This is a genomic window from Bacteroides sp. AM41-16 (genome assembly GCF_003603495.1).
GTDB classification, from domain to species: domain Bacteria; phylum Bacteroidota; class Bacteroidia; order Bacteroidales; family Bacteroidaceae; genus Bacteroides; species Bacteroides uniformis.
The window spans coordinates 344,978-396,691 of the sequence record NZ_QTNE01000001.1; the positions used below are offsets into that span (position 1 = coordinate 344,978).

43 protein-coding genes and 7 tRNA genes are annotated in these 51,714 nt (G+C 48.0%); 15 read left to right on the forward strand and 35 right to left on the reverse strand.

Translation table 11 applies throughout. From position 1 onward, the window contains the following. Positions 1-154 precede the first annotated feature (154 nt). Genes hydF through DW896_RS01720 form a run of 4 tightly spaced genes read right to left on the reverse strand, consistent with a single transcriptional unit; the run spans position 155 to position 5,363 of the window. Positions 155-1,345 (reverse strand): [FeFe] hydrogenase H-cluster maturation GTPase HydF, encoded by a 1,191-nt coding sequence (gene hydF / locus DW896_RS01705; protein WP_119992756.1) that lies wholly within the window; start codon positions 1,343-1,345, stop codon positions 155-157. Positions 1,346-1,356: 11 nt separating this feature from the next. Beyond that, positions 1,357-2,775 (reverse strand): [FeFe] hydrogenase H-cluster radical SAM maturase HydG, encoded by a 1,419-nt coding sequence (gene hydG / locus DW896_RS01710; RefSeq protein WP_117588774.1) that lies wholly within the window; start codon positions 2,773-2,775, stop codon positions 1,357-1,359. A 52-nt stretch (positions 2,776-2,827) separates the two neighbouring features. After that, complete coding sequence (hydE, locus tag DW896_RS01715; protein WP_119992758.1) at positions 2,828-3,886, reverse strand: [FeFe] hydrogenase H-cluster radical SAM maturase HydE; 1,059 nt, start codon at positions 3,884-3,886, stop codon at positions 2,828-2,830. A gap of 16 nt (positions 3,887-3,902) precedes the next feature. After that, positions 3,903-5,363 (reverse strand): monomeric [FeFe] hydrogenase, encoded by a 1,461-nt coding sequence (locus DW896_RS01720; RefSeq protein ID WP_022400708.1) that lies wholly within the window; start codon positions 5,361-5,363, stop codon positions 3,903-3,905. Between the two features lie 107 nt (positions 5,364-5,470). Here DW896_RS01720 and DW896_RS01725 point away from each other — a divergent pair, with 107 nt between their 5' ends. After that, complete coding sequence (locus DW896_RS01725; protein ID WP_022400709.1) at positions 5,471-5,968, forward strand: GNAT family N-acetyltransferase; 498 nt, start codon at positions 5,471-5,473, stop codon at positions 5,966-5,968. An 89-nt stretch (positions 5,969-6,057) separates the two neighbouring features. On the opposite strand, the gene DW896_RS01730 is transcribed toward DW896_RS01725, so the two are convergent. The 3 genes from DW896_RS01730 to uvrA form a co-directional block, all read right to left on the reverse strand. Further along, positions 6,058-7,578, reverse strand: coding sequence for a peptide MFS transporter (locus DW896_RS01730; RefSeq protein ID WP_005825349.1), 1,521 nt, complete (start codon positions 7,576-7,578; stop codon positions 6,058-6,060). A 117-nt stretch (positions 7,579-7,695) separates the two neighbouring features. Then, positions 7,696-8,175: a Cys-tRNA(Pro) deacylase gene (gene ybaK, locus DW896_RS01735; RefSeq protein WP_005825350.1), complete on the reverse strand. Its 480-nt coding sequence runs from the start codon at positions 8,173-8,175 to the stop codon at positions 7,696-7,698. Positions 8,176-8,200: 25 nt separating this feature from the next. Then, positions 8,201-11,032, reverse strand: a complete 2,832-nt coding sequence (uvrA, locus tag DW896_RS01740; protein WP_022400711.1) for an excinuclease ABC subunit UvrA — start codon at positions 11,030-11,032, stop codon at positions 8,201-8,203. A 189-nt stretch (positions 11,033-11,221) separates the two neighbouring features. On the opposite strand from uvrA, the gene DW896_RS01750 reads away from it, so the two are divergent. Together DW896_RS01750 and DW896_RS01755 are read left to right on the forward strand one after the other, a co-directional pair. After that, on the forward strand, positions 11,222-13,012 hold the full coding sequence (locus DW896_RS01750; protein ID WP_009038612.1) for a LysM peptidoglycan-binding domain-containing protein: 1,791 nt from the start codon (positions 11,222-11,224) through the stop codon (positions 13,010-13,012). A 73-nt stretch (positions 13,013-13,085) separates the two neighbouring features. Beyond that, positions 13,086-13,787, forward strand: coding sequence for a porin family protein (locus DW896_RS01755; RefSeq protein ID WP_008663316.1), 702 nt, complete (start codon positions 13,086-13,088; stop codon positions 13,785-13,787). 168 nt (positions 13,788-13,955) lie between these two features. Here DW896_RS01755 and DW896_RS01760 read toward each other — a convergent pair whose 3' ends face one another. The 5 genes from DW896_RS01760 to DW896_RS01780 all read right to left on the reverse strand — a co-directional run bounded on the left by DW896_RS01760 (position 13,956) and on the right by DW896_RS01780 (position 17,588). Continuing rightward, on the reverse strand, positions 13,956-14,417 hold the full coding sequence (locus DW896_RS01760; RefSeq protein WP_119992760.1) for a DUF4293 domain-containing protein: 462 nt from the start codon (positions 14,415-14,417) through the stop codon (positions 13,956-13,958). After that, a complete protein-coding gene (locus DW896_RS01765; protein ID WP_005825356.1) occupies positions 14,417-14,752 on the reverse strand; it encodes a DNA-directed RNA polymerase subunit omega in 336 nt (111 codons plus the stop codon). The genes DW896_RS01760 and DW896_RS01765 overlap by 1 nt, the downstream gene beginning before the upstream one ends. Before the next feature lie 41 nt (positions 14,753-14,793). Further along, complete coding sequence (locus DW896_RS01770; RefSeq protein ID WP_005836575.1) at positions 14,794-15,615, reverse strand: outer membrane protein assembly factor BamD; 822 nt, start codon at positions 15,613-15,615, stop codon at positions 14,794-14,796. Positions 15,616-15,818: 203 nt separating this feature from the next. Continuing rightward, the gene (locus DW896_RS01775; RefSeq protein ID WP_005825359.1) at positions 15,819-16,244 is read right to left on the reverse strand and encodes an amino acid-binding protein; all 426 of its coding nucleotides are present in this window, start codon (positions 16,242-16,244) and stop codon (positions 15,819-15,821) included. A 45-nt stretch (positions 16,245-16,289) separates the two neighbouring features. After that, positions 16,290-17,588: a phenylacetate--CoA ligase family protein gene (locus tag DW896_RS01780; protein WP_005825361.1), complete on the reverse strand. Its 1,299-nt coding sequence runs from the start codon at positions 17,586-17,588 to the stop codon at positions 16,290-16,292. Positions 17,589-17,704: 116 nt separating this feature from the next. Here DW896_RS01780 and uvrB point away from each other — a divergent pair, with 116 nt between their 5' ends. From uvrB to DW896_RS01805, 4 genes are all read left to right on the forward strand, one after another. Next, positions 17,705-19,765, forward strand: coding sequence for an excinuclease ABC subunit UvrB (gene uvrB / locus DW896_RS01790; RefSeq protein WP_022400712.1), 2,061 nt, complete (start codon positions 17,705-17,707; stop codon positions 19,763-19,765). Positions 19,766-19,852: 87 nt separating this feature from the next. Next, positions 19,853-20,908: a linear amide C-N hydrolase gene (locus DW896_RS01795; RefSeq protein WP_005825365.1), complete on the forward strand. Its 1,056-nt coding sequence runs from the start codon at positions 19,853-19,855 to the stop codon at positions 20,906-20,908. A gap of 132 nt (positions 20,909-21,040) precedes the next feature. After that, on the forward strand, positions 21,041-24,340 hold the full coding sequence (locus DW896_RS01800) for an exodeoxyribonuclease V subunit beta (RefSeq protein WP_119992762.1): 3,300 nt from the start codon (positions 21,041-21,043) through the stop codon (positions 24,338-24,340). Positions 24,341-24,383: 43 nt separating this feature from the next. After that, complete coding sequence (locus DW896_RS01805; protein WP_119958199.1) at positions 24,384-27,275, forward strand: PD-(D/E)XK nuclease family protein; 2,892 nt, start codon at positions 24,384-24,386, stop codon at positions 27,273-27,275. A 121-nt stretch (positions 27,276-27,396) separates the two neighbouring features. Here the strand turns inward: DW896_RS01805 and DW896_RS01810 are convergent, their stop codons facing one another. From DW896_RS01810 to DW896_RS01830, 5 genes are all read right to left on the reverse strand, one after another. Further along, a complete protein-coding gene (locus DW896_RS01810) occupies positions 27,397-28,524 on the reverse strand; it encodes a response regulator (RefSeq protein WP_119958200.1) in 1,128 nt (375 codons plus the stop codon). Positions 28,525-28,565: 41 nt separating this feature from the next. Then, the gene (locus DW896_RS01815; protein WP_005825375.1) at positions 28,566-29,501 is read right to left on the reverse strand and encodes a UDP-glucuronic acid decarboxylase family protein; all 936 of its coding nucleotides are present in this window, start codon (positions 29,499-29,501) and stop codon (positions 28,566-28,568) included. A 165-nt stretch (positions 29,502-29,666) separates the two neighbouring features. Further along, positions 29,667-30,200 (reverse strand): ParB/RepB/Spo0J family partition protein, encoded by a 534-nt coding sequence (locus tag DW896_RS01820; RefSeq protein WP_016273566.1) that lies wholly within the window; start codon positions 30,198-30,200, stop codon positions 29,667-29,669. Then, complete coding sequence (locus DW896_RS01825) at positions 30,197-31,486, reverse strand: DUF3440 domain-containing protein (RefSeq protein ID WP_087332529.1); 1,290 nt, start codon at positions 31,484-31,486, stop codon at positions 30,197-30,199. Before DW896_RS01825 ends, DW896_RS01820 begins: the two co-directional genes overlap by 4 nt. Before the next feature lie 5 nt (positions 31,487-31,491). Next, the gene (locus DW896_RS01830) at positions 31,492-31,884 is read right to left on the reverse strand and encodes a hypothetical protein (RefSeq protein WP_087332530.1); all 393 of its coding nucleotides are present in this window, start codon (positions 31,882-31,884) and stop codon (positions 31,492-31,494) included. A 192-nt stretch (positions 31,885-32,076) separates the two neighbouring features. Between DW896_RS01830 and DW896_RS01835 the strand changes: the two genes are divergently transcribed. Both DW896_RS01835 and DW896_RS01840 read left to right on the forward strand, forming a co-directional pair. Then, positions 32,077-32,628: a chromate transporter gene (locus DW896_RS01835; RefSeq protein WP_005825383.1), complete on the forward strand. Its 552-nt coding sequence runs from the start codon at positions 32,077-32,079 to the stop codon at positions 32,626-32,628. Then, positions 32,625-33,149 (forward strand): chromate transporter, encoded by a 525-nt coding sequence (locus DW896_RS01840; protein ID WP_005825387.1) that lies wholly within the window; start codon positions 32,625-32,627, stop codon positions 33,147-33,149. The genes DW896_RS01835 and DW896_RS01840 overlap by 4 nt, the downstream gene beginning before the upstream one ends. Here the strand turns inward: DW896_RS01840 and fucP are convergent. Continuing rightward, positions 33,141-34,358 carry an L-fucose:H+ symporter permease gene (gene fucP / locus DW896_RS01845; RefSeq protein WP_057087781.1) on the reverse strand — a complete coding sequence of 406 codons (1,218 nt, stop codon included), beginning with the start codon at positions 34,356-34,358 and terminating at the stop codon, positions 33,141-33,143. The two genes, DW896_RS01840 and fucP, sit on opposite strands and share 9 nt — an antisense overlap. A gap of 153 nt (positions 34,359-34,511) precedes the next feature. On the opposite strand from fucP, the gene DW896_RS01850 reads away from it, so the two are divergent. Together DW896_RS01850 and DW896_RS01855 are read left to right on the forward strand one after the other, a co-directional pair. Continuing rightward, positions 34,512-35,396: an AraC family transcriptional regulator gene (locus DW896_RS01850; RefSeq protein WP_117748845.1), complete on the forward strand. Its 885-nt coding sequence runs from the start codon at positions 34,512-34,514 to the stop codon at positions 35,394-35,396. A 94-nt stretch (positions 35,397-35,490) separates the two neighbouring features. Continuing rightward, the gene (locus DW896_RS01855; RefSeq protein ID WP_117748846.1) at positions 35,491-35,910 is read left to right on the forward strand and encodes a pyridoxamine 5'-phosphate oxidase family protein; all 420 of its coding nucleotides are present in this window, start codon (positions 35,491-35,493) and stop codon (positions 35,908-35,910) included. On the opposite strand, the gene DW896_RS01860 is transcribed toward DW896_RS01855, so the two are convergent. The 6 genes from DW896_RS01860 to DW896_RS01885 all read right to left on the reverse strand — a co-directional run bounded on the left by DW896_RS01860 (position 35,887) and on the right by DW896_RS01885 (position 40,874). Beyond that, complete coding sequence (locus DW896_RS01860; RefSeq protein WP_117703944.1) at positions 35,887-37,056, reverse strand: MalY/PatB family protein; 1,170 nt, start codon at positions 37,054-37,056, stop codon at positions 35,887-35,889. The genes DW896_RS01855 and DW896_RS01860 overlap by 24 nt on opposite strands. Beyond that, complete coding sequence (locus DW896_RS01865) at positions 37,053-37,919, reverse strand: DUF3737 family protein (protein WP_005836547.1); 867 nt, start codon at positions 37,917-37,919, stop codon at positions 37,053-37,055. Before DW896_RS01865 ends, DW896_RS01860 begins: the two co-directional genes overlap by 4 nt. A 16-nt stretch (positions 37,920-37,935) precedes the next feature. Continuing rightward, positions 37,936-38,499 (reverse strand): sugar O-acetyltransferase, encoded by a 564-nt coding sequence (locus tag DW896_RS01870; protein ID WP_009038624.1) that lies wholly within the window; start codon positions 38,497-38,499, stop codon positions 37,936-37,938. A gap of 195 nt (positions 38,500-38,694) precedes the next feature. Beyond that, entirely contained in the window at positions 38,695-39,510 is an 816-nt protein-coding gene (locus tag DW896_RS01875) for a carboxymuconolactone decarboxylase family protein (RefSeq protein WP_119992764.1), read from the reverse strand. A gap of 11 nt (positions 39,511-39,521) precedes the next feature. Continuing rightward, positions 39,522-40,517, reverse strand: a complete 996-nt coding sequence (locus DW896_RS01880) for a flavin reductase (protein ID WP_009038626.1) — start codon at positions 40,515-40,517, stop codon at positions 39,522-39,524. A 283-nt stretch (positions 40,518-40,800) separates the two neighbouring features. Continuing rightward, a tRNA-Asp gene (locus DW896_RS01885) sits at positions 40,801-40,874 on the reverse strand. Between the two features lie 165 nt (positions 40,875-41,039). Here DW896_RS01885 and DW896_RS01890 point away from each other — a divergent pair. After that, on the forward strand, positions 41,040-42,356 hold the full coding sequence (locus DW896_RS01890) for a pyridoxal phosphate-dependent aminotransferase (RefSeq protein WP_009036966.1): 1,317 nt from the start codon (positions 41,040-41,042) through the stop codon (positions 42,354-42,356). Positions 42,357-42,386: 30 nt separating this feature from the next. Here the strand turns inward: DW896_RS01890 and DW896_RS01895 are convergent, their stop codons facing one another. Continuing rightward, complete coding sequence (locus DW896_RS01895; protein ID WP_117588763.1) at positions 42,387-43,967, reverse strand: SusD/RagB family nutrient-binding outer membrane lipoprotein; 1,581 nt, start codon at positions 43,965-43,967, stop codon at positions 42,387-42,389. 20 nt (positions 43,968-43,987) lie between these two features. Continuing rightward, positions 43,988-47,095, reverse strand: a complete 3,108-nt coding sequence (locus DW896_RS01900) for a SusC/RagA family TonB-linked outer membrane protein (protein WP_119992766.1) — start codon at positions 47,093-47,095, stop codon at positions 43,988-43,990. A 140-nt stretch (positions 47,096-47,235) separates the two neighbouring features. On the opposite strand from DW896_RS01900, the gene DW896_RS01905 reads away from it, so the two are divergent. After that, positions 47,236-47,829, forward strand: coding sequence for a YqgE/AlgH family protein (locus DW896_RS01905; protein ID WP_008663291.1), 594 nt, complete (start codon positions 47,236-47,238; stop codon positions 47,827-47,829). On the opposite strand, the gene DW896_RS01910 is transcribed toward DW896_RS01905, so the two are convergent. From DW896_RS01910 to recR, 3 genes are read right to left on the reverse strand one after another with little or no spacing between them, the layout of a single operon-like run. Then, the gene (locus DW896_RS01910) at positions 47,822-48,358 is read right to left on the reverse strand and encodes a GNAT family N-acetyltransferase (RefSeq protein ID WP_034528745.1); all 537 of its coding nucleotides are present in this window, start codon (positions 48,356-48,358) and stop codon (positions 47,822-47,824) included. The two genes, DW896_RS01905 and DW896_RS01910, sit on opposite strands and share 8 nt — an antisense overlap. A 13-nt stretch (positions 48,359-48,371) precedes the next feature. Continuing rightward, a complete protein-coding gene (locus tag DW896_RS01915) occupies positions 48,372-48,830 on the reverse strand; it encodes a hypothetical protein (protein WP_009036963.1) in 459 nt (152 codons plus the stop codon). A 48-nt stretch (positions 48,831-48,878) separates the two neighbouring features. Further along, entirely contained in the window at positions 48,879-49,496 is a 618-nt protein-coding gene (gene recR / locus DW896_RS01920; RefSeq protein ID WP_009036962.1) for a recombination mediator RecR, read from the reverse strand. 175 nt (positions 49,497-49,671) lie between these two features. Between recR and yihA the strand changes: the two genes are divergently transcribed. Together yihA and DW896_RS01930 are read left to right on the forward strand one after the other, a co-directional pair. After that, the gene (gene yihA / locus DW896_RS01925; RefSeq protein WP_009036961.1) at positions 49,672-50,280 is read left to right on the forward strand and encodes a ribosome biogenesis GTP-binding protein YihA/YsxC; all 609 of its coding nucleotides are present in this window, start codon (positions 49,672-49,674) and stop codon (positions 50,278-50,280) included. 11 nt (positions 50,281-50,291) lie between these two features. Next, positions 50,292-50,888, forward strand: a complete 597-nt coding sequence (locus DW896_RS01930) for a DUF4923 family protein (RefSeq protein WP_087332535.1) — start codon at positions 50,292-50,294, stop codon at positions 50,886-50,888. A 72-nt stretch (positions 50,889-50,960) separates the two neighbouring features. Here the strand turns inward: DW896_RS01930 and DW896_RS01935 are convergent. The 6 genes from DW896_RS01935 to DW896_RS01960 all read right to left on the reverse strand — a co-directional run bounded on the left by DW896_RS01935 (position 50,961) and on the right by DW896_RS01960 (position 51,571). After that, a tRNA-Gly gene (locus DW896_RS01935) sits at positions 50,961-51,033 on the reverse strand. Between the two features lie 32 nt (positions 51,034-51,065). Beyond that, positions 51,066-51,147 (reverse strand) — tRNA-Leu (locus DW896_RS01940). 27 nt (positions 51,148-51,174) lie between these two features. Next, positions 51,175-51,247: transfer RNA gene (locus DW896_RS01945), tRNA-Gly, on the reverse strand. A gap of 14 nt (positions 51,248-51,261) precedes the next feature. Next, a tRNA-Leu gene (locus DW896_RS01950) sits at positions 51,262-51,345 on the reverse strand. Positions 51,346-51,385: 40 nt separating this feature from the next. Further along, positions 51,386-51,470 (reverse strand) — tRNA-Leu (locus DW896_RS01955). Between the two features lie 28 nt (positions 51,471-51,498). After that, positions 51,499-51,571 (reverse strand) — tRNA-Gly (locus tag DW896_RS01960). Positions 51,572-51,714 lie beyond the last annotated feature (143 nt).

Genomic DNA, 51,714 nt, shown 5'->3' on the forward strand with positions numbered 1-51,714 from the left:
ATTCATTCTATTATTGTTCCTTGTATGGCACAAATATATGTATTATACCAGTACCTTGCATTACAAAGTACTTTATATTAAACATTATTAACAAGAAAAGTAGTTTACACTACTCTATAACATCAGTAACGTGAACAGAGAGGGAGAGGGATATTTACCGATAGATAACAATTTTATCCAATATACCGGTCAGACTCGCAATTGCTACTCCGTAGTTGGTTATGGGGATGTGCTGTGCGTGGGCATGGGCTATACGATTGAGAACGTACTTCCGGTTGAACATGCAAGCGCCGCAATGGATAATTAAATCATATCGGGACAAGTCTTTGGGAAAGTCATTTCCAGATACAAAGTCTATCTGCAATTCCTCGCCGATGCGCTTTCGTAGCAGGCGGGGAATTTTGACGGTGCCGATGTCCTCGGTCAGCGGGGCGTGGGTGCAGGCTTCGGCTATCAGTACACGCGATTGGGGTATCAAGCTATGAATAGCGGCAGCTCCCTCTACAAAGGCATTGATGTCTCCTTTGTAACCGGCAAAAAGAACCGAGAAGGAAGTAAGACTACTTTCGGCAGGCTTTTGTTGATAGACGATGGGGAATACTTGTGAATCGGTGATTATCAGCTTAGGCGGACGGACAAGGGCTTGCAGGGAGGCTTGCAGCTTGTCGGTGGTGCAGCTCATCACTAAGCACTTTTTATCCAACAGTTCGCGGATGGTCTGCACTTGCGGAAGAATGAGACGACCTTTGGGGGCTTGTATATCCTGGGGCATCACCAGCAGGACGACATCTCCTTCACTTACCAAGTTTCCCGTGATGGTCTGCTCACCAAAATTCTCGGGAAGCTTTTCGAGAATAGCATCGAAAATGCCTTGAATGCCGGTACCCTCTTTGGCACTGACCACAACGGGAGCCTGCCCGCACTCCTTTTCAATCCGAAGAACCACGGAAGCGGTGTCTTGACGGGAATCGGCTTTATTCAGTATCAGTATCACGGGGATTTCGCGCGCAGCCAGCAGCTTTAGCCATTGCTGTTCCAGCGTTCCGTCAGCTTCATAAAGCAAGAGGGCGATGTCCGCTTTCTCCACCGTCTTTAAGGTACGCTCCACGCGCATACCGCCCAGTTCGCCTTCGTCATCATCAAAACCGGGGGTATCGATAAAGAGGCACGGGCCCAAAGGATATACTTCCATGGCTTTGGTCACGGGATCGGTAGTAGTGCCGGGCGTTGCGGATACCAATGCCGTGTCTTGCCCGGTCAAGGCATTGACAAGGCTGGACTTTCCGCTGTTCCGTCGTCCAAAGACGGCAATGTGCAGGCGGTTGGAACGAGGTGTATTATTCATAAATCCGAAATCTAAAATCTAAAGTCTCTTTTCCCCTCCCCTATCTCCTGAAGATTACGTTCGGCTATCGCCCGTATCTTGGGGTTCGGGATATGCTCCATCTCCTCACGAATCAGCCGCATGCCCTTCTCCTTGGTTTCGGAGGAGGCATAGTCCTCCAGATATTCTTTTAATGTCATCAGTGCATTGGGCTGGCAGCAGTTTGCTATCTGTCCGCGCTTGACGAGCGACATGAAGCGGTCTCCGGTACGTCCCTCGCGATAGCAGGCGGTGCAGAAGCTGGGGATATGCCCCAGGTCGAGCAGCCAACTCACCACTTCATCCAGCGTGCGCCGGTCGCTCACATCGAATTGGGAGGAATCTTCCTCTTTGGCTTCCGGCACGGCATAGCCTCCCACGCTGGTGCGCGAACCGCCGCTTATCTGCGAAACGCCCAGTTCGAGCACCCGACGGCGTACGGCTTCCGACTCACGGGTGGAAATAATCATTCCCGTATAAGGCACCGCAATGCGGGTAACCGCCACAATACGGCAGAACATCTCATCCGAGATGGCATCGGGAAAATCCTCGGTCGAAATATCATCTGCCGGACAAATGCGCGGTACGCTGATGGTATGCGGACCCACGCCAAAGGTAGCTTCCAGATGTTCGGCATGCATCAGCAATCCTACGAAGTCGTAGCGATAGGTATTCAGACCAAACAATACACCGATACCTACATCGTCGATGCCACCCTCCATAGCACGGTCCATCGCTTCGGTGTGGTAGGCATAATTACTTTTCGGTCCCGTGGGATGCAAGGCTTCGTAATGCTCTTTGCTGTAAGTCTCCTGAAAAAGGATATAAGTGCCGATGCCAGCCTCCTTCAGCAGCCGGTAGTTCTCCACTGTAGTGGCGGCTATGTTGACATTCACCCGGCGGATGGCCCCATTCTTGTGATGAATGCTGTAGATGGTGCGGATAGACTCTAAGATATAGTCGATAGGGTTGTTTCGAGGGTCTTCTCCGGCTTCCAGCGCCAGGCGTTTATGCCCCATGTCCTGCAAGGCGATAACCTCGCGGCGTATCTCCTCTTGCGAGAGTTTCTTGCGGGGGATGGTACGGTTCTTGGCATGATACGGGCAATAGACGCAACCGTTCACGCAATAGTTGGAAAGGTAAAGCGGGGCAAACATCACAATGCGGTTGCCATAGAATTTCCGTTTGATTTCACGTGCCAGATGATAGATGCGCTGCACCAGTTCCGGCTCGTCACATTCCAGCAGCAGGGCCGCCTCCCGATGGGAAAGCCCCTGGCACAAAGCAGCCTTGTCAATCAAACTTTCGATGAGCGGACGGTTGTTGCGGTTTGCCTGCGCATACTCCAATGTATCCAATATCTCCTGGTGATTGATGAATTCTTCCGCTTGTCTTGACTTTATGTTATACACTTCGTAAATTGATAATTGGTAATTAAAATAAAGAATGAAGATTTGAAAATTATCAATTATCAACGGTCAATTCTCCATTCTCATAATCTCCTCTCTCTTTTGATACCTCGTAGCCTATCCCTTTCAGTTGTTCCTCCAATTTTAGCAAACCTTCTGCCGCTTCGGCACCCGCAGAAGCTTTGTTATCATAGAGGGAGTACTTCGCCCGCTGATGAGAAGGCGAAAGATTAGGCATCACGACATTGGCGCCAGCCAATATTCCCCGTTCCCGTCCGTCCGGAGCAAGTGTGGCCAGGGCAGTGGTAGCAGGTATCAGTGCCGCGGGATGCATCAACCGGAAGATAGAAAGCAACTTCAACGTCAACTCCATATCTCCCGGCGGAAAAGAGGAAAACGGAGTATCGTGATGTGGAAGAAAAGGTCCCATGCCTATCATCTCCGGCTGAAACCGTTCGATGAAGAGAATGTCTTCTACCAAATGGTCCACCGTCTGATAAGGACTGCCCACCATGATTCCGGTTCCCACTTGATAGCCTATCTCTTTCAGCCAGTCCAAGCATTGCAACCGATGGGAAAGGGACATCTCCGCAGGATGAAGCCGGTGATAATGCCCTTCGTTGCAGGTTTCGTGCCGCAACAGATAGCGGTTGGCACCTGCCAGGAAGAAACGTTCGTAGGCTTCCCGCGATTTCTCGCCCAAGGATAAGGTAATGGCACAATCCGGGAAGGATTGCCGGATGGCGGCAACTGTCTCCACCATCCCCTCATCCTTCACCACCGGCGCTTCGCCCCCTTGCAGCACAAAGGTACGGAAGCCCAACCGATAGCCTTCATGGCAACACGAAAGAATCTCCTCCTGCGCCAGCTCATAACGGACTATGTTCCGGTTCTCCTTCCGTATGCCGCAATAGTAGCAGTTATTGCGGCAACGGTTGGTTATCTCAATCAGTCCGCGAATGAAGATTTTATTGCCAAAGCGGGTAAGCACTTCTTCCCGGGCAAGCTCCTGCAGGTAGGCTGCAAGGACTGTGTCCCGGCTAAGAAGCAAGGCTTTATACTCTTCGGCATCCAACCTGCGATTGCTCCGCAGTTTGTCAATCAAATGCTTCATATAAACGGACAAAGGGCTAATACGTCTCTTTTCTCTTTGCCAACTCCTGCGTCAGCTGGCGCTTTCCGGCAGTTATTTCATTATGCGAACATGGCCCGGTAATACAACCGCCCTCGCAAGCCATCACTTCAATAAATTGCCCCGGAGCCTTGCCCGACTTGGCGTAAGCACGCAACGCACCGATAGCCTTCTTATCCAGATTAGCCACTTGTACGGCATTGATTTTATCTGCCTCTTCCTTCAGATAGGCTTTCACGGCACCCATCACGCCTCCTGCCTGCGCAAAACCATGCGCCTCGCGCACGGAAGTGAAACTCATGGAATAGGGCTTTGCCTGCTCCATCTGAATATCCAGCCCGGCAAGCACGGAAGCCACCTCCTCGAAAGTCATGATAAAGTCCACCGCCTCGTCGCGCTGCGCCTCTTTGCGCTTGGCAACGCAAGGACCGATAAAGACCACCTTTGCATCCGGATACTTCTCCTTGGCAATGCGTGCGGCATAGTACATCGGCGAACCGGTGCCAGACACGTAAGGCTTCATGGCAGGAATATGCTTGTTCACCAGCTCTATATAAGACGGACAGCAGGAAGTCGTCATAAACTTCTGACCCTCCTCCAGCTTCTCAATCAGTTCGTGCGCCTCGTTGCTGACGGTATCCATCGCTCCCTGAGCCACCTCGATGATATCCGTAAAACCGACTTGTTTCAATGCGCCATATACTTGTTCAATAGTCGTCTTGAACTGCCCCAGGATGGACGGAGCCACGATAGCCACCACCTGCTCACCCTTGCGGATTCTGTGCAACACGTCGAACACCTGCGATATTTCGAAAATTGCTCCGAATGGACATGCATTGAGACACTTTCCGCAATAGATACATTTGCTTTCGTCAATATGCTCTATCCCCTTCTCATCCTTACTGATGGCTTTCACGGGACAAGCCTCCTCACAAGGTACGGGAATATAAACAATGGCATGGTAGGGACAACTCTTATGGCAGATGCCGCAACTGATACACGCATCATGGTCAATCCATGCCTGCCCGCTCTCCTTGACGTGCACTGCCTTCTTGGGACAATTCACCTGGCAACTGCGTGCCGTACATCCGCGGCAGAGGTTCGTAATCTCGTAGTTAATCTGCACACATGCCGAACAAGCTTCGTCAATCACACACATGATGTTGTCTTTCGGCCTGCCATTTTCCGCTCTGTCCAGTGCACGGGCAGCGTACTCCGACAAGGGGGTCAGCTCATCCGTCTCGTCCTCCATATCGAGTCCCAGAAGCGGCAATGACTTGTACTTCCACACCGCGCGCTCTTTGTGCACACAGCAGCGTCCCGCGTGCTTGGACCTCTTCGGACTCAGCTCGATGGGCAGCCGGTCTATTTTATCCACAAGTTCGTTGTTATTCCACAGCTTTACCAGTTCCTTCAGTAATCTGTGGCGGACAATCATAATGTTGCTCGTAAATGCCATAATTTTTAAAATCAAAATTAGTTAGTTCGGTAACGGTCTGCAAAGATAACGATTGTTTCACAAAAAAGGCTTAACTTTACACCCCAAACAGTATAAATACAACCGATATGTTTACCATAAGAAAAGCAACGACAGCAGACTGCGCACTGATTCAGAAACTTGCGCAGCAAATATTCCCCGTCACGTATAAGGATATCCTTACTCCCGAACAGACCGACTACATGATGGAATGGATGTATTCATTGGACAATATCCGCAAGCAAATGGAAGAGGAAGGCCACGTCTACTTCCTGGCCTACGAAGAATGTGAAGCGGCGGGCTATGTGTCCGTACAGCAGCAAGGAGAAGATTTATTCCACCTGCAAAAGATTTATGTGCTCCCCTATTACCAGGGTGCACATTGCGGCAGTTTCCTCTTTCGAGAAGCCATCAAGTACATCAAGGAAGTACATCCCGGCCCTTGTCTGATGGAATTGAATGTAAACCGCACCAACAAGGCACTGCAGTTTTACGAACATATGGGAATGCGAAAACTCCGTGAAGGGGATTTCCCGATAGGAAACGGATATTACATGAATGACTACATCATGGGACTGGAAATCTGAGTCCCGGCATTAAAAGCCCTCCAAAAACTAAAGGCTGCGCAGTTCATTACGAACATTGCGCAGCCTTTAGTTTTATCTTTCGTTTCCGATTACTTCGCCACCTTTTCAAGCCATTTCAGCATGAACAGCATGGTGAACATGGAAATGCAGCACGCTACTACAAATACCGTCCACGTCATCCAGATAGGAATACTTTCGTAGAGGATAGCACCGATAACGAGCAACTGATTACCAATGGCAGTAGCACCGAGCCAACCGCCCTGCATGATACCCTGATATTTGGGAGGAGCCACCTTGGATACGAATGAAATGCCCAACGGAGAAATGTACAACTCGGCAACAGTCAATATCAGATAGGTAACCATCAGCAACAGCGGAGTCACCTTCACCGGAGAGGTACCCAAAGCGATAATATCCTTGTGCATCGGCAAGTTGCTTACATAAGAACCGATAGCCATTATAAGGAAGCCGGTGGCAGCAATACCCATACCGATGGCAATCTTCCGCGGAGTGGAAGGCTCTTTACCCTTGGCACGCTGTGCTGCAAAGACAGCCATGATGACCGGAGTGAGAGACACAACGAAAATCGGGTTCAAAGACTGGAACAGCTCAGCTGAAATAGCCATGCCGAACAAATTCAAATCTGTATATTCCTTGGCAAAATAAGTCAGTGTCAATCCATTCTGATGGAACGAGAACCAGAAGAAAATTACCACACCGAATACGGCAAACAATGCATACATGCGCTGTCTTACCTCTTGTGCATTCATCTCCACTGCAGTGGCATCGCCCGCTTTTGCAGCAACCTTCTTGCTGGGATCGGGGAATTTCTTTCTGTTGATGACGAAAATTACCAAAGAGAGAACCATAGCCAGGATAGCTACACCGAATGCATAATGGAAACCGGTGGTGAACACGTTCAGATATTCATTGGCAAATACCGTCATATCCGTTACGGGTGTTCCGGAAATAGTGGCTTTGGCTGCCAATGCGCTATAAGTGTCCACAGCCTCGGGAGTCAGCGTTCCTGCCAGATGTCCGTGGCAAAGGGCAGGCAGGTCGGCATCATAATTGTAGCCGAATGTGGACAACCACCAGTTACGCACGCCTACTGCGGCAAACGGGGCAAAGATGGCACCTACATTGATGAACATATAGAATAAGGAGAAACCGGAATCGCGCATGCTGGAGTACTGAGGATTGTCGTACATCTGCCCTACGAGCGCTTGAAGATTTCCCTTGAAAAGACCATTTCCGAAAGCAATGACAAACAAGGCTGCACAAGTAATCACCAGAAACAAGGTCTTATTGGCAACCGGTGTAGGAGACGGGATGGCCAGCATCAAGTAACCTACCGCCATCAAAACAATACCGGCAAAGATGGTACCTTTGTAATTACGGGTTCTGTCGGCAATAATACCACCTATCAATGCTAGAATGTAAATAGAAAAATAAAATGTTGAGTAGATCAAACCTGCCTCTTTTCCATCCAGTCCGAACTTGGCTTGCAGAAAAAGTACAAGAATGGCCATCATGGTATAAAAGCCGAAACGCTCGCCCAAATTAGCAAAAGATGCGGCAATCAGACCTTTAGGGTGTTTGTTGAACATAAAAATTAGTTTTTAGAATTAGTAATTGGATTGATTTCTTGAATAATTCCTGCAAATATATAAATTCTATTGAAGATTTCCTTATAAAATTAAAATATCTCGGCAGAAATAGAAGATTTATTCATTAAAAAGAATACAAACCTCTGCATGCACTTCCCTTACCAAATCCTTCGGATCCAACTTAAGCTGCAAACCGCGTTGTCCGGCACTGATATAGATATACGGAAACCGCAGGCACGTTTCATGGATATAGGTAGGGAAAGGTTTCTTCATGCCGATGGGTGAACACCCACCCCGGATATAGCCAGTCAGAGGTAAAAGTTCCTTAACCGGGATAAGGTCACATTTTTTGTTTCCTGACGCTTTTGCCGCCAGCTTCAAATCCACTTCGTGCTCACCCGGGATGACACAGACAAAATAACCGGATTTATCACCGTGAAGAATCAGCGTCTTGAACACGCAATTGATGTCCTCACCCAAACTGGCAGCTACATGCACTGCACTTAAGTCGTTCTCATCCACCTCGTAGGGAATGAGCTCATACGCAATCTTGGCCTTGTCGAGAAGCCTTGCTGCATTCGTCTTATTGATTTTCATAATATTCTCTATGATGAGATAATTATCACTTGATATTCAATTCTTCACGCAGGAACTTAGGCGTATAGCCTTTCTTGCTTTTAGCAACCTCTTCCGGGGTTCCGCAGGAAAGGAGTTCTCCCCCTCCCTTACCGCCTTCTGGCCCCATATCGATGATATAGTCCGCCATCTTGATGACATCGAGATTATGCTCTATGACGATGACGGTATTCCCTTTGTCTACAAGTTTGTTCAACACGTTCATCAAAACGCGGATATCTTCGAAATGAAGTCCGGTAGTAGGTTCGTCAAGGATATACAGAGTCTTGCCCGTATCACGTTTGGAAAGTTCCGTAGCCAACTTCACGCGCTGGCTCTCACCTCCGGAGAGCGTGGTGGAAGACTGGCCCAACTTGATATAACCCAATCCCACTTCCTGGATAACCTTAATTTTGTTCAATATCTGAGGCACATTCTCGAAAAACTCCACCGCACGGTTGATGGTCATATCCAGCACATCGGCAATGGATTTTCCCTTAAAACGCACTTCCAGCGTCTCTCGGTTGTAACGCTTGCCGTGACATACCTCGCAAGGCACATACACATCCGGCAGGAAATTCATCTCAATGCACTTGTACCCATTGCCTTGGCAAGCTTCGCAGCGTCCGCCACTGACGTTGAAGGAGAAGCGTCCCGCCTTATATCCACGTATCTTCGCTTCGGGCAAGCCGACAAACAGATTGCGGATATCGGAAAACACACCGGTATAAGTGGCAGGATTGGAACGCGGCGTTCGTCCCAAAGGAGACTGGTCCACATTCACCACCTTGTCTATATATTCCAGCCCTTCAATACTATCATAGTCCAAAGGATCCTGCAGTGAACGATAGAACTTCTGCGAAAGAATAGGCTGCAACGTCTCGTTGATAAGCGTGGACTTGCCACTGCCGGAAACACCGGTAACGCAAATCAGCTTGCCCAGCGGGAACTCCACATCCACATCCTTCAGATTATTACCCTTGGCGCCACGCAGCCACAGACTGTGTCCATTGCCCTCGCGACGCTTGGCAGGCACCTCAATGGCACGCTCACCATTCAAGTATTGGGAAGTCAGCGTATGCGTCCGTAGCATTTCACGGGGAGTACCGGCAAAGACAACATCCCCTCCCAGCCTACCGGCTTTCGGCCCCATATCAATGACATAATCGGCGGCGAGCATCATATCCTTGTCATGCTCCACCACAATGACGGAGTTGCCAATGTCACGCAGTTCCTTCAAAGAGTGTATCAAGCGCTGGTTGTCGCGTTGGTGCAGGCCGATACTCGGCTCATCCAATATATACAGCACATTCACCAGCTGTGAACCTATCTGCGTAGCCAGGCGGATACGCTGGCTTTCACCACCGGAAAGGCTGACGGAACTACGGTTCAGCGAAAGATAATCCAGACCTACATCAAGCAGAAATTTGAGCCGTGTACGGATTTCCTTCAGGATTTCACCGGCAATCTGCTGTTGCTTGCTACTAAGATACGGGTCTACGTTTACCAGCCAGTCATACAGTTCATTGATGTCCATCGTAGACAATTCGTAGATGTTCTTGTCGTGAATGCGGAATGAAAGCGCTTCCTTATTCAACTTGGCGCCATGACACTCCGGACAAACGGCAGTCTTGGCAAACTGGTCCGCCCACTTCTGTGCCGTGGCAGAAGCATCCTTCTCCTGCAGCATCTGGATATACTTTACAACCCCCTCAAACGTCACAAAATAATCAGAAGAGGTGCCTATCAGTGAACTCTTTATCTTGATACGCTCGTCCGAGCCATAGAGAATCTCGTCGATGGCATCCTCCGGTAAGTCTTTGACCGGTGTTTTCAGCGTTGCTTCATATTTCTCCAGCAAGGCGGTAATCTGCCAGAAAATCATGCTGTTCTTGGCTTTCCCCAACGGTGCGATGGCACCTCCGGCAATGGAGAGCTCACGGTCGGGAATCACCTTGTCAATATCAATCTGGCTGACCACCCCCAACCCTTTGCATTTAGGACATGCACCTTGCGGCGAATTGAAGGAAAAGTTGTGCGGCGCCGGTTCCCGATAGGACAACCCCGTCACGGGACACATCAGCCGTTTGCTGTAATGGCGCACGCTATCCGTCTGCACATCGAGTATCATCAGCAATCCGTCACCTTGGCGCATGGCAGTGGCCACGCTGTTCTTCAGGCGTGTGTCATCCTTGTCCGTCACCACCAGCTTGTCTATCACCACCTCCACATCATGGTTCTTATAGCGGTCCAGCTTCATGCCTGGCAAGGCTTCGCACACCTCACCATCCACACGTACGTAGAGATAGCCTTTCTTGCGCACCTGCTCGAAGAGCTCCTTGTAATGCCCCTTACGGCTGCGCACCAGTGGAGCAAGGATATAAATGCGTTTTCCTTTGTAATCCTTCAGGATAAGATCGAGTATCTGTTCCTCGGTATACTTCACCATCTTCTCGCCGGAGAGATAAGAATAAGCCTCTCCTGCACGGGCATACAACAAACGAAGGTAATCATAAACCTCTGTCGTTGTACCCACCGTGGAACGTGGATTCTTATTCGTGGTTTTCTGCTCGATGGAGATAACCGGACTCAGTCCCGTTATCTTATCCACGTCCGGACGTTCCAAATTTCCCAGGAAGTTACGGGCATAGGCTGAAAAGGTCTCGATATAGCGGCGCTGCCCTTCGGCAAAAATAGTATCGAATGCCAAAGAGGACTTGCCGCTTCCGCTCAGGCCTGTAATCACAGTCAGGCTGTTACGGGGAATCTCGGCATCGATATTCTTGAGGTTGTGCACGCGCGCACCATATACATTGATATATTCTGTTTCTTCTTGCATGTTGATTTATCCTATCGTTTTAACTGCAAAAATAACTGTTTCCCCCCGAATATCAGCCGAAAAGCGCTATTTTTCAGTTTTGAAATGCACAATATTATTTCTTAACGCAATCCTTTGGTTTGAATGCCACAATATTCGTACCTTTGCAGCTACTTTGGGAAATTGTAAACATAAACCAACGATTACTGAATGAAAACGATTAACCGCATTATCTGCTCCCTGCTGCTTGCCAGTGCATGCAGTATCGGTGCAATAGCACAAGAGAATCAATCTTATTTTCTGCATACTATCGAAAAAGGACAAAGTCTCTACTCCATCGCCAGCATGTACGGCGTCAGCCAGTCGGACATCATCAAACTGAACCCCGGCAGTGACGAGAAAATATTCATCGGACGCACATTGCGTATTCCACGCAGCGCTGCCAACATACAAAAAGAAACATACCATACCATCGAAACCGGTGAGACCCTTTACCGACTGACCGTGAAATACAATGTATCTGCCAAAGCCATCTGTGACGCCAACCCGGGACTGAGCGCCGAGAATTTCCGTATCGGACAAGTAATCCGTATCCCTTCCACAACCGAGCCCCAAACCATGGTCCCGGTTGAGACACAAAGCAGCACTGTGGTTGCCAACAACAATATTCTCGGCCCCGTAGAGTCACGATGCCGTGACATGCATAAAGTGAAGCGGAAAGAAACCGTATTCAGCATCAGCCGTGAATACGGCATCAGCGAAGCCGAACTGATAGCCGCCAACCCGGAATTAAAAGGCGAAAACAAAATAAAGAAGGGAACCTTCCTCTGCATTCCCTATCCCAAAGCACAGACGGAGCAAAATATCCAGTCGCAGGCAATACCTACCGACAGCGAGCTGTTCCGTGAAAACCGGAAAAAGACAGAACGCTTCAGCACCATCAAGGCTGCCGTCATCCTTCCCTTCCTGGACGGGGTATCAAAGAGCGAGTCTTCCCGTATGGTGGAATACTACGAAGGCCTGCTGATGGCCGTAGACAGCTTGAAACGTACTGGCACTTCCATTGACTTGTACACTTACAATTCTGGTCCCGAAAGTGCCTCGCTGAACTCCATCCTGGGCAAAAGCGAGATGAAAGACATGGACATCATCTTCGGGCCTCTGTACCAACAGCACATCAAACCTCTAGCCGAGTTTGCCAAGAAACAAGACACACGCCTGGTGATACCATTCACATCGAAAGACAACACGGTATTCCAGAATCCGACGGTCTATCAGATAAATACCCCCCAATCCTATCTGTACTCCGAGGTGTACGACCACTTTGTGCGCCAGTTCCCCAATGCCAACGTCATCTTCATTGAAGCCAGCCAGGGCACCAAGGACAAGGCAGAATTCATCAAGGGACTGAAAGATGAACTGCGCAACCGTTCCATCCCGATGAAGAGCCTGAAAGAGGATGTCACCGTAGAATCCCTGAAAACAGTATTACGCACGGACCGTGAGAATATCTTTATCCCCACATCCGGCAGTAACCTGACATTGATTAAGATACTTCCCCAATTAACCTTATTGGTGCGCGAACAACCCGAAAGCCGTATCCATCTGTTCGGCTATCCGGAATGGCAGACCTACACCAAAGACCACTTGGAAGCCTTCTTTGAACTGGACACCTATTTCTATTCCTCTTTCTATACCAACAACCTGCTGCCTGCCGCCATCAACTTTACCAAAAACTACCGCAGATGGTATGGCAAGGAGATGGACGAGCGCTATCCCAAATTCGGAATGCTGGGCTTCGATACCGGTTATTTCTTCCTGAAAGGACTTGCGCGCTATGGCTCTTCTTTCGAGAAGAACATGCAGGGACTGGATTTGATTCCCATCCAGACCGGCTTCAAGTTCCAACGGGTAAACAACTGGGGAGGCTTCATCAACAAGAAGGTGTTCTTCGTGCACTTCACCAAGAACTTTGAGCTGGTGAAGTTGGACTTTGATTAGGGATTAAGGATTAATAATCTGATAATCCACTATATAACTATTAACTTGTAGCTTGTAACTTATAACTTATAACATGAACCTGAGAACAATCATCATATTCGCCCTGCTGGTGTGTGCATGTATATTGCCCCTGCATGCGCAGGTGGGCGAGCAACGCCACAACTTCGCTGTGGGCGTCAATGGAGGCATCAATCTGAATAGCGTAAGCTTCTCTCCCTCTGTCAAGCAGAAGAATCTGATGGGTATCAACGGCGGTGTAACAGCCCGATACATTTCCGAAAAATACTTCAGTATGATTTGCGGTGCACAAATCGAGCTGAACTTCTCACAACACGGTTGGGACGAGTATTACGAGGACTATCCCACACTGAGCTACACCCGCACCATGAACTATGTGGAAATACCGTTCCTGGCACATCTGGCATTCGGCAAGGACCGCGGTTTGCAATTCTTCATCCATGCCGGTCCGCAGATAGGTTTCCTGCTTGGCGACAGCGAAAAAATAGACGGCGACTGGGACGGCACTGTAGCAGAATCCTACACCAACATCACCGTGGAACAGCACGGCAAGGCCATAGACAACAAATTCGACTACGGCATTGCAGGCGGAGCAGGCATAGAGCTGCGCACCAAGGCAGGCAATTTCATCGTAGAAGGAAGATACTACTATGCTTTATCCGATTTCTATGGCAGCACCAAGAAAGACTTTTTCTCACGCTCCGCACACGGAGTCATTACGGCCAAGATAACTTATCTCTTCGACTTGAAGAAGTAATGCTTATAGGAAACACCCGTTTCCACACGTAGGGACGACAATTTCCTCTAATGGGAACAGTATAATGGAACGACTGTAACCTCAAGCGGAAACGATAAAAAAGCAGACCACGTATTCCGAATGAAATACGTGGTCTGCTTTTTGTTATTATCAAGTAGATAAACCTTCTTATCTTCTTAAACGGTCTGCCGCCTTCACCATCACCTCATCTTTGTAGATGGCACGGAAGGCCAGATAGTTGAGGATGATGGCTACCACCGGAAGGCAAAGCGCCCATCCCAACTGGAAAGTCATTGCATCCAAATCACCCTTCAAAATAAACATAAATACACAGAAGGCTATGTAGTAGCCTATCAGCAGAATGCTGCTGAAAATCGTCATGCGTATTTGCAACATACGGTTACGGAAAAGGAATATCGTACAGAAGGCAACAAGTGCACTGAGCAACAATATCCCGAACAAGCCCCAAGTAGACTGAAATCCTCCGTCGGCCAAAGCCACTCCCAGAGGTTTGAAAACATGCGCTGTCACTCCGTCCGCTCCGATGAACTGTCCTACGGGCATGCAGATGGCCACAACCAGCAGGACGGTTACCAACAACAAATAAACAGATTGAATACGCTGTATCATTACTGCAATTTTTCTTTTTCCTTAGCCGGATTGCGATAGTAAATCTTACCTTCCACATACTCTTGCGTTGCAATCAATGTCGGCTTCGGCAGTTTTTCGTAATAGCGGGAAATCTCAATCTGTTCCCGGTTTTCGAACACTTCTTCCAGATTGTCATTGTAAGAGGCAAACTCAGCAAGCTTTTTGGAAAGGTCGTTCTTGATTTCCACACTAATCTGGTTGGCACGTTTTCCGATAATCGCTACGCTTTCGTATACATTACCGGTATCCTCACACAACTCCATCATATCACGGGTCACCGTAGTAGTAGGAGCATTTGTCTTTCTGTAATCCATAAATTTATCTATAGTATTAATTACAAATTATTAATTACTAATTACTCTTGTTCTTCGCCTCCCTCGCCCAGCATTTTCTGTGACTCCTTGAAAATTCGGTCGGCTTCCTTCGTATACTTGCTTTCAGGGAATTCGTTTTTAAAGGCATAACATTCATCCACCGCTTCACGGTAACGTTCGGCTCTTCTATCTTCCACACTATACACAGCCAACTCATACTTGGCACGCAAGATAAGAATGGATAAATCTTCACGTAGGTTGGTATAGGGATAATCCTTCAAAGCATTCTGCGCAGTGATAACGCAAGCCTGATAGTTGTTACCCAGATAATTACCCATATTATAATAAAGTTTTGCAGACAGATACTCCTTCATCACCAGCTTGTCCTGCAAGGCAAATATCATGTTCTGCGCCTCCTCTTTCTTGGAACTTTGCGGGAAGTATTCCATAAACATCTGCAACTGCTGGATGGCGCTATACGTGCCGGATTGGTCCAAACGCGGCTCCGGAGTATCCAGATACAAAGCTTTACCGGCGTGGAAACGTGCCAGTTCTGTGAATGTACCGCGGGGATAAACGTTGTAGTATTGAATGAAAGTCTGCGCAGCAGTCTGATAATCCTTCTGGTTATAGTAACTCATGCCCAGCATATAGAGGGATTCCTCTGCCTTATCAGTACCTTTGAGAATAGCAATCAATTCATTGAGCAAAGTGGCAGCACGGTTATACTGACCTTTTGCGAAGTAATTTTTTGCCGCTTCGTACTTGTATTCGTAATCTGTGCTTTTCAGCAATTTGTTGTATTCTCCACACGAGGAGAGCAGCAATGCTGCAAGCAGAGTTATTAGGATGTTCTTCTTCATTACTTTTGTTCAAATAATGCGCAAAGATAGGGGTTCGCATCGAATAAAGCAACGATACGAGCCTTAATTTTTCAAAAACCAGACGAACGGGCAGGAATTAGGGATGAATGGTGAAGGATTAGGGATTAGTGACTGTGCTATCAACTGCATAGTCCTCATCCCTAATCCTTCCTCCCTAATCCTTCCTCCCTAATCCTTCGTTTTCACAGTTTATAGAGTTCGCTTGCCGCCAGCAAATCGACCTTTTTTTCTGTCAATACACGGATACAGTTATCCATGTCGTTGGGACGGATGATGACATTGGCCGTTTCACCATTGGCAAAGGAATACATGTACTCGATGAACACGCCTTCATCGGAGAGGAAACGGAGCACTTTCGCCAATGAGCCGGGGATATTGGGACAACTGATGCCTACTACATCCGTTACGTTCACTGCGAAGTGATTATCTTTCAAAGCCTTATATGCTTTATCCGGTTCGGAAACAATGCCACGAAGGATACCGAAATCGGCATTCTCTGCAATACATAGAGCAGAAAGGTTGACACCTTCTTTTGCAAGAACTTCAGTCACCTCTGTGAGGCGACCGGATTTGTTCTCCAGAAAAATGGAAAGTTGTTTTGCTACCATAGGTTTATTTACTATTTGACGATTTACCATGTACAATTTGGCGATTTACAATTTGCGGTTGTCGATAACGCGCTTGGCTTTACCTACGCTGCGCTCAATACTGCGTGGTTCTACCAAACGGACATCTACGCCGAGACCGAGTACGCTCTGCAGGCGGGCCACAAGCTTCTTCTTCAAAGCCAGCATCTTGTTGATTTCGTCGGAATAGTATTCAGGACGAACCTCAACCTGCAACTCCATGGTGTCGGTATTGTTCTTGCGGTCTACCAGCAAGAGGTAGTGAGGCTCGAACTCCGGCATTTCGAGGATAACGGACTCTATCTGCGTGGGGAACACGTTGACACCACGGATAATCAGCATGTCATCACTACGTCCCAAGATGCGGTCCATACGAACCAGTGTACGTCCGCAGGAGCACTTATCGTAGTGCAGGGCGGTGAGGTCCTTGGTACGGTAGCGCAACAGCGGCATCCCCTCTTTGGTAAGGTGAGTGAACACCAATTCGCCGGTTTCTCCAGGGGCAACCGGTTCGAGGGTCTTCGGGTCTACAATCTCGGGGAAGTAATGGTCTTCATTGAGGTGGGTACCGTGCTGGCACTCGCATTCGTAACCTACACCGGGGCCGGCAATCTCACTAAGCCCATAAATATCAAATGCCTTGATACCCAGCTTGGTTTCAATATCCCGACGCATACTTTCGGTCCACGGCTCGGCGCCGAAGGCTCCCACTTTCAACTTAAACTCTTCACGGGGAAGACCGGAGTCTTTGATGGCATCTGCCAGATAGAGGGCGTATGAGGGCGTGCAGCAAAGTACGGTAGAACCGAAATCATGCATCAGTGTAATCTGCTTCTCCGTATTGCCGCTGGACATCGGGATGACGGAAGCGCCGATATTCTCGGCACCGGCATGCGCACCCAGTCCACCGGTAAAAAGTCCGTAACCGTAGGACACCTGGAAAATATCCGAGCTACCGGCACCATAGGCGGTAAAGGCCCGTGAAAGGCATTCGGACCATGCTGAAAGGTCTTTTCGGGTATAGCCTACCACAGTGGGTTTTCCGGTTGTGCCGGAAGAGGCATGAATACGCACAATCTGGCTCATAGGTACGGCACAGAGGCCGAAGGGATAATTGTCCCGCAAGTCGTACTTGGTAGTAAAAGGCAGTTTTACAATATCATCTATACTGTTTATGTCATCGGGAGTAACTCCCAGTTCCTGCATTTTCTTACGATAAAAAGGAGTGTCATGATACACACGCTCCACAGTCTTTTTGAGACGAATGCTCTGGATTTTACGAAGGCTTTCGCGATCCATGCATTCGATGCTTTCATTCCAAATCATGTTCTTCGTTGTATTACAATTATTAATGGTTGTTATCAATATAGCTGCAAAGTAAACAAAAAAATTTTGTTTATCTCAAAGATTTTACCGAATATTGCCGCTTCTAAGAAGAGAAAATGAACAAATTCGAACTGACATCCGCCTACCAACCTACCGGTGACCAGCCGGAAGCCATCGCACAGCTGACCGAGGGCGTGCATGAGGGACTTCCTGCACAAACATTACTCGGTGTCACCGGGTCCGGAAAGACATTCACCATAGCCAACGTCATTGCCAACATCAACAAGCCAACGCTGATATTGAGCCACAACAAGACGCTGGCTGCCCAGTTGTACAGCGAGTTCAAGGGATTCTTCCCGAACAATGCCGTAGAATACTATGTGTCCTACTACGACTACTATCAGCCCGAAGCCTACCTGCCATCATCGGACACCTATATAGAAAAAGACCTCGCCATCAACGACGAGATAGACAAGTTGCGCCTTGCCGCCACCTCTGCCCTGCTTTCGGGCAGGAAAGATGTAGTGGTGGTATCCTCCGTTTCGTGCATATACGGCATGGGGAATCCGGCAGACTTCTACAACAACGTCATCGAAGTACAGCAAGGCAAGAATTTCAGTCGCAATGTCTTCCTGCGACGCTTGGTGGACAGTCTTTATGTACGCAACGACATTGACCTGAACCGCGGCAATTTCCGCGTGAAAGGCGATACGGTGGACATTTATCTGGCTTACGCCGACAACTTGCTGCGCGTCACCTTTTGGGGAGACGAGGTAGACAGTATTGAGGAAGTGGACCCTATGAGCGGCGTTACCGTCGCCAAGTTCGATGCCTACAAGATTTATCCCGCCAACCTCTTCATGACCACCAAGGAAGCCACGTTGCGTGCCATACACGAAATAGAGGATGACCTTCACAAGCAGGTGCAATGGTTTGAAAACGAAGGCCGCCCATTCGAGGCCAAACGCTTGCAGGAACGGGTGACCTATGATATGGAAATGATACGCGAATTGGGACATTGCTCCGGCATTGAGAATTATTCTCGCTACTTTGACGGGCGTGCTGCCGGTACCCGCCCCTACTGCCTGCTGGACTTCTTCCCCGAAGATTTCCTGATAGTCATTGACGAAAGCCACGTCAGCGTCCCGCAGATACGTGCCATGTACGGAGGTGACCGCGCCCGCAAGATAAACCTAGTGGAGTACGGATTCCGCCTACCGGCTGCCATGGACAACCGCCCGCTGAAATTCGATGAATTCGAAGAGATGGCCAAACAAGTGATTTACGTCAGCGCCACACCGGCAGACTATGAGCTGATGAAATCCGAAGGCATCGTAGTAGAACAAGTCATCCGCCCGACGGGACTGTTAGACCCCATTATTGAGGTGCGTCCCAGCCACAACCAAATAGACGACCTGATGGAAGAAATCCAAGTACGCATCGAGAAGAACGAGCGTACCCTCGTCACCACCCTCACCAAACGAATGGCTGAAGAACTGACGGAATATCTGCTGAACAACAACGTGAAGTGTAATTATATCCACAGCGACGTAGACACTTTGGAACGTGTGAAGATTATGGGTGACTTGCGCGAGGGCATTTACGATGTACTTGTCGGTGTCAACCTGCTGCGTGAAGGACTCGACCTGCCTGAAGTCTCTCTCGTTGCCATTCTCGATGCAGACAAGGAAGGTTTCCTTCGTTCCCACCGCTCACTGACACAGACTGCCGGACGTGCCGCCCGTAACGTGAACGGTATGGTCATCATGTATGCCGACAAAATAACGGACAGCATGCAACTGACCATCGACGAGACCAACCGCCGTCGCGAGAAGCAGTTGAAGTACAACGAAGAGCACGGCATCACACCACAGCAAATCAAGAAAGCCAAGAACCTCAATGTGTTTGCCACCAACGAGGCTTCCGGCGAAGCCGTCCTCAGCAGCGAGAAGTTCACTTCCAGCACTCCCCGCCCCTATGTGGAACAAGAAAGTACATCTACGATGGCTGCCGACCCTATAGTACAGTACATGAGCCGCAAGCAACTGGAAAAGAGTATCGAACGTACCAAGAAGCTTATGCAGGAGGCTGCCAAGAAACTCGATTTTATCGAAGCCGCACAGTATCGGGACGAGGTGCTGAAGATGGAGGAATTGCTGAAAGAAAAAGACGAGTAAGGGATTTCACCTCTTTTTCTCAAACTATACTCCCCTCCTTTTGTTATTCTATGAAACAGAGTATTAATTCATAAAGACAAAAGCGAGATGAATAAACCAATAAAGACAATAGCTGTTGCACTGGCTGCCATAGCCTCCATGAGTGTGCAACAAACAGAAGCGTGTACCCGAGCCACCTACATCGGTCCTGACAATACAGTCATTACAGGACGTACGATGGACTGGAAAGAAGACCTTATGAGTAACATCTATGTATTCCCAAGAGGCATGCAAAGGGCAGGCTACAACAAAGGGAATACAGTGAACTGGACTTCCAAGTACGGTAGCGTCATTGCCGCCGGTTATGACATAGGTACCTGCGACGGTATGAACGAGAAAGGTCTGGTTGCCAGCCTGCTCTTCCTTCCGGAGTCCGTTTACCACCGCCCGGGAGACAACCGCCCGATTATGGGCATCAGTATCTGGACGCAATACGTACTCGACAATTTTGCAACCGTACGCGAAGCTGTGGATGAACTGAAAAAAGAATCCTTCCGCATTGATGCACCAGACCTGCCCAACGGAGCCGCTTCCACCCTGCATCTGGCCATCACAGATGAAACCGGAAACACGGCTGTCCTGGAATACATAGACGGAAACCTTGAGATACATGAAGGTAAGCAGTATCAAGTAATGACCAACTCTCCCAAATATGAACTCCAGCTGGCTATCAACGACTATTGGAAAGAGGTAGGCGGACTGAATATGTTGCCGGGAACCAACCGCTCCAGTGACCGCTTTGTACGCGCATCGTTCTACATCAATGCCATTCCGCAAACAGCGGATGCAAAGATTGCCGTACCCAGTGTATTGAGCGTAATGCGCAATGTTTCTGTACCGTTCGGTATCACCACACCGGACAAGCCCCATATCTCCTCCACCCGTTGGCGTTCTGTATCCGACCAGAAGAACAAAGTATATTATTTTGAGTCCACACTGACCCCTAACTTATTCTGGCTCGACTTGAAGAAAATCGATTTTAGCCCGAATGCAGGAATCAAGAAACTCTCACTGACAAACGGAGAAATATATGCCGGAGATGCCATAAAGGATTTGAAAGACAGCAAAGGATTTGTATTTCTTTTCCAGACACCGGTAATGTAGCACAGCCCCTACACATAGCCCCTCAATAATGGATGCTTCCCGCTTCTTTCTATAAGAGAAAGCAGGGAAGCATTTATTTTTCTCATTATTTTTGTGTACGTTTGCAGATACATACTCAATGCAGCAAATTACATGGAATTATTAGTATACAAAGCCTCTGCCGGCTCAGGCAAGACCTTTACGCTGGCTGTGGAATACATCAAGCATTTGATAATCAATCCACATGCCTACCGGCAGATACTTGCCGTAACCTTCACCAACAAGGCTACGGCAGAGATGAAGGAGCGCATACTGACACAGCTTTACGGTATCTGGAAGGGAGCACCTTCTTCCGAAGCATATCTGGAGAGAATTAAAAATTATAAATTAAAAATTAAAGGAGAAGGCGGGGGCGGATTGACGGACAAAGAGATTCGTCAACGGGCCGGCATAGCACTGCAATACATGCTGCATGACTACAGCCGTTTCCGCGTGGAAACCATCGACTCCTTTTTTCAATCCGTGATGCGCAACCTTGCCCGCGAACTAGAGCTGAGTCCTAACCTGAACATAGAGCTGAACAACAGTGAAGTGCTGAGTGATGCCGTAGACAGCCTCATCGAGAAGCTTACCCCCACCTCTCCCGTGCTGGCATGGCTGCTGGACTACATCGACGAGCGCATCCGCGACGACAAACGCTGGAACGTATCGAATGAGGTGAAAAGTTTCGGACGAAACATCTTCGATGAAAGCTACATAGAACGCGGAGAAAAACTACGGCAATGCCTTCGTACTCCGAACACGCTGAAACTCTACCGGGATGTGCTGCGCGATATGGAAACCGAGGCTCTGGAACAGATGAAAAGTTTCTACGACCAGTTTGAAGGCGAACTGGAAGGGCATGCCCTCACTCCCGAAGACTTGAAAGGAGGTGCCCGAGGCATCGGCAGTTACTTCCGCAAACTGCACGACGGCAGACTGTCTGACAAAGATGTGCTGAACGCCACCCTGCAAAACAGCCTGGCAGATGCAAAAAACTGGGCAACGAAAACATCCTCACGAAAGGACGACATCATCTGTCTGGCAAAAACCAGCCTGATACCTCTACTGCAGGAAGCCGAAAGAATGCGTCCGCAACGCAACCGCACCCTGAACAGTTGCCGTCTCTCGCTCCAGCATCTCAACAAACTACAACTCCTCAACCATATTGACGAGGAGGTACGTACACTGAACCGAGAACATAACCGCTTTCTACTTTCGGACACCAACGCCCTGCTGCACAAATTGGTGCGCGAGGGTGACTCTTCGTTCGTCTTCGAGAAAATCGGCGCCAACATACGCAACGTCATGATTGACGAATTCCAGGACACCAGCCGCATGCAATGGGACAACTTCCGTCTGCTGTTGCTCGAAGGACTTTCGCAAGGAGCCGACAGTCTGATTGTGGGAGATGTGAAGCAGTCCATCTACCGCTGGCGGAACGGGGACTGGGGAATACTGAACAGCTTGGGAAATAAAGAATTAAACTTAAACTCCTTCCCCGTCCGTGTGGAAACCCTAAAAACAAACCGGCGTAGCGAAACCAACATTATCCGTTTCAACAACCAGGTATTTACCGCTGCCATAGACTACCTCAATGCATTACACCTGAACGAACTGAAAGAGGATTGCCTACCCCTGAAACGCGCTTATGCCGACGTAGTGCAGGAATCGCCCAAGAGCACGGAGTACGGCTACGTAAAAGCCACCTTCCTGGAACCGGACGATGAACACAACTATACAGAGCAGACCCTTCTCGCTTTAGGAGAAGAGGTGCAACGGCTGCTGGAAGAGGGCGTAACACTGAATGATATCACCATCCTTGTCCGCAAGAACAAGAATATCCCGCCGATAGCCGACTATTTTGACAAAGAACTGCATCTTTCTGTCGTGTCCGACGAAGCTTTCCGTCTGGATGCCTCTCTTGCCATCTGCATGCTGATGGATGCCCTGCGCTGCCTATCGAATCCGGAGAACAAGATTGCGGAGGCTGCACTGATGGAGAATTACAAATTACAAATGACAAATGACGAGCAGTCGGGATTCATCATAGCCACTCCCCTGCCCGAAACCTTTACCTCCCGACGGGAAACGCTGCGCTTGATGCCTTTGTATGAGTTACTGGAAGAACTGTTCAGCATCTTCGGCATGAGCCGCATTGAAAAGCAGGATGCCTACCTCTTCTCCTTCTTCGATGCTGTGACGGAGTATCTGCAAAGCAATTCTTCCGAACTGGCCAGCTTCATCCGCTACTGGGACGAAACCCTTTGCAGCAAAACCATCCCCAGCGGTGAGATGGACGGCATACGCATCCTCTCCATCCACAAGTCCAAAGGACTGGAATTCCATACCGTACTGATTCCCTTCTGCGACTGGAAGCTAGAGAACGAAACCAACAACCAGCTGGTGTGGTGCGCCCCACCGGAAGAGCCTTATAATGCCATCAGCTTAGTACCGGTGAACTATTCCACCACCATGGCGGAATCCATATATCGGCAGGACTATCTGCACGAACGTCTTCAGCTGTGGGTAGACAATCTGAATCTGCTGTACGTGGCCTTTACCCGTGCCGGCAAGAACCTCATCCTCTGGAGCCGGAAGGAACAGAAGGGAACCATATCCGAACTCCTTGCCAACACCCTGCCCCACATAGCCAAAGACGGAGCAGGCAGTTGGGACGAAGAGGCTTCCATATATGAGAACGGCAAGATTTGCCCTTCCCCCGTCCCCGTCTCACAGCATGACGCAGACAACCCTGCTAACGACGAAGCTAAACCTCTATACTACGAACAGAAACCTCTATACTGCGAACGTAAACCTGAGGTTTACGAACAGCAACCAGTCAACAGACTTTCGCAAAAGCCGGTCAAACTGCCCGTCCACATGGAGAGCATGCTCCACGACATCGAGTTCCGGCAATCCAACCGTTCGGCAGACTTCATAGCAGGAGTGGACGAAGCAGAGTCCAGCCAGCGCTTCATCAACCGGGGACGTTTGCTGCATACCCTATTCTCTGCCATCGAAACGGAAAAAGACATTGACAATGCCATCAGCCAGCTCGTCTTTGAAGGTGTGATTGGACGGAGTGAGACGGAAGAAGAAATACGCAATCTCACCCAACGCGCTTTCTCCCTGCCTCAAGTCAAGGACTGGTATTCAGGAACGTGGCAGCTATTCAATGAATGCGACATCATCTGGCAGGAAAACGGTGAACTGCGGACACGCCGCCCGGACCGCGTGATGATGCGTGGCGAAGAAATCGTAGTGGTGGACTTCAAGTTCGGAAAGCCAAACAAGAAGTACAACAAGCAGGTGCAGGGATACATGCAACTGCTGGTCCGCATGGGGTATGTCGCAGAAAATATACGGGGTTACTTGTGGTATGTAGAGGAGAACAACATAGAACCGGTATAACTCACTCCCCATCCACTATTAATTATCAATTATCAACTAAATCATGGAAACATTCCTCCAACTGGTCGCCCGCGACCTTTACGCCAAAATAGGAAACGACCTCTCGCGCACCGCCATCGTTTTCCCCAACAAACGTGCCAGTCTGTTCTTCAACGAATATCTGGCAACTGAAACGGACCGCCCTTTGTGGTCGCCTGCCTACGTCAGCATCAGCGAACTGTTCCGGCAACTCTCTCCATTGAAGTCCGGTGACCCTATCCGTCTGGTATGCGAATTGTATAAGGTATTCCGCGAAGAGACCCGCAGCGAAGAAACTCTGGATGACTTCTACTTCTGGGGAGAACTGCTCATCAGCGATTTCGATGACGTAGACAAAAACCTTGTAGATGCCGACAAACTCTTCAGCAACCTGCAAGAACTGAAGAACATTATGGACAATTACGACTTCCTCGACCAAGAACAAGAAGAAGCCATCCGCCAGTTCTTCCAGAACTTTTCCATAGAAAAGCGCACGGAGCTGAAAGCCAAATTCATCTCCCTCTGGGATAAACTGGGCGACATCTACCGCCACTACCGCCGCAATCTTACAGAACTGGGCATCGCCTACGAAGGCATGATGTACCGCAATGTCATGGAGCAACTCGACACCGACCGACTGCGCTACGACCGCTATGTATTTGTCGGCTTCAACGTGCTAAATAGAGTAGAAACCCGTTTCTTCCAGCTCTTGCAGGATGCCGGGAAAGCAATGTTCTATTGGGATTACGACGTGTTCTACACCCGTCTTCCCCTTGAGCAAAAGCCGCCCTATACCCACGAAGCAGGCGAATTCATCCTCCGCAACCTAAAGCTGTTTCCCAACCAACTGCCCGAAACTTCTTTTGATGTACTGCGGAAACCCAAGAACGTACGCTTTATCTCCGCTTCTACCGAAAATGCACAAGCCCGCTACTTGCCGCAATGGATTAGGGGGAATGAAGAATTAAGAACCCCTTCTTCATTCAAAGACACTGCCGTTGTCCTTTGCAACGAATCCCTACTGCTTCCCGTCCTCCACTCCATTCCGGCAGAGGTAAAGAACGTCAACATCACAATGGGATTTCCCCTTGCCCAAACTCCGGTGTACAGTTTTATCAACGCCCTTGTAGAGCTACAGACTACCGGCTACCATGCAGGTACCGGACGATACATCTACGAAACCGTAATCACGCTGCTGAAACACCCTTACACCCGGCAACTTTCCCCCAATGCCGAAACACTGGAAAAACAGCTTACCCGGAACAACCGCTTCTATCCCCTTCCCTCGGAGCTGAAGCAGGACGCATTCCTTGAACAAGTCTTTACACCACAGAACGGCATCGCCGCCCTATGCAGCTACCTCACCGAACTGCTTCGCGAAGTGGCCGTCCTCTACCGCCAGGAAAAAGACGTGGAAGACATCTTCAACCAGCTGTACCGCGAGTCTCTGTTCAAAAGCTACACCCTCGTCAACCGCCTGCTCAGCCTGATAGAGACCGGCGAATTGAGTGGTGTGCGCACAGACACGCTGAAGCGACTGCTGAACCGCTTGCTTACCTCTGCCAACATTCCCTTCCACGGAGAACCCGCCATCGGCATGCAAGTAATGGGGGTGCTGGAAACGCGTAACCTCGATTTCCGCAACCTCATCATGCTCTCCCTCAACGAAGGGCAATTGCCCAAAGCCGGAGGCGACTCCTCCTTCATTCCCTACAACCTGAGGAAGGCCTTCGGCATGACCACCATAGAACACAAGAATGCCGTCTATGCCTACTACTTCTACCGCCTCATCCAACGGGCAGAAAACGTCACCTTATTATATAACATCTCTTCGGACGGACTGAACCGCGGGGAGATGTCCCGCTTCATGCTGCAATTCCTGGTAGAGTCGCCGCACAACATCTCCCTTGAGTACCTTGAAGCCGGACAATCTCCACAACAAGCCCTGGAAATTGAGATTCACAAGACACCGGAGATGTTGCAACAGATGTTCGACGCCTACGACATCCACCGACGTCCCAAAGCGTTCTTCTCCCCCTCTGCCCTCAATGCCTATCTGGACTGCCGGCTGAAATTCTACTACCGATACGTAGCCGGCCTGAAGGCTCTCGATGAAGTAAGCGCCGAAATAGACTCCGCCCTCTTCGGCACCATCTTCCACCGTTCTGCCGAACTGGTGTACAACGAACTGACAACCAACGGACGGGAAATACGTAAAGAAGACCTGGAACAGTTACTGAAAGACGATGTCCGCCTGCAAGCCTATGTGGACAATGCTTTTAAAGAAAAGTTCTTCCATGTGCCCCTTACGGAGCAACCGGAATATAACGGTACGCAGCTTATCCATTCCAAAGTCATTGCCTCTTACCTGCGCCAGCTTCTGCGCAATGACCTGCAATATGCCCCGTTCCGTATGGAGGGTATGGAACAGGACGTCAGAGAAATGATGGAAATAGATACTCCGCAAGGAAAGCTTGCCTTACAGATAGGCGGTACCATCGACCGCCTGGACAGCAAAGGAGACACGCTACGTATCGTGGACTACAAGACAGGCGGTACTCCCAAGACTCCTGAAAATATAGAACAACTGTTTACTCCCGCCGACAACCGTCCCAACTATATTTTCCAGACGTTTCTGTACGCCGCCATCCTCTGCCGCAAGCAATCGCTGAAGGTAGCCCCTTCCCTACTTTACATCCACCGGGCAGCTTCCGAAAGCTACTCCCCGGTCATCGAAATGGGAGCGCCGCGACAACCCAAGGTACCGGTCAACAACTTCGCTTTCTTCGAAGACGAGTTTCGCGAACGGCTGCACGGACTCCTGCAGGAGATATTCAGCCAAGAAGAAACATTCAGCCAAACAGAGGATACCCGGAAATGTGAATATTGCGATTTCCGCAGTCTGTGTAAGAGATAAAAAAACAGACCATCCGTTCATAAGAAACAGATGGTCTGCACGACCGTAACAGACGGTCTATTTGAGTCTGACGGATGGTCTGTTTTACTTCAACGGACCATCCGTTCTATTTTCTTCGTTATCACTTCTTCACCGGAATAGAGAAGCTGAATATGGAGCCTTCGCCTTCCTTGGAAGTAAACCACAGTTTACCGCCATTCTTCACGACAAAATCCTTGCATAGCAACAAGCCCAGTCCCGAGCCTTCTTCGTTGTTCGTGCCGAACGTGCTGAAATGCGTATCAGTATGCAACAACTTCTTCTGCCCCTCCTCGCTGATGCCACAGCCATAATCCTGGACGCTGACAACTGCCATACCATCTACTTCCTCCATCTTCACCAGTACCTCTGAGTTCTCCTTACTGAACTTAATGGCATTACTCAACAAGTTACGGACCACTGTCTTCAGCATGTCAATATCAGCGTTGACCATCATTTTTTCCGGTTTCATCTCGTGGATTCTTATCTTCTTCAGGCTTGCCACCATACTGAAAATCTCAATGACACCGTCTGTCACTTCGACGAGGTCCACATCCTGATAAACCACGTTCAACTTACCGATTTGACTCTTTGTCCATTTCAGCAGGTTATCCAGCAACGAGAACACATCCTCTGTTGTCTGATTGGCCATCGTCAGAAGCTCGTACATTTCGATACCTATTTTCTCAGCCGGTAAGTTCAGTATCAGCATGTTCAGCACCATCTTTATGGAACCCATAGGAGAGCGCAGGTCATGGGCAATCACCGAATAAAGCTTGTCACGCCCGGCAATGGTACGTTGCAGTTCTTCCGTTTTACTCAAAATCAGCCGCTTGGCAGCTACCAAAGATATTTGGTGGGTAACCCGGATAATCAGTTCCTCCTTATTGAAAGGCTTGGAGATGAAATCATTCGCTCCTACTTGAAAACCTTTCACAATATCTGCCGTACTATTCAGTGCAGTCAGAAAGATGATCGGAATCTCAGCAGTCTGCGGATTTGACTTTAAATGTTGAGCTACTTCAAAACCACTCATGTCCGGCATCATTACATCAAGCAAAACCAAGTCAGGATTTTCCTTTTCCACCTGCTCCAACGCCTGCCGCCCGTTACTCGCAGTAGCAATTGCGAATTTCTCGTTTGTCAAAAGCACTTTCAACAATAAAACGTTTGACATCACATCGTCAACGATGAGGATCTTGTACTCGGAAGGATTTATTTCCATGTTCATCTTTCTATATTGTTTTTCCCGTTATCAAAATTACTATTTAGTTAGGAACGATATTCCTTAAAATACTCTATTATATACTGTAAACCCTCTTCCAGCTCTATAGTCGGTTCCCAGCCCAACTTTTCCTTTGCCAGAGTGATGTCCGGCTGACGCTGTTTGGGATCGTCATGAGGCAGTGGCTTGAAAATCAGTTTCGACTTGGAATTCGTCAGCCTAATGACCTTTTCTGCCAGTTCCAATATGGAGAATTCATTCGGATTTCCCAAGTTTACCGGACCGATAAAATCGTCCTCCGTGTTCATCATCCGCACCATACCTTCTATACAGTCATCTACATATTGGAAACTTCGCGTCTGATTACCCGAACCGTATATCGTAATATCCTGGTTCTGCAATGCTTGAACCACGAAATTGGAAACCACCCGTCCGTCATTCGGCAACATCCGAGGACCGTACGTATTGAATATACGGATAATCTTGATCCGCACTCCATTCTGGCGGTGATAATCCATAAACAATGTCTCGGCACAACGCTTCCCTTCATCATAACAAGAACGGAGGCCAATTGGATTTACATTTCCCCAATAACTTTCCACTTGGGGATGAATAACGGGGTCACCGTACACTTCGCTGGTAGAAGCCTGCAATATCTTGGCATTCGTCTTTTTGGCCAGTCCCAGCATATTGATGGCGCCCAATACAGAAGTCTTGATGGTTTTAATGGCATCATATTGGTAGTGGATGGGAGAAGCAGGACAAGCCAGATTATAGATTTCGTCCACATCTGCCTCATAAGGGGTTTCCACATCATGCAGTACAAATTCAAAGCGGGGATTGCTCTTCAGATGAGTGATATTTCCTTCCGAACCGGTGAAAAGATTATCCAGACAAATCACCTGATGCCCGTCGTTTATCAATCGGGTACAAAGATGAGAACCTATAAAACCAGCACCGCCACTAACCAAAATTTTCTTCATGTAATGTTTTTTATAGTGCCTTAAAGCACATAGGACCTATTCTGTTTGTTTTGATGCTGACAAATGTAGGCGATTTGACTAAATTATGCAAGTTTGCAACGAAATATTTCACTTGTTAATGAATATAAAGAGGCAGATTAAAAAATCCACCCCTGAAATATTCATTTATTTATCCGCCACATACTCTTCTTTCTTATCCGGAATGCTGAAGTTCTTGTTCGCAAACAAGTCTGCCAGACCCGAAATTTGCTTTAAACGCAACACTTCGTCGCGATCCATTCCGATATTCTTCATTATCCATTCATCAGACATACCGGCTCTGTCCAATTCCGCAACAATATGGCACATCAACTCGATATTATGCGTACCACGGGCACGATTATGACGGATAGTGGACGCCATACGGTTGGAAAGTTCCTTGTCAATCACGACCACGGGAAGCAACCCGTTTTCGCGCTGATAAATTCTTTTGGATGTCTTCAACACCTGATAACGGTGGTAACCGTCCACCAGGATGTAGTTATCCTCTTCCTCATCATAGTAACAGACACAAGGCATGGTGAAACCATCTTCCCAGATGGAAAGCTCCAGAAGCTTCATTTCGGGCGGTGCCACTACATTCGGATTGTAATCGTTTGCTTGTATTTTCTCTATTGGAATTGCCTTTACATTATATACCGGACTTTTATCTACGCTCATAACATCATATTTTTGAATTGTTCCATTATCTTGTCTCTTTTGTATGCCTCTTCCTTGTTCAAGGCAAAACCCATGTACTTGCAGGCATGGTCATTCTTCAGGATGCATATGCACATCCGCTTATAAGTGGGAATTTCCCGGAATTCCGCGATGTCAATATCATCCAGATAATCCATGCGCACCGGCTTCTTGTTTGTCTTGTAATTCGTGGTATTTATCACTTCAATGGACACTCCTGCATCCCTCAGCTTCTGGATGGTCTCGTCAGCCAGACAGCCCCCTTTTGTACGCCAGAATTCAATGCTGACGGTAAGCTTTTTCAAGTAGTTCCTCCGGGTCTCTTCCGGCAAGGTGGAAAGCAGGAACTGCATAAAGCCTTTCCACGTATACCCTTCGGGCAGTCGGACCGTCTGCCACCCCATAGCACGCGTCCCTCCGTAAATACCGGTAAAGTTCACCCCGTTGACCCGCCCTATCATTCTTCCCCAAGTATTCGGGTCGATGACACGATACAGCTTCAGGCTCTCTTGTGCCTCACAAAGAAAAGGGCTTGCCACACGCTGGCGTTCGATATTGACTCCGGCTTTATAATATAGGTCATACAAATGGTTATAGTCAAAGCCGAATTTGCCATTGGCCGTCCAGATATCCGTCGTCTTCCAATCATAAATGGGATAAGCATTGAAAATGTCATTGCCTATCTTCGAGGTCCAGCGGTAATTGTGGTACATCTGATACTTCCGGTTCAGATGGATGCTGCGCCAGCGGTTAAAACTCTCTTGCGTACGGATGCCTATGAGAAAGCAGGCACGCACTCCATCCTTCTTCTCATGCAGCCATTTGGCAAAGTGCATCTGGAACTCATAATCCCACATTTCGGGAGTGTAGAAAGGAAACGTCTCTTTAGTGAGGCAGCCTTTCGGCATCTTCCTTACCCAAATGTCCTCCAAATCCTCCTGCCACGGACGCCAGTAACTCTGGTACATCGACGTACAAGTCGTTACACGGAAAGGCACACAAACACGATACACCTCCAATATATCCTTATTCGCCTCCAATACCCGGTCCACATAATCAATGGTCATGCTGTACTGTATCTCATAGTCCATATGGAATACACACAGTTTACGGTTCAGCCGGTTCCGGCGGATATAGTCTATGCACAAATTCAGCAACACTCCACTATCTTTTCCTCCCGAAAAAGAGACGCATATCGTGTCAAATTCCCTAAAAATCACATCAAGACGTTCTTGCGCCAGTTCATACACATTTTTGGGTGCAGCCATAATTATCAGTTTTTCTTCATTTTCACATAACGGGTCCATACCTTGTCTTCCAAAAAGCCCAGCTCGCTGAAGACATCCCTATCTTCAACAAAGCTAACAGCCGTCAGACTACTCTCCTCGCCCTGCTTCTCAAGTACCTTTTCCAGAAGCAATTTTAGCGTGTCAACATTCCTTTCCTTAATATAATAGTTGTTGATGACACATTCATACTTCTTGTGCTCCACCGGCACAAAACCTACAACATGTTTATTATCCAGAGCAACAAACCACTCGTACTCTTCCGATGTCCGGAAAGGGTAATTGTAGTTCTGTTTCAGCACTTCCGGGCTCATAACCAAAGGGGCTACAAGCTCGTACAGCTTTTTATCCGTACCATGTAATTGCACTATCTGTATCATATCTACATTTATATTATTTGTAATTACGTGTTAAAGATAAAGCTTATTTACGACGGAATATTCTCCTTTTAAATAGATTTAAGAATATAGCCCTGTAATATAAAATATTAATAAATAAATATTATCCCCCTAATTTGTATATGTTGATTAATTTGGGTTTCTTTGCAAAAGAAAGTCACCCGAAGAGAAATAATGAAATATTTACTGCTTTTTATGACCTTTGCCAAGATAGGAATGTTCACTATCGGTGGCGGATACGCTATGATACCTCTCATTGAACGGGAAATCGTAAAAAAGAGATGGATGAGTAAAGAAGATTTCATGGAAATGTTTGCGTTGACCCAGTCACTTCCCGGTGTTTTTGCTGTCAATATATCCATATTCGTCGGCTACAAGCTGCATAAAGTAAAAGGTAGCCTGGTGTGTGCACTTGCCACAATCCTCCCCTCTTTTGTCATCATGATGCTGATAGCCATGTTCTTCGCTCATTTTCAGGACAACCAGGTGATGATACGCATCTTTAACGGTATCCGTCCGGCAGTAGTCGCACTGATTGTGATACCCTGCATTTCGGCTGCACGGGCACTGAAGCTGAAGTATTGGCAACTGGTGCTTCCAGCCATCGCCACCATACTCATCTGGCAATTCGGGCTATCCCCCGTATACATTGTCCTTGCAGGAATTGCAGGAGGAATGCTCTATACATTATGGTTAAAAGATAAACTGAGAAAATTACAGATATGATTTATTGGCAGCTGATATTGGTATATCTAAAAATCGGAATGTTCGGTTTCGGAGGCGGTTACGCCATGTTGTCCCTCATCCAATATGAGGTGGTGGACCACCATCACTGGCTCACCCTGCAACAATTCACGGACGTAGTGGCCATCTCGCAGATGACGCCTGGTCCGATAGGCATCAACAGTGCCACCTATGTGGGCTATGCAGTTACTCAAAGCGTGTGGGGAGCTGTCGTGACCACCATTGCAGTATGTCTTCCCTCGTTCATCCTGGTATTGCTCATCTCTTACTTCTTCGTGAAATGCAAGGACAACAAATACATCAAGGCGGCAATGTCGGGACTGCTGCCCATGTCCGTATCATTGATAGCTGCTGCTGCCCTATTGCTGATGAACAAGGAAAATTTCATAGATTACAAAAGCATACTTATCTTTGCAGCCGCTTTCGGCGTGACGTGGAAGTGGAACCTCCACCCTATCTTACTGATAATCCTTGCCGGAGTCGCAGGCTTCCTTCTATATTGAAGAAGCGGTAGAGACGGATACCATCTTGCGGGCATATGCCCACACCACGCAATAGGCAACCAGCGGTACGATGAACGCCCACACCATCGTCGTATGGTCTGCCACCAGTCCCATCAACAGCGGACCTACCACGCCTCCCACGGGAGACATCATCAGGAAAGAGGAAGCCCTCTTGGTATGGTTGCCCAGCCCGCGCAAGGAAAGTGCAAAAATCGTGGGAAACATAATAGCCTCAAATGCATATCCGCACAACAGAGCTGCAAGCGACACCATTCCTACATCCAGCAACACCAACAAGGTAGTCATCACAGTGCCCGTAGCACAAACCAGCAACATCTTCTCGGCACGCACACGTCCCATAATCCAGCTACCGGCAAAACGTCCTAACATAAATAATCCCAGTCCACCGAAAGAAAGCACTACGGAAGCTTCGCGGGCATTCATCCAATTCTGCTCCACCACGTAATTGATGAAGAAGCTGTTGATGGAAATCTCGCCGACCTCATAGGCAAACAAGGCTATCAGCCCGAAAATGAAAAGCCGGTGTGACCACAATCCGACCTTATTACCAGCTTCGTCCACCTCCACACTATGTTCAATCTCGGGCAACTTGATTCTTGAAAAGACCAGCGCTACCAGCAACACAATTACCCCCATGCAGATATAGGGCAATGCGACATTACCCGAGCCCGTCTGCCCATCCTTCGAGAAGAGTAGCAGTCCAGCCAGTACCGGTGCACAGATACATCCCAGACCATTGAAGGATTGTGCGAAATTCAGTCGGCTGGCAGCAGTTTCCTTTGCGCCCAATTCTGTGGCATAAGGATTGGCGGCAGTTTCAAGAAACGTCAGTCCGCAACCTATCACGAACAATGCAAACAAGAAAAGATTAAAAGACAGATAATGCTGCCCGGGGATAAAGAGCAGCGAACCGATGCCGTAGAGCAACAGACCGAATACCACACCCCGGCGATATCCGAAGCGACTGATGAAAAGTCCTGCAGGAATGGCCATGATGAAGTATCCCATATACATCGTCATCTGTATAAAGGCCGAATGTGTCTTCGTAATATCCAGTATCTCTTGAAAGTGCTTGTTCAGTACATTCAGAATGGCATGGGCAAATCCCCACAAAAAGAAAAGAGAGGTAATCAAAATGAAGGGCACAAGGTATTGTCCGCCCACCAATGGTATTCGTTTCTGTTTCATAATATGATAATTCCAGACAATCGTTGCAAGGCGATTGATAATTGCGGGTGCAAAGATAAACAAAACTCCCGGTCTTTACCCAACATTTTCCTATTCGCTATTGTACGGAGCAACTTTTTCTCTAACTTTACTGCCATCATACAATGTTAAGCCATGAAAAATGCCATCCCACGATACAATTTCTACAAAACTAAGTACGGAAGCGAACTTCTGATAGATGTCGTTGATTTGCAGTATACCCGGAAATTCTTGACCCAGGGAAAAGTACATATTCTGACCTACTATGACATCACCTTCATCACAGAAGGAGAAGGAGAATTCACTATCGGTAACCGGACACACTTGGCAGCTCCCGGTGATGTATTCTTCTCCAAACCAGGTGAGGTGCGCAGTTGGGACACAGACCGTATCGGCAACGGTCATGCTCTAATTTTTGAGGATACCTTTTTGACCTCTTTCTTCAAAGACCCACTATTCGTGCAGCACCTCCCGTTCTTCCGAATGGGAAAAATGGTAGACAAACTCCAACTGCCGAACGGGCTCTATGCACGAATACTCCAACTTCTGCACGACATAAAGGTCGAAATCGACTCCTTCCACCCACACGATACGGGCATATTACGCGCCTTACTTTACGAGGTCCTCATGCTACTCAACCGTGTCTACCGCACCTCTATCCCTCCGGAGACGGGTAAGGAGCCACATAAAGATATCAGCAGCTTCCACCTCAGCCGATTCTTCGAATTGGTTGGGGAGCACTTCCGGGAGCAGCATTCTGTACAATTCTATGCCGATAAACTATGCATCACTCCCAACTATCTGAACGAAATCCTCTCTTCGGCCATAAACATCAACGCCAAGCAGTACATACTCAACAAGGTTACAGACGAAGCCCAGCGTCTGCTCACCTACACCGACCTCCCCATTTCAGAAATAGCCTCCGAACTCCATTTCTCAACCGTCTCCTACTTTGTACGTAGTTTCCGACAATGTATAGGGTATACTCCCCTCGCCTACCGGAAAATGGAGAAACCGTGAAAAGTGACATATCCTCCTTCTTTTTTATTGTACAAAAGTTCCACTTACCGGCTATCTTTGCCCTTGAAACAATAACCCATAAAAAAAACAAACAATGAGAGATGCAGAAAAAACAGTAGGAAACATGATTGACAAGGAAAAAACCATCTTTGTCGGTTCGGTGGATGCCGAAGGCTTTCCCAACATCAAGGCCATGTTGCAAACCCGCAAAAGGGAAGGGATCAAACACATTTACCTATCAACGAACACCTCGTCGATGCGCGTTTCGCAATTTCTCAAAAATAACCGGGCATGCCTTTACGTCTGCAACACACGCTTCTTCAAGGGCGTAATGCTGCGCGGCACGATGGAGATACTGACGGACAGCACCAGTAAGGAAATGATATGGCAGGAAGGCGACACTATGTACTACCCCGAAGGAGTGACTGATCCCGATTATTGTGTCCTGAAGTTCACCGCCTTCGCCGGTAGGTATTACAGCGGATTTAAATCAGAAGACTTCACGATAGAATAAACGGGCCATCCGTTCCAGTCCATCAGCAAGCAGAGCCCGGGGACAAGCGATATTCAGCCGGATAAAGCCCTCTCCACCGGGACCGTACATCGTACCGGAATTGACCATCAGATGCTGTTGTTCTTGCAAACGCAAGGCGACAACATCTGAGCTGATACCGGAAGCACGGCAGTCTATCCAAACCAAATAAGTTCCTTCGAGTGGCAGCACGGGATATTGTGGTAACCGTTCCTTGAAAAAGCAGCAGAGGTATTCGTAATTCCCCCGCAGATATTTCCGCAAGGCATCGAGCCATTCCCCACCTTCGTTGTAAGCTGCCATTGTGGCGATTACGCCGAACGGATTGACGTCGCATACCTCGTTGATGTTAATGGCTCTGTCAATACGGCGGCGCACCTCTTCATCGGCTGCGATGATATTGGCGATTTGCAACCCGGCAAGGTTGAACGCCTTACTCAGCGAAACGCAAGTGACGGAATTTTGCAAAAAGCGTTCGGACAAGGAGGCAAAGGGTGTGTAGTCATATCCTTCGTAAGTCAGTTCACAATGAATCTCATCCGCCACGACAAACACCTCATTCCGTAAACAAATATCACCTATATGCTGCAGTTCTTCCGGAGTCCAGACCCGTCCGACCGGATTGTGAGGATTGCACAGCAGCAGGATTTTTGCTTTCGGATCGGAAGCTTTCCTTTCAAGATCGGCAAAGTCGATTACGTAGCGGCCATCCTGATAAACGAGATTATTGGCAAACAACTCGCATCCGTCATTACGGATAGATGAGTAGAAACAATTATAGGCAGGAGTCTGAACGATGACTTTATCACCCGGCATGGCCAAGGCTTTGATAATGGCTGACAGAGCCGGCACGACACCACTCGTATAGATAATCCACCGGGAATCAACCTGCCAGCGATGCCGGTCATCGAACCACCGGACAACCGCATCATAATAGGCTTCGGGTACTTTTGTATAACCGAAAATACCGTGCGCCACCCGCTTTTGTAAGGCATCGATAATAGCGGGTGCTGTACGAAAATCCATATCCGCCACCCACATGGGCAGTACATTCTCCTCTTCGGGAGTATCCCATTTATAAGAATTCGTCCCGCGACGCGAGATGATTGTATCGAAATCGTATTTCATAATTTATAAATCCAGTTACCATCCCAAAGCCTCAACTCACAATCGGCAGGCGCCTTTATATTTTCGTCGAGAATGATTTCCCCATAGCTTTCGGCAGTGATACAGCCTGTCCGTGGATTCTTCACCCCGCCTATTGTTCCTTTGATGGTTGCCTGCACCGAACTATATTCAAAAGCCCGGTCGCAGTCGGGACCAAAGGTGCAATTCTCCAGTACGAGGTCGTGGGCATAGCAGAGCGGTTGCTCACCGGTTATATGGCAATTCACCAACCGGAGATTGTGCGAATGCCAGCCGAGATATTCGCCGTTGAGTTCAGAATCGTAGATTGTCACATTCTCCACCTCCCAGAAGGCATCCTTCGTAGTGATTTTGGCATTGCGCAACTCCACATTCTTCACATACTGGAAAACGTACTTGCTGTCGCTTTCCAATCCGTCTATGCGGATGTCGCTGCTGAACATGAACGGATAAGTTCCTCCATGCAGTTTCAGATTTTTGATATTCAGATTTTTACAACGCCAGAACACCTCATTGGCATCGTTTATCTCTACATTCTCTATTTCGATGTCATGCATCTCGCGAAACATTTTGGGTGCATCGATACGCGTATCAGTCATTTTCAGATGGTCGGAATACCACAGTGCCGAACGCCCGCCGACATCGAAAAAACAACGGTCGATAACAAATCCGTGAACATGCCAGAAGGGATAATTTCCTTCGAACCGACAATCAACAGCTTCGATGTTGCTGCATTCCTTGATGGCTGATTCTCCAGCACGGATAACTACATTCTCCATACGTAAGTCATGCGATTCGAACAAAGGTCTTTCTCCGCCAAATGCTGTATTTGATATTATTTTCATCTTGTTTTCAATTTTATTATTCTATTCTCTTTATCAATTTTGCGGGGACACCACCTACTATTGTATTTGCTTCCACATCTTTCGTCACGACCGCTCCAGCTCCCACCACAGCATTGTCACCAATTGTCACTCCTTGAAGAATCGTTGAATTAGAACCTACCCAGACATTCTTGCCTAGTACAATTGGTGCCGGATAGGTAGTTTGGCGTTCAGCCGGAGGCAAACCATGATTGAGCGTTGCAAAGACTACATTATGCCCAATTTGGCATCCGTCGCCGATTATCACACCACCATGGTCTTGAAAATGACAGCAGGCATTAATAAATACGCCTTCGCCCACTGTTATATTCTTCCCGAAATCGGCATAAAACGGCGGAAATACCCGGAACGATGACGGAACTTGATAACCGAACAATTCGGATAGCAACTCACGTACTTCGTCCGGCGTATAGTATGCGGTGTTCAGCCGGAAAGTGATACGCCTGGCTTCACTGCTCATTTCGTCCATAAAACGGTGTATCTCCTCCGTATTAAGCGCTTGACGCGTCTTTACATATTCTTTAAATTCGTTCGTAGTCATAATTTCTCCTATTTAATTTTTATTACCAAATTAATGATAATGCAAAAATAGGCGGTATCCGTCATATGCCGTGTAGATAAATCCCCGGTATCTATACCCAAATTACGGATTATGCTGTCCCCTCCAGCTACTAAATCATAGCTCCATAAAACAAAAACTCCCGTAATCGCTTGAATTACGGGAGTGTGGGTGGTGTTATTTAAGTTTATCGTATTCTTCATCCGTCACCGGCTCTAGCCATTCATTAGAAGTATCCTCACCGGGAACTTCGAAAGCAAGATGGGCAAACCAACCATCAGAAGCAGCACCGTGCCAATGCTTCACATTTGCAGGGATATGGATAACCGTACCGGGTAGAATCTCTACTGCCGGCTTGCCTTCTTCTTGATACCACCCACGACCGGCAACACCGATAAGCATCTGTCCACCGCCTTTAGTAGCACGGTGTATGTGCCAGTTATTGCGGCAACGAGGCTCGAAAGTGACGTTAGAGACGGAAACCTGCTCACGTGAAACGGGAGCAAGATAGCTGTTACCTATGAAGTACTGTGCGTATGCTGTGTTCGGTTCTCCAATGGGGAAAATCATTTCACGCTGGAACGCGGCTTTGGTATCTTCACCGGCGGTGTCCTCTGCCCATACGCCTTTGGCCAGATTAAACGCTGCCCACGCTTTGGACCAACCGGCATAGAATCCGATATGGGTGATGATTTCAGCAATCTCCGTACGGGTGATGCCGTTCTTTTTTGCCGACTGAAGGTGGAACACGAGCGAATTATCCGTGATTCCTTGACTGATAAGAGAAGTTATAGTTACCAAACTACGGTCACGCAGACCGAGTTTGTCGGTGCGGCTCCAGACCTCGCCAAAGAGGACATCGTCGTTTAGTTCCGCAAATTTAGGAGCAAACTCACCCAACTGGGTGCGTCCTGCTGTCTGTACTATCTTTTCTTGTGCCATAACATTGAGTGTTAAAATGCTGAATACTGAAATTAAAAAAATCTTGTTCATAGTCGTTCTATTTATTGCATGAAGTTATTGAGCTTGTTAGCCGGATTAAGTGGCGTCTGGTCAGACAAGACCAATGATTTGACCATGTGCAACGTTCCTTGCTTGTATTTCTGAAAGTGTTCTGATGCAATATGTTTTTCATAAGCCGCATGGCTCGCATAGGTTTCGAGAATAGTCACCTTACAGGGATTCTCCTTCTCGCCGACCGCATACATAGTCAGTACGCCCGATTCGGTACGCAGAGAGATTTCGCCTACTTCGGTTGCGTATTTCATATACTCGTCGAGATACTGCGGATAAACCTCGATTTTCGACAACCGCACGATACCGTCAGCACTCATCGGCTCTTTGGCGCACATACCCGGCTGCTTATCCAGATTCAGGCATTTGCCGATAATCTCTCCCGTGGCAAGGTAGGAATAGGTCGGAAATTCAAACAATACGGGTTTCAGCTTCGTATAGTCAAGTTTCCCGTTATTATCAAGCACTTCAGGAGCAGCGTATGTATTGACTATCGCACAAATGAAATTGTCGAAACCTTCAGTTTCATAGATGTCTACCACCTCACACTCCATGGTGAGGGGTGATGCGTCTATAACGGGGGTACCGTTTTCGCCAATATGGTAGGCAAACACCTCCGACTTATCGACCGTCGCACCGCTTACACTTCCCACATAGTCAGCTTTCGGCAATATTTCACGACTCACTAGATTGACGGAAAGTCGTTTTGAGTCCTTTATCCCTTGATTAGTGTAATGGCTTTTACTCATGCTGATGAGTATCCGCTCATGTCCAATAACACCCGTATGCCCTACCACTAGCCAGTTTACTTTCCCTTCAACCTCCGCCCCAACAACCGTCATCGGCTTGGGATAGAGCGCCAACAGATTTCCGAGATTTTTCTTGTTCGTTTCCATTATATTGGGTTGAACGGTGTTCTCCTTTACGGGAATACTGCACGACATTATGACAAGCAGTGACAGAACTCCTAAAATTGTTTTTGCCATACGCTATATTACTCTATTTTTCTTGTTAAACTTCTGATGACAAAGGTACCGCGATAGCACAAGCGAAGGTGTATATGATTTACGGATATTTGTACCCGAATTCCCGATTATACCGCAAGAAAGTTCAAGTTCATCAGATGAGTATAGTAAGACTGGCAGAAATCCCACGAATAATCCCACGCATGATTTTTTTTTAATCGTTATTCTTGCCGATACAGAAAACAAAAAAAGCTCTGAAATCCTTGAATTTCAGAGCTTTGCTTTAATTTATTATTTACTTTCGCGGTGCGTACGGGACTCGAACCCGTGACCCCATGCGTGACAGGCATGTATTCTAACCAACTGAACTAACGCACCATTATTTCATTCTTTCGTTGCTATCTCTCTCGATTGCGGTTGCAAAGGTAGACAAAATTCTTATATCTGCAATAGCTTGAAAGAAAAAAAATCATCTTTTTTTTAACATAGCTTGATTATAAGAGATTTATGTTACCTTTGCAAAACTAAATTAATATTGAAATCATGAGAAATACTCCTATTGAACGTAAGTTGATAGATGAAACTATCGCAGATTTTCATATCACAGACTTTGCCAAAGCAACCATCCGTGAAGTAAAAGCCATTGCAGCCAATGCCGAAGCGGCATCGGGTGTGGAATTCATAAAAATGGAAATGGGTGTACCCGGACTCCCCCCCTCAGCCGTCGGCGTAAAGGCCGAGGTGGAGGCATTGCAGAATGGTATTGCCAGCCTCTACCCGGACATTAACGGACTTCCCGCCTTGAAAGAGGAAGCAGCACGTTTTATCAAAGCCTTTATCAATGTAGATGTAGCCCCCGAAGGTTGTGTACCAGTTACCGGCTCCATGCAAGGAACTTTCGCTTCATTCCTCACATGTAGCCAGTGCGATGAGAAAAAGGATACCATTCTCTTCATCGATCCCGGTTTCCCGGTACAGAAGCAGCAGTTGGTCGTGATGGGACAGAAATATGAAACCTTTGACGTATATGACTACCGTGGCGACAAGTTGAAAGCGAAGCTGGAAAGTTACCTCAGCAAAGGCAATATCTCCGCCATCGTCTATTCCAATCCCAACAACCCCAGCTGGATTTGCCTGAAAGAAGAAGAGTTGCGCATCATCGGCGAACTGGCAACCCAATATGACGTCATTGTGTTGGAAGACCTCGCCTACTTTGCCATGGACTTCCGCCAAGACTTGAGCAAACCGTTCCAAGCGCCTTACCAACCTTCTGTGGCACACTATACGGACTATTACGTGCTGCTCATTTCCGGTTCCAAAGCTTTCAGCTATGCCGGTCAACGTATCGGTGTCAGCTGCATTTCGGACAAACTGTATCACCGGGCCTATCCCGGGCTGACACAACGCTACGGCGGCGGCACCTTCGGCACAGTATTCATCCACCGCGTACTCTATGCACTCTCCTCCGGCACCAGCCACTCTGCTCAGTATGCTCTTGCCGCCATGCTTAAAGCAGCTAATGAAGATCAATACAACTTTCTTGATGAAGTGAAAGTATACGGTGAACGTGCCCGCCGCCTGAAAGAAATCTTCTTGCGCCACGGTTTCCACTTGGTATACGACAATGATTTGGGTGATCCCGTTGCCGACGGTTTCTATTTCACCATCGGTTACCCGGGCATGAGTAGCGGAGAACTTGCGCGGGAACTAATGTACTACGGTGTAAGCGCCATTTCACTGGTGACCACCGGAAGCCATCAGGAAGGATTACGTGCCTGCACTTCCTTTATCCAAGACCATCAGTACGACCAGTTGGACGAACGTATGGCAATTTTTGCCGAGAATCACCCCATCCAATAAAAAATATCCCTATATAATAATAAGGTATCTCTACCAGTTGATGCCGGTATCCCACCACAATCGGGTACCGGCATTGTCATCTCCACCCAGTGCCTCTACCAAAGCGGCATACTGCTCGGCATTCTCCGTCTTCAGTCCGCCGGGAAAGTTCAGACGGCGAATCATTGTCTCAGTATCTATACACCCGTCTTTACTGTGATTAAAGCGCACGGGGAATAGCCGGGGATACCCCGTCCGGCGCTGTTCCGCCCAAGCTTCACACCCTTCAGGAAACATGGCAATCCATTTTTGGGTAATAATCTTCTCCAGTTTCGTATCCCTATCCGCTGACTCCAGCCAGCGTGGCGAAACTTGGCAACGGGCGGTAATATCATTCTCCATATCGTAGGTATCCACAAAATCGGCAGGCAACAAGTCGCTCTCCAGATAAGCGTCGGACTGCAAGATGCCATACTGACGGAAAGAAGCCATTACCCCTTCTTCATAGCAGGTTTTCGCCGACTCATCGGTCCATCCCCGTAGGGCAGCCTCGGCACGCAGGAACCAGACTTCTGCTGCCGGCATCAACACTGCATCAGTCTGCTGGGTGACTTTCAATTTTGAGAGTGTATTATAATAGTTATGTGCAAAGCATGTACCCTGACGAATGCCGCGATACTCGCCTGCAAACTGTTCATCCTGGCAAGTGGCAAAATAGATTTCACGACGGGGATCTTCATATCCGTTCAGTATGGACTCCATCGGCGCTCCCATATAAGCTTCATTCCAAACAAGGTTTATCTCGCCCAACGGATTGGTATATCCACTCGCCGTGGAAACCGCCACCGACTCGTCCGCCTCCCGAATGACTCCGTATTCATTATCCATCGCTTTACGGAATTCCGTTTTTGCCTTCTCCGGACTGGCTACCGCAATGCGCATGGCAAGCCGCATCCTCAACGAGTTGGCAAACTTTATCCAAGAGTCATAATCACCGTCCAACAACATATCGAAACGCGCAAACTCCGAAGCTCCCGGATGCTCGACAATATAATCGGAAAGTACAGCTACAGCCGTATCGAGTTCACAGAAAAATGCATTATAGACCTCTTTCTGCGTGTCGGGCATATAACGGGCTTCGGGATCGGCAAAATGACTATACACAATAGGGCCGTAATAGTCCGTGACACGGTGCATCACTTCCACCTTCAGTATCTTGGTAATGCCGAAAAAGGCAGGCATACGGTCACGTGTGGCATTCTCCGACTGATATATCTGCGGGAAAACATACTCATAGGTATGTCCCCACATGGCGCTGTTCCATCCATCCTGCAAGTTGTAGTCCGAATTGTGCGAACCTCCATTCAGAGGCTTGGCATCGTGCATGTAACCGCTGAACATGTCGGCATTCAAATTCTGGGTCAATTGAAAAGGCCAGTTCTTCCCCTTTCCGTAGTCGTAATTGAAATAGATGCCTTGCTGGATGATTCCAAGACGGATGCCATGTTCGTTATAGTCGGCCTGCAAGTCCTCGTCCGTCACGCCGGACTTGTCCGTATTGATTTCCTTAAAGTCTCCCGTACAAGCCAGAAACACGAAAACCATGCCAATCAGTACTATAATCCTCTTCATATCAAGTCTCCCTCCCCCTCTTAAAATTCACACTTCAAAGAAAATCCCCAACTACGCGTGGTAGGCATACCGTAGACTTCAATTCCCTGGTTATCGTTGCCCGTAGAGAGTACCAGGTCAGGGTCGAAAGGCGCCTTTTTGTAGAAGAAGAACAAGTTGCGTCCAGAAAAGGACAGTTGTGCCCGCTTGAGGACTTTGGTCTTTTCCATCCAGGCTGCAGGCAGTTGGTAGCCCACGGACAGCTCACGCAGCCTGATGTTCGTGGCATCATACATATAATATTCCGTCACCCCGGCCCGTCCGCCTACAACATTCTTATAAAATCCTTTCACATTATCTATCCGGTTACCTTCAAGCATTACATAACCTTTGTCTCTGGCCCGGGCCGTGACTTCAGAAACGCCATACATATCCATATCCGCCTGCGTCTGGGACAAAATATCGCCTCCAAAGCGACAATCCACCAGAAAATAGAAAGAAAAATTCTTGTAAGACAGCATATGATTCCAGCCCAGCATCAGTTTTGGATTGGCATTGCCCACTTTCACCGTATTGCCATCACCTTCCACCAAAGGCATGCCGGTATTGTCTCCTTCCGTGCCGTAAACGATATTGCCCACATCGTCACGTACAAAAGCTTTTCCGTAGATGTCACCGATAGAGCCCCCTTTCACCAATTTCATGGCATAACTGGACGAGAAGCTGGTAGGACCGTAAAGAAACTCCTTCAGCGCTTCGTGCAGTGAAATTATCTTGTTGCGGTTGGTGGAGAAGTTTACCTCTGTTTTCCACTTGAAATGGTTTGTCAGCAAAGGAACGGCATCCAATGAAACCTCCCACCCCACATTCTGTATATTACCCGCATTGACATAACGGTAGGCATATTTATCGCCCGACAGAGTGGGAAGCTTGAAGAACTGGTTCCGGGTATTCGTCTTATAGAAAGTGGCATTCAAACCAATGCGGTTCTTTAAAAAACGCGCTTCTATACCCGCCTCAAAGGAATGCGTCATCTCCGGTTCCATATCCTTGAACGGCGCGGCATCACTTGCCAGGAACTCTCCACCCGCCGTGATATGCGAGGAAGGATTTGTGATGAACATGGGAATATCATTGCCCACCATGCTGTATGCCCCCCTTATCTTTGCCAGTGACACCCATCGGGGTAAAGTCATCAGCTTATTGAATATCAGCGAAAATCCCACGGAGGGATAGAAGAACCCGCTTTTCTCATGAGATGTATAAGCCAGCGTGGAAGACCAGTCATTACGGGCCGACAAATCAAGATAGACAAACTCGTTGTAGCCCAGTTGTGCCGTCGCAAACAAGGACTGCAATTGGCGCCGCGCATCAATCTTCTGGTCCAGCCCAGCGGAACCATTCATGATGATATTGGCCAGATTGAACACATTGGCATATTTCAGCGAAGCTGTTTTAGAGTCATAGCGGGTGGAGTTCACTGTCTTGTCATTGATACTGGCACCGAGCGCCGCGTTGAGAGAGAATGCATCCCACTGCTTTTTCATCATCAGTATGGCGTCTCCGTAATATTGGGTTTCCTGATAGTCCATCTCGATATAACGCCCATTGGCTCCCGCTAACGCCGGAGCGGTAGAGGCATAGAACTGCTGGCGCACCTTGTCGTTAATATAGTCTACATTGCCACGGGCCTGCAGGCTTAACCAATCGTTTATCTTCAGATTGGCAGATAAGGAGACTATGACATGCATACGGTTCTCCTTGCTCAATATGCGATTGGTAATCCAGTAGGGATTCTGCTCAAAATCCTCGTAGGAGGTATGCCAATTCTGTATGTTCAGGTTTCTACCCTCATCATAAACCTCGAAGTTCTCCTTATAATAAGAAATATCCTCACCCCGTGGAAAACGGTAGAGCCCCACCAAAGGATTCATGTAGAAACCACCCACGGTAGGCTTGTTCTTCACCACCTGGCGCATCAAGTTCATACTGCCATCTAACTTCAGACGGGAATTCAACAGAACGGAAGTCTCTCTGAAAGTGAGGTTGTGCTTCGAAAGGTTATGTTTCCCAATGATGCCATGCCCCGTAGTATTAGCATAGGAGAAATAGTTCTGCAACTTCTCATTGCCGTGACTCAAGGAGATGGAAGTTATGGAGGTGACACCAGTAGAGAAGAAGTCTCTCAGATTATCGTATTCGGGAAGGTTTGCCCGTTCTCCCCAACTGTCCACACCGTCACTTACTCCATAGCGGTTCTGCATCTTGGGTAGCGCAAAAGCATTGTCGAACATTAGGCTCGTCGAGAAAGAAACACTGCGCTGCCCGTGCGACTGCCCCTTCTTTGTAGTAATCAGTATCACCCCATTGGCGGCCTGACTACCATACAAAGCTGCCGCTGGAGCTCCTTTCAGGATACTGATACTCTCTATATCCTCAGGATTCAGATTGGAAATGCCATCTCCTCCGTCACGGTTGCCGGCATTGGCCGTTCCACCTATGGCAGAGTATGCTTGCTCGGAAGTGGAGTTCAGAATGGGAACACCGTCTATCACATACAGCGGTTGGTTGTCACTCGCCACCGAGCGGATTCCACGGATACTGACTTTGGCTGAGGCTCCCAGACCGGAAGAAACCTGATTAACACGCACACCTGCCGACTTGCCGGTCAACGAAGTAATTAAGTTGGGCATTTTTACTCGCGTCAACTCCTCGTTTTTTATTAAATCTGTGGCGTAAGAAAGAGAATTTTCTTTCTTTTCGATACCCAAAGCGGTAACAATAACGTTATCCAGCTCTATCATATCTTCTCTTAGCGTGATATGAAAGGTCGAACGTCCTTCCACCTCAATATCCTGGGAAATGTAGCCGATAAACGAAACACGAAGCACTGCATTATCGGCAACCACCAGAGTGAATTTTCCTTCCGAATCCGCTATCGCACCATTGGCAGTTTCTTTCTCTTGAATAGTGGCACCGGCCAGCGGAAACCCGCTTTCATCCAGCACACGGCCACTTATCGTCACTTTAGAAAGCTGTATTTCAGAATGTCCCGGACGCTGCATACGCTCCATAAAATCCTCCGGGCAATCCGTCCATCCTATAGAAAACAGCCCTAAAATTAACGTATATAATGTAGTATATTTCATTGCATTAAATTGCCAATTACTTGCAAACTTAAGTATTTTCTCCGAATAAAAAAAGCCATAAAATCTGAGAAAAGAAACTTTTAAAATGAAAAACAGCGAAGAACTTTTGTTTATTGTGGAATATTATGTATATTAGGGGCATGTATAGCAATATAGATCTATTCAAGATAGAAACAAACCATGTGGTTCCTGCCCGGGGAAAGGTCTTGATTTCCGAACCCTTTTTGTGTGACCATATGTTTGGGCGATCCGTCATTCTACTGGTGGACCATACACATGACGGCACAATGGGACTGGTTCTGAACAAACCGCTCCCCCTATTCTTGAATGATGTGCTGAAAGACTTCGACTGCCCGGAAAACATACCTATCTATAAAGGAGGACCGCTCAGCACAGATACGTTGTTCTATCTACACACGCTCAAGGGCATTACCAGAGCATTGCCCATCGGCAAAGGCTTCTACCTGAACGGTGATTTTGAAGCCATTAAAGACTACATCATGCAGGGAAATCCCGTTAAAGGCAGAATCAGATTTTTTTTGGGGTACTCCGGCTGGGAGTACGAACAGCTGGGCCGGGAAATTGAAGAAAACACCTGGCTGGTAGGCAAAGAAAACATCAGTTCGCTAATGGACGAGGCGGCCAGCGGCACACTCTGGAAGAAGGCATTGTGCAAGCTGGGAGCAAAATATGAAATATGGTCGCGCTTCCCCCAGATTCCAACGTTCAATTAGTGCTGCGGAGAAGTTGCAACAGTACGACATCCTTATAGCACCCTCCTACGCGCCACCACTCCCTCAAAAGCCCACAACGCACAAAACCGCAGGATTCAAAAAGGCGGATACTTGCCTCATTATCCACCGAGATATGGACTATCAACTGTTTCAGATACAAGAAACTGAAAACATAGTCGCACAGCAAACGCAGCGCTTCCTTGGCATAACCATTGCCCTGATACTCCTTCCGTATGGCAATACCCACCTCTCCCCGGGCATGCATGGGAGAAAACTCTGTAATATCGATAGTGCCTATCACCGCATCATCCTCTACACGTATAATCATCATACGCAGCTGGCGGTCGGCAAACATATCGCATTCGGAATTCTCAATATATTGTTTCAAGACAAATCTGGAATAGGGTACGGTGAAGTTCGTCACATCCCAAGTCTGGGAATCATTCTCCATAGCATACATCACTTCCAGGTCTTCCGGCTCCATAGCACGGAGACGCACCCTTTCACTGCAGAAATAAGATTTATTCATATCTTCCAGTCGGTTACATTTCTTCTTCTTTATTGATATGCAGTTCTTTACGCAGGCGTCCCTCACCCGGTAGGCAGAACAGAGAAGCCGTCAGTCCTATCAGTGCACACAGTGCACCCGTACTGCTCAACATGATATAATAGGTGAAAAAGCCTGCAAGCACCGGTATGGCAAGCAATGCCAGCCGCACGCCACTCCACAGCGCATAGAGGCGGAGGGCTTCGGGAAGCGTCACTACATCTATTTTCCGGATTAATACCCATGAAAAGAGTTTCAAGGCTATGGGTACGCAAGAGGCAGCCAGCAGAATGGTTACCGTCTCAGCCATATAGGTGGCACGTACATCTCCGGCATACATACCTACCCATCCGCCTCCGGTTTCTCCAAGTAGAACGAGCAGGATGGGAAGCATCCAGAAATAGGCAAAAGTTGTTCGGACACGCGCTGCGGTCTTCTTTATTTGTTCTTCCATTTAGTAAATTGATAGTGGATAATGAATAATTGATAATGGCCCAAACAATCAGGCAGTTCCGGAAAATGGAGTGCGGTTCACAATACTGCGTCCCAGAGTCACTTCATCCGTATACTCCAATTCGTCACCGATGGAAATGCCACGGGCTATGACAGAGAGCTTCACGCCCAGTTTTTCCAGCTTGCGGTAGATATAAAAGTTGGTGGTATCTCCCTCCATCGTCGTGCTCAGCGCAAGAATCACTTCATTGATGCCGCCGGCGGCTACCCGCTGCACAAGGCTTTCTATCTGCAAGTCTCCGGGGCCAATGCCATCCATCGGCGAGATGACACCTCCCAGCACGTGATACAAACCACGGAACTGTTGTGTGGCTTCCACAGCCATCACATCGCGGATGTTCTCTACCACACAAACCACAGAGGCGTCCCGTTGCGGACTGGAACAGATGCAGCACGTCTCCGTATCTGATATATTATGGCATACCTTGCAATATTTCACTTCATGCTTCAGCGTCACGATGGCATTGCCGAACGCTTCCACCACTGCCGTATCCTGGCGGAGCAGGTGAAGAACCAGCCTCATAGCCGTCTTGCGTCCCACTCCGGGCAACTTGGCAAACTCATTTACCGCCTTCTCCAATAATGTAGAGGGAAACTGTCCATTCATACTTAAAATTCTCCTATTGACCACAAAGATAGTGCAAACCGAATGCAGAATAAAATGAACTCGTTCATTTTTTATGCTGAGGTGCAGCCTATCTTCGCTTTCTGGACAAAGATAGTGCAAACTTATGAAATTAGTGCTACCTTTGCCACACGTAAAACCCCAAAAAGGCAACAAAATGGATATTACAAACGCTGAATTCGTCATCAGTAACACAGACGTGCGGAAATGCCCCGCCGGTACATTTCCCGAATATGCTTTCATCGGACGCTCCAACGTAGGAAAATCCAGTCTCATCAATATGCTGACCGGGAGAAAAGGGCTTGCCATGACCTCTGCCACACCGGGAAAGACCATGCTCATCAACCATTTCCTCATCAACAAGAGTTGGTACATTGTAGACCTTCCGGGATACGGCTACGCCAAACGGGGACAGAAAGGGCAGGAACAAATCAAACGTATTATAGAAAGTTATATACTGCAACGCGAACAGATGACTTGTCTGTTTGTTCTTATAGATAGCCGGCTGGCTCCCCAAGCCATCGACCTCGAGTTTACGGAATGGCTGGGCGAGAACGGTGTACCCTTTGCCATCGTCTTCACAAAGGCCGACAAACTGAAAGGCGGCAGACTGAACACCCACATCAACGAATACCTGGAACAGTTGAAGGAACAATGGGAAGAGCTGCCCCCCTACTTCATCACCTCTTCTGAAAACCGCATGGGACGGAAAGAGCTGCTGGACTATATCGAAAGTATCAACAAAAGCCTGAATAGCAAACAATAGACATAAGTAAAATGAAAAGATTAGTTTTTTGGCAACTGTTTGTTGCCGCACTACTGCTGACCGGCAATAGTCACGCACAATCCATCAAGGATTTGTTCAACAAAGAAAATATAGAGAAGGCGGTAAATGCCGTGACCGGCAAGTCAACAGCGGATATGACCGGCACTTGGTCGTATACCGGCTCCGCCATTGAATTCGAATCGGACAACCTGCTGCAGAAAGCCGGCGGTGCCGTTGCCGCCACAGCCGCAGAAAAGAAACTGGACGAACAGCTTGCCAAAGTAGGCATCAAAGCCGGGCAAATGTCATTCACATTCAACGCCGACAGCACATTCAGCGCCAAAGTAGGGCAAAAGAGCATGAAGGGAAGCTACTCCTACGATGCATCCACCCAAAAGGTCAACTTGAAATTCGCCAAGCTGATAGGTATGAATGCCAAGGTCAACGCTACCTCCACAACTATGGACCTGCTGTTCGAATCGGACAAGCTACTGAAACTGATAACCTTCCTCTCCAGCAAAAGCAGCAACTCCACTCTGAAGAGTATCGGCTCGCTGGCCAACAGCTACGACGGAATGATGCTCGGATTCTCATTACAGAAACTGTAACAACAACTTCCATACAACAAAAAAATCCCGCAAGCACCGAACAATGCTTGCGGGATTTTTTTATCTGAAAAGAGCGGAAAACGAGACTCGAACTCGCGACCCTAACCTTGGCAAGGTTATGCTCTACCAACTGAGCTATTTCCGCATGGGATGACTCTCCTTTTTTGAGGAGTAAAGTGCCCAGAACAGGACTCGAACCTGCATGCCTCTCGACACACGCACCTGAAACGTGCGCGTCTACCAATTCCGCCACCTGGGCATAAGTCATCTTCAATACATCTGAAAGAGCGGAAAACGAGACTCGAACTCGCGACCCTAACCTTGGCAAGGTTATGCTCTACCAACTGAGCTATTTCCGCAATGTATAAAAGCGTGAAGAGAAGGAGACTCGAACTCCCACGACATAATTGTCACTACCCCCTCAAAGTAGCGCGTCTACCAATTCCGCCACCTCTCCAACTTACTTTCAACAATTCAAAGAACCGACTGCTTTACCTTGGTGCCCAGAACAGGACTCGAACCTGCATGCCTCTCGACACACGCACCTGAAACGTGCGCGTCTACCAATTCCGCCACCTGGGCATAGGTAATTGCAATCTAAACTGCGTTGAGCGGAAAACGAGACTCGAACTCGCGACCCTAACCTTGGCAAGGTTATGCTCTACCAACTGAGCTATTTCCGCGATTGCGGATGCAAAGGTAGATATTTTCCTTAAACCTGCAAACATTCCGCAGACTTTTTTCACACAGAAAAGTGTACATTTTCGCCAGGCATACAAGCAGACTTTTGATTATCAACTCATTCGCCCACGATAATCTTCATAAG

Coding starts and splice junctions, on each gene's coding strand:
- hydF (WP_119992756.1), bottom strand. CDS start 1,345: ATGAATAATACACCTCGTTCCAACCGCCTGCACATTGCCGTCTTTGGA.
- hydE (WP_119992758.1), bottom strand. CDS start 3,886: ATGAAGCATTTGATTGACAAACTGCGGAGCAATCGCAGGTTGGATGCC.
- DW896_RS01720 (WP_022400708.1), bottom strand. CDS start 5,363: ATGGCATTTACGAGCAACATTATGATTGTCCGCCACAGATTACTGAAG.
- DW896_RS01725 (WP_022400709.1), top strand. CDS start 5,471: ATGTTTACCATAAGAAAAGCAACGACAGCAGACTGCGCACTGATTCAG.
- DW896_RS01730 (WP_005825349.1), bottom strand. CDS start 7,578: ATGTTCAACAAACACCCTAAAGGTCTGATTGCCGCATCTTTTGCTAAT.
- ybaK (WP_005825350.1), bottom strand. CDS start 8,175: ATGAAAATCAATAAGACGAATGCAGCAAGGCTTCTCGACAAGGCCAAG.
- uvrA (WP_022400711.1), bottom strand. CDS start 11,032: ATGCAAGAAGAAACAGAATATATCAATGTATATGGTGCGCGCGTGCAC.
- DW896_RS01750 (WP_009038612.1), top strand. CDS start 11,222: ATGAAAACGATTAACCGCATTATCTGCTCCCTGCTGCTTGCCAGTGCA.
- DW896_RS01755 (WP_008663316.1), top strand. CDS start 13,086: ATGAACCTGAGAACAATCATCATATTCGCCCTGCTGGTGTGTGCATGT.
- DW896_RS01760 (WP_119992760.1), bottom strand. CDS start 14,417: ATGATACAGCGTATTCAATCTGTTTATTTGTTGTTGGTAACCGTCCTG.
- DW896_RS01765 (WP_005825356.1), bottom strand. CDS start 14,752: ATGGATTACAGAAAGACAAATGCTCCTACTACTACGGTGACCCGTGAT.
- DW896_RS01770 (WP_005836575.1), bottom strand. CDS start 15,615: ATGAAGAAGAACATCCTAATAACTCTGCTTGCAGCATTGCTGCTCTCC.
- DW896_RS01775 (WP_005825359.1), bottom strand. CDS start 16,244: ATGGTAGCAAAACAACTTTCCATTTTTCTGGAGAACAAATCCGGTCGC.
- DW896_RS01780 (WP_005825361.1), bottom strand. CDS start 17,588: ATGATTTGGAATGAAAGCATCGAATGCATGGATCGCGAAAGCCTTCGT.
- uvrB (WP_022400712.1), top strand. CDS start 17,705: ATGAACAAATTCGAACTGACATCCGCCTACCAACCTACCGGTGACCAG.
- DW896_RS01795 (WP_005825365.1), top strand. CDS start 19,853: ATGAATAAACCAATAAAGACAATAGCTGTTGCACTGGCTGCCATAGCC.
- DW896_RS01800 (WP_119992762.1), top strand. CDS start 21,041: ATGGAATTATTAGTATACAAAGCCTCTGCCGGCTCAGGCAAGACCTTT.
- DW896_RS01805 (WP_119958199.1), top strand. CDS start 24,384: ATGGAAACATTCCTCCAACTGGTCGCCCGCGACCTTTACGCCAAAATA.
- DW896_RS01810 (WP_119958200.1), bottom strand. CDS start 28,524: ATGAACATGGAAATAAATCCTTCCGAGTACAAGATCCTCATCGTTGAC.
- DW896_RS01815 (WP_005825375.1), bottom strand. CDS start 29,501: ATGAAGAAAATTTTGGTTAGTGGCGGTGCTGGTTTTATAGGTTCTCAT.
- DW896_RS01820 (WP_016273566.1), bottom strand. CDS start 30,200: ATGAGCGTAGATAAAAGTCCGGTATATAATGTAAAGGCAATTCCAATA.
- DW896_RS01825 (WP_087332529.1), bottom strand. CDS start 31,486: ATGGCTGCACCCAAAAATGTGTATGAACTGGCGCAAGAACGTCTTGAT.
- DW896_RS01830 (WP_087332530.1), bottom strand. CDS start 31,884: ATGATACAGATAGTGCAATTACATGGTACGGATAAAAAGCTGTACGAG.
- DW896_RS01835 (WP_005825383.1), top strand. CDS start 32,077: ATGAAATATTTACTGCTTTTTATGACCTTTGCCAAGATAGGAATGTTC.
- DW896_RS01840 (WP_005825387.1), top strand. CDS start 32,625: ATGATTTATTGGCAGCTGATATTGGTATATCTAAAAATCGGAATGTTC.
- fucP (WP_057087781.1), bottom strand. CDS start 34,358: ATGAAACAGAAACGAATACCATTGGTGGGCGGACAATACCTTGTGCCC.
- DW896_RS01850 (WP_117748845.1), top strand. CDS start 34,512: ATGAAAAATGCCATCCCACGATACAATTTCTACAAAACTAAGTACGGA.
- DW896_RS01855 (WP_117748846.1), top strand. CDS start 35,491: ATGAGAGATGCAGAAAAAACAGTAGGAAACATGATTGACAAGGAAAAA.
- DW896_RS01860 (WP_117703944.1), bottom strand. CDS start 37,056: ATGAAATACGATTTCGATACAATCATCTCGCGTCGCGGGACGAATTCT.
- DW896_RS01865 (WP_005836547.1), bottom strand. CDS start 37,919: ATGAAAATAATATCAAATACAGCATTTGGCGGAGAAAGACCTTTGTTC.
- DW896_RS01870 (WP_009038624.1), bottom strand. CDS start 38,499: ATGACTACGAACGAATTTAAAGAATATGTAAAGACGCGTCAAGCGCTT.
- DW896_RS01875 (WP_119992764.1), bottom strand. CDS start 39,510: ATGAACAAGATTTTTTTAATTTCAGTATTCAGCATTTTAACACTCAAT.
- DW896_RS01880 (WP_009038626.1), bottom strand. CDS start 40,517: ATGGCAAAAACAATTTTAGGAGTTCTGTCACTGCTTGTCATAATGTCG.
- DW896_RS01890 (WP_009036966.1), top strand. CDS start 41,040: ATGAGAAATACTCCTATTGAACGTAAGTTGATAGATGAAACTATCGCA.
- DW896_RS01895 (WP_117588763.1), bottom strand. CDS start 43,967: ATGAAGAGGATTATAGTACTGATTGGCATGGTTTTCGTGTTTCTGGCT.
- DW896_RS01900 (WP_119992766.1), bottom strand. CDS start 47,095: ATGAAATATACTACATTATATACGTTAATTTTAGGGCTGTTTTCTATA.
- DW896_RS01905 (WP_008663291.1), top strand. CDS start 47,236: ATGTATAGCAATATAGATCTATTCAAGATAGAAACAAACCATGTGGTT.
- DW896_RS01910 (WP_034528745.1), bottom strand. CDS start 48,358: ATGAATAAATCTTATTTCTGCAGTGAAAGGGTGCGTCTCCGTGCTATG.
- DW896_RS01915 (WP_009036963.1), bottom strand. CDS start 48,830: ATGGAAGAACAAATAAAGAAGACCGCAGCGCGTGTCCGAACAACTTTT.
- recR (WP_009036962.1), bottom strand. CDS start 49,496: ATGAATGGACAGTTTCCCTCTACATTATTGGAGAAGGCGGTAAATGAG.
- yihA (WP_009036961.1), top strand. CDS start 49,672: ATGGATATTACAAACGCTGAATTCGTCATCAGTAACACAGACGTGCGG.
- DW896_RS01930 (WP_087332535.1), top strand. CDS start 50,292: ATGAAAAGATTAGTTTTTTGGCAACTGTTTGTTGCCGCACTACTGCTG.